Here is a 55,925-nt window from a genome sequence, read left to right on the forward strand (position 1 = left end):
CGGAGCTGCTCGGCAGCACGGACGAGTCCGCCGCCGGTGCCTTTGTGGCCGCCGAGGAGGTGGGTCAGGTAGTCCTTGACCGAGGCCCAACCGAGCCGTTCGACCGCACACGTCTCAGCCAACCGCTCGGTGGTGCGGAGCAGGGCGGCGTCGAGCAGGCTCTTCGCGGCCGCGATGGCCTCAGCCACCTCGACCGCGTCCTCGGCAGAGAGCTGGTCCCAGTCGGTCTGGGCGAGCTCGGCAGCGCTGTTGGCCAGGGTGGTGGCCGTGGTGAGCGCTGCGGGTGCTGTCATGTCCTGATTCTAGTCGAACACGTGTTCGACGGCAAGACCTGGCGTCGATGAATCCGCAGGTCAGAAGCACAATTGTGGCCGGCGGTCGGAGGTGGTCCGCTCCGGCCTCGGCCGCCTCTGTGCGCGGACCGCAGCCCGACCGCCGGACCCGACCATCCACCCAGCTCCCTCGTCGCTGCCCTTTCGGAACGCAACCACTCACCCACCGAAGCGTCCGGCGATCTCGGCCCACCGAGATCCTCCATCTCGCGAACGAGCCGCCCGCTCCGCCATGCCAACCGCAGCCGACTGACATCACCACCCGTCAAGGCACCATGTCCCACGTGGACGACCCCCTCGACCCCACCACCGCGGCCCGCCTGAGGGCAGCCCCACTGACCTACCCCCGCCCATCGAGCCCGACCGACCCACCCGCCGGCTTCACCCCGTTCACTCGCACGGTCACCCTGCGCCGTACCGACCTCGACGCTGCGGCCGACGACCTGCTCTCCTGGCGCGTCCACGAGGCGGTCGGCATCCGGGTGAGGGCGTCCGGCCCGGCCGAGGCGGGCGCGGTCGTCGACATGCGCCTCGGGTTCGGGCCGGCTGCGGTGCGGGCTACCTGCCGGGTGGTGGCGGTCATGGGGGAGGCGGACCGGAGGGGCTTCTCCTACGGCACGCTGCCCGACCCGGCTCGTGCAGCGGGTGATGACGGAGCGCTACCTGCGCGCGCCGGACCGGCTGGCACCGCGGACCTAGGCTGCTCCCGTGGACGACTCGACCGACGACCCCACCGACCAGTCAGTCCGGGCGATCGCCGCCGCGGAGGCGCTCGGCCTGACCTTCACCGTGGTCCGGCACGGTCCGGTGCGCTCGCTGGAGGAGGCAGCCGCCGTGCGCGGCGTCGAGCCGCGGCAGGTGGTGAAGACGATGGTGGTCCGGGTCAGCGACGGCGACCACCGGTTCGTCCTGGTGCCGGGTGACCGCGGGATCGCGTGGCCGAAGCTGCGGGCGTTGCTCGGCGTCAACCGGCTGTCGATGCCGTCGGCGGACGCGGCGCGGGAGGTCACCGGCTACGTCCGCGGCACGATCACGCCGCTGGGCTCGGCCACCGGGCTCCCGGTCGTCGCCGATGAGCGGGTCACCGGCACCATCTCCGTCGGCGGCGGCGCCCACGGAGTCGCGCTCACCCTCGACGCGGGCGAGCTCCTGTCGGCGCTCGGCGCGAGGGTCGCCGACGTGACCGACCCGGCCTAGGCCCTCGGGGACCGTCCGGTCCAGCGCCGGTAGGCGGCGCCGAAGCTGGTCGCCTCGGCGTACCCCAGCTGGTGCGCGACGTCGTCCACGCGCAGGCTCCGGTCGGCGAGCAGCTCCTCGGCGGCGCTGCGACGGACCTCGTCGAGCACCCCGCGGTAGGACGTGCCGGCGTCGGTCAGGTGGCGGCGCAGGGAGCGCTCGCTCAGGCCGAGGGCGGCGGCGACGGCCCCCATCGGCGCTCCGTCCGCGAGTCGCTGGGCAACGAGGATCCGCACGTCCTCGACGACACCGGAGCGGCTGCGCCGGTTGGCGACCAGGTCGCGGCACAGCGACTCCGCCATCGCGAACGCGTGCGGGTTGGCCTGGGGGAGCGGGTGGTCGAGCCAGGCGGCGTCCAGGCGCATCTCGGCCCGCCCGCTGCTCGTCCACGTCGGGCGCACCCCGAAGGCGGCGCGGTACGGCGCGACCTCGGTCGGCTCGTGGGGGAGCGCCACGGAGGTGAGCCGCGGGGCGCCGCCGGCGATCTCGCGCAGCACGGTCCAGATCGCCGTCAGGTCACGCTCGACGAGGAAGCGTCGTACGTCGGCCGGCAGGCCGCGGTCGTCGACCCCGATGACGACCTGGTCCCCGTCGAGGCTGGCCGACGGCACGCTGAAGGTGAAGCTGAGGTCGAGGAAGCGGAAGGTCAGGTTGGCGGCGTCCCCGAGCGTGGCGCTGCTGATCAGGGCGAAGCCGAGCGGGCCGAAGGTCGACGCGTGGTAGCGCACGCCGACGCTGACGCCCGTCGTCGACGGCGCGGCAGTGAGGAGGTTGCGGACCACCCGGAGCTCCTGCTGCGCGGTGACCTCGGTCTGGTGGTCCGCCAGGTCGCGCCCGGCCAGGCCGCTCCCACGGAGGAGCACGTCCTCGGCGACCCCGGCGTCCCGGCCGGCCGCCACGAGGAGGGCGACCCCGGCCACCTGGCGCGGGAACTCCCACGATCGGGTGGCCGGCGGATCGAACATGGCCGGAATTATGGACTCCGTGTCCGAAGTCCGCTCCACGCGGGTGCCTCCGGGAACCTACGCTCACGGCATGCAGCCCACGGTCATCATCATCGGCGCCGGTTTCGGAGGCCTCGCGGCGGCCCACCACCTCCGGGAGGCGGGCGTCACCGACATCACCATCCTCGAGCGCTCCGACGACGTGGGCGGCGTGTGGCGCGACAACACCTACCCGGGTGCCGCCTGCGACGTGCCGTCGGTGCTCTACTCCTGGTCGTTCGCGCCGAAGCACGACTGGAGCCACCGCTACGCGCGCCAGGACGAGATCCACCGCTACATCCGCGAGCACGCGGAGCAGAGCGGCCTGCTCGAGCTCGTCCGCACCGGTGCCGAGGTCACCACCGCGGACTGGGACGAGGAGTCCCGCCAGTGGACGGTCACCCTCGCCGACGGCGAGCAGCTGCGTGCCGATGTCGTCGTCTCGGCCGTCGGCCAGCTCTCGCGCCCCTCGATCCCGAACATCCCCGGCATCGACACCTTTGCCGGCCCGTCCTTCCACTCGGCCACGTGGGACCACGACGTCGACCTTGCCGGCAAGAAGGTCGGCGTCATCGGCACCGGCGCCTCCGCCATCCAGTTCGTACCGGAGATCGCCCCGCAGGTCGCCGAGCTGACGGTGTTCCAGCGCTCGGCGCCGTACGTCGTGCCGAAGCCCGACAGCACCTACTCGACGTGGGCGCTGCGCCGCTTCTCCCTGCTGCCCCAGCTGCACGGCCTCACCCGCACGGCCGTCTTCCACCTGACCGAGCAGCTGAACAAGACGCTCGACGACAACGGCCGGCTCGCGGACCTGCTCCACAAGGCGTGGCAGGTGCACCTGCGGCTGCAGGTCAAGGACCCCGCCCTGCGCGCCAAGCTCGTGCCCGACTACGACCTGGGCTGCAAGCGCCTGCTCTTCTCCAACAACTGGTACCCCGCGCTGTCCCGCGACAACGTCGACGTCGTGACCGACGCGATCACCGCCGTCGAGCCGACCGGCATCCGCACCGCCGACGGCGTGCTGCACGAGGTGGACGTGCTCATCCACGGCACCGGCTTCGCCGCCACCGAGTTCCTCGCCCCGATGCAGATCACCGGGGTCGGCGGGCGCCGCCTGCACGACTACTGGGCCGAGGCCGGCACGCAGGCGCACCTGGGCATCTCGGTGCCGAAGTTCCCCAACTTCTTCATCCTCTACGGCCCCAACACCAACCTCGGCGGCAGCTCGATCATCAACATGCTCGAGGCGCAGGCCGGGTTCATCACCAAGGCGGTCGCCCGGATCGCCGAGGCGGGCCCGATCGCGGTGCGCGAGGACACCGCCCGTGCGTACGACGAGGAGGTGCAGTCGCGCCTGGGCCACAGCGTGTGGACCTCCTGCCAGTCGTGGTACCGCGACGCGAGCGGCCGGATCAGCACCAACTGGCCCGGCACGGTCGCCGAGTACCAGAAGCGGACCGGGCGCTTCGACGCCGCCGACTTCGAGGTCGTGGCGGAGGTGGCAGCCCGATGACCCACTACGACGTCCTCGTCGTCGGCTCGGGCTTCGGGGGCAGCGTCACCGCGCTGCGGCTCTCCGAGAAGGGCTACCGCGTCGGCGTGCTCGAGGCCGGCCGCCGCTTCCGCGACGACGAGCTCCCCACGACCTCCTGGAAGGTCCGCGACTACGTCTTCAACCCCGCGGTCGGCTGCTACGGCCTGCTCCGGATGACCCTGCTCAAGGACGTCGTCGTGCTCTCCGGCGCCGGCGTGGGCGGCGGGTCGCTCGTCTACGCGAACACGCTCTACCAGCCGCCGCAGGCCTTCTTCGAGGACAAGCACTGGTCGGGCATCACCGACTGGGCCGACGAGCTCGCGCCCTACTACGACCAGGCGCGCCGGATGCTGGGCGTGGCGGCCTACCCGCACATGTCGCCGTCGGACCACGTGATGAAGTCCGTCGCCGAGAAGATGGGGGTCGGCGACACCTTCCACCCGACCGACGTGGGTGTGCTGTTCGGCGACCGCCCGGGGGAGAAGGTCCCCGACCCCTACTTCGGCGGAGCGGGGCCGGAGCGGACCACCTGCACAGACTGCGGTGCCTGCATGACCGGCTGCCGCGTGGGGGCGAAGAACACGACGGTCAAGAACTACCTCTACCTCGCCGAGCAGGCGGGCGCGCGCGTCCACGCGATGACCACGGTCACCGACGTGCAGCCGCGACCCGGCAGCGGCTACACGGTGACGACGCGTCGTACGCAGGGCAAGCTGCGGCGCGGCAAGCAGGTCTTCACCGCGGACCAGGTCGTCTTCTCGGCCGCGTCGCTGGGCACGCAGCGCCTCCTGCACCGACTGCGGGACGGCGGCAGCCTGCCGCAGATCTCTCCGCGGCTCGGTGAGCTCACCCGGACCAACTCCGAGGCGATCATCTCGGTCCGCGCGCGCGGCAACGACGTCGACTACTCCCGGGGCGTGGCGATCACCTCGTCGATCCACGTCGACGAGCACACCCACGTCGAGCCGGTCCGCTACGGCAAGGGCAGCAACCTGCTCAACCTGATGCAGGCGATCCTGACCGACAAGCCCGAGGGCCGCACCCCGCGCGCCGCCGCCGGGCTCCGCGAGATGTGGCGCCACCGCCGCGACCTGCCCAAGCTGCACGACCCGAGGCACTGGTCGGAGGAGAGCATCGTGCTGCTGGTGATGCAGAGCCTCGACAACTCGCTGACGACGTACCTCAAGCGGCGCCCGTGGGGGAAGGTGCTCACCACCCGCCAGGGCATCGGTGAGGCCAACCCGGTGTGGATCCCGCAGGCGCACGAGACCGCGCGCAACGTCGGCGAGGAGATGGACGGCATCCCCGGCGGCACCTGGGCGGACCTGGCCAACATCCCGATGACCGGCCACCTCGTCGGCGGCTGCCCCATCGGCGAGTCGCCGGACGACGGCGTGATCGACCCCTACCACCGCCTGCACGGGTACGACGGCCTGCACGTCATCGACGGCTCGGCGGTCGCGGCGAACCTCGGTGTGAACCCGTCGCTGACCATCACGGCGATGGCCGAGCGGGCGGTCTCGATGTGGCCGAACAAGGGTGAGGCGGACCCGCGGCCGGCCCTCGGCTCGCGCTACGCCCGCATCGCCCCGGTGGCACCGAAGAACCCGGCCGTGCCGGACCACGCCCCGGCGGCGTACCGGCTCCCCATTGTCGGCTTCGGCAGCTGAACCGGCCGCTGGACGGGCGGCCGGTCACCAGGTCGTGCGGCGCAGCTCCGTGCCGTCGAGGTCGTAGGTGATGTAGCCGCCCTGGCTGTACTCGTTGTTGGCGTAGGCCAGGATCCAGCCGTCCTGGCCGTCGTCGGGCTTCTCGATGATCAGGTAGCAGTCGCGCGGGTCCTCGACGAGCCCCTCCGCCGCCTCCAGCATCGCGTCGAAGGTCGCCGGGTCGACGTCGGCGAGGTCGAACGGCTCCTCGTCGCGCGCCGTGCCCTTGCTCCACTCGTCGAGGTCGCCGTCCCACCAGTAGGCGTCGTAGCGGTCGTCGCCCTCCGCGACCGGCACGTTGACGATGGCGTAGCCGGGGTAGACCACGGCGCGGAGGGCCTCCGTGCTGCCGGTCTCGTCCTCGAGGTCCTCGAGCAGCTCCCGGAAGCCCTCCACCGTCTGCGGGCGCTCGTCGGGCTCGGAACGCACGCCGTCCACCGTCGCCCACGTGCCGCCGACGATCGCCAGCACACCGAGTGGCACCGCGAAGCGCCGGACCGCCGCGCCGGGGCCGGTCCGCCGGATGGTGCGCTCCTCGAGCGAGCGCACCGGCCTCGGCTCCGGCGGGGGCTGGTACGCCGGGACGGCAGGGACCTCCGGCTCGTCCTTCGGGTCGTCGTCGGGCGAGTACGGCTGCCAGGTCGGGGGAGCCACGGCAGGAGACTAGGCGAGGCGACGGTCCGGTGTCTGCCCCTGCGGGGGCGTGCAACCATGGCCGCATGCCCGCACCCACCTCCGCCTCCACCGAGGTCGTCGACCTGTGCCGCGAGCTGATCCGGATCGACACGAGCAACTACGGCAGCGACGAGGGCCCCGGCGAGCGCAAGGCCGCCGAGTACGTCGCCGGCCTGCTCGACGAGGTCGGGATCGCCGCCGAGGTCGTGGAGACCGCTCCGGGACGGGCCAACGTGCTCGCCCGCTGGGGCGGCACCGGGGCCGGCGGGCGGCAGGACGCCCTGCTGATGCACGGCCACCTCGACGTCGTACCCGCGGCGGCGGAGGACTGGCAGGTCCACCCGTTCAGCGGCGAGGTGCACGACGGCTACGTCTGGGGCCGCGGGGCCGTCGACATGAAGGACTTCGACGCCATGCTGCTGGCCGTCGTCCGGGAGCGGCAGCGGACCGGCCGCGTGCCGGAGCGCCCCGTCGTGCTGTGCTTCACCGCGGACGAGGAGGCCGGCGGCCACCTCGGCGCGGAGCGGCTCGTCACCGACCACCGCGACTGGTTCGACGGCTGCACCGAGGCGGTCGGCGAGGTCGGCGGCTTCAGCACCACCGTGCGCGGGCGCCGGCTCTACCTGATCGAGGCGGCTGAGCGGGGCATGGCGTGGATGCGGCTCACCGCGCGCGGCCGCGCCGGCCACGGATCCATGATCAACCGCAACAACGCCGTCACCCGGCTCGCCGCCGCGGTGGCCAGGATCGGCGCGCACGAGTGGCCGGTCCGGCTCACGCCGACCATGCAGACCCTGCTCGCCTCGGTCGCCGAGCTCGCCGGGACCGAAGCCACCCCGGAGAACGCGCCGGCGCTGATGGAGGAGTTCGGCGAGGCCGCCCGCATGCTCGGCGCCGTGCTGCGCCACTCGACGAACCCGACGATGCTCGACGCCGGCTACAAGGTGAACGTCATCCCGACCGAGGCGACCGCCCACGTCGACGGCCGCTTCCTGCCCGGCTTCGAAGACGAGTTCTTCGCGACCCTGGCCGAGCTGGTCGGGGAGGGGATCGACATCGACTACGTCTCCAACCAGCCCCCCTGGGAGATGCCGTACGACGGAGCGCTGGTCGACGCGATGAGCCGCAGCCTGCTCGCCGAGGACCCCGACGCACTGGTCGCGCCCTACCTGATGAGCGCCGGCACCGACGCCAAGCACTTCACCAGGCTCGGCATGCGCACCTACGGCTTCGCGCCGCTGCGGCTCCCCGAGGACCTCGACTTCACCGCGCTCTTCCACGGCGTCGACGAGCGGGTCCCGGTGGACGCGCTGGAGTTCGGCACCCGCGTGATGGACCGCTTCCTCGACGAGGCCTGAGCGCCCTCCCCACGGACCCCGGTGGGGGGACCTTCGTCCCGCGCTGGGTCGGGGTCCTCACCTTCCGCGCCGCCCGGCCGATGGCAGCGGTGACCTCGTACCCGAGGAGCACCGAGAGGAGCGCGCGGATGGCGCGGCGGACAATCACCCCGACGGGCGTGGAGAAGACCTTCCACCCCGACCAGATCATCGTCTCCAAGACCGACCTTCAGGGCCGGCTCACCTACGTCAACGACCTGTTCGTCGAGATCAGCGGCTACGACGAGGCCGAGCTCGTCGGCCAGCCCCACAACGTGATCCGCCACCCCTCCATGCCGCGCGGCGTCTTCCGCCTGCTGTGGGAGCGGATCTCGTCGGGCGAGGAGATCTTCGCCTACGTGGTGAACCTCAGCGCCGACGGCAGCCACTACTGGGTGCTGGCGCACGTGACGCCGACCTTCGACACCGCCGGCGCGGTCGTCGGCTACCACTCCAACCGCCGCACCGCCTCGCCCGAGGCGATCACCCAGGTCACGGCGCTCTACCGCCGACTCCTCGACGAGGAGGCCCGCCACGCCTCGGCCCGCGAGGCGGTCGAGGCCGGCAAGCAGGCGCTCGAGCGGGAGCTCGAGGCCGCCGGTGCGTCGTACGACGAGTGGGTCTGGGCGCTGACCAACGACACCGACGCCGGGAGGGCCGCCGCATGACCGCCGTGCTGGGCAACGAGACCACCGACGTCACCACCGTCGACGCTGTCGACACCGACGCTGTCGACACCGAGGCCGCGCTGCGTGCCGAGCTCGACCGGTACCGGCAGGCACTGCGCGCCGTGACCGAGGTGTGCCGATCGGCCGCCGAGGGAGACCTCGAGCCGCGCGTCGCGCGGATGGGCGACGAGCCCGAGCTGCTCGCGGCCCGGTCCGCGGTCAACGCGCTGCTGGACCGCACCGACGCCTACGTCCGCGAGTCGTCGGCGTCGCTGCAGTACGCCGCCGACGGCAAGTTCTACCGCCGCTTCCTGGTCCGCGGCATGCTGGGCTCGTTCAAGGCCGGCGCCGTGACCATCAACGCCGCCATCGCGGCGATGGCCGACGCCAACACGCAGCTCGCCGAGCAGGAGCGCCTGCGCCTCGAGCTCGCCGACGGCTTCGAGGAGGCCGTGCTCGGCCTCTCCGACCAGGTCGCCGCCGCGGCCGCGGAGATGGAGGCGTCCTCGCGCACCCTCGCCGCGAACGCGGAGGGCACCGCGACCCGTGCGGTCCAGGTGTCGGAGAACTCCCACACCGCGGCGGACGCCGTCACCGTCGCCGCTGCGGCCGTCGAGCAGCTGGTCAGCACGGTCCGCGCGATCGAGGAGCAGGCCGGCCAGTCCGACGAGGCCGGCAAGCGCGCGGTCGCCGAGGCCGACCAGGTCCGCGGCACCGTGCAGAGCCTGGCGACCGCCTCGCAGGAGATCGGCGAGGTGGTCAACCTGATCAGCCAGGTCGCCAGCCAGACCCGCCTGCTCGCGCTCAACGCGACCATCGAGGCGGCCCGCGCGGGGGAGTCCGGCAAGGGCTTCGCCGTCGTGGCGTCCGAGGTCAAGACGCTCGCGTCGGAGACCGCCGACGCGACCAGCCGGATCGAGCAGCAGGTGCACGCCATCCAGGCGGCCACCGGCGCCGCGGTCGGCGCGATCGAGACCATCGGCTCCGCGGTGCGCGGCATGGGTGACAACGTCTCGGCCATCGCCACGGCGGTCGGCGAGCAGCGGCACGCCGCCGCCGAGCTCAGCCGGACCACGACCGAGGCCGCGGGTGCGGTGTCGGGCGTCAACGAGGACGTGACCGCCATCGGCGAGGCGACCGTCGCCACGAGCACCGGCGCCAGCGAGATGACCGGCGCGTCGCTGGAGCTCTCGCGACTCTCCGCGGACCTGCGTACGCACGTCGCGGCGTTCCTGGAGCAGATCCGCTGAGCCAGGGCCTGCCGGGCGGCTGACGCCATTCGGCCGGGTCCGCGCGCGAGCCCGCCTTCCCACCGGGAGGCGGGCTCGTCGGCTTCGTCAGGCGGTGCGGACCGCGCGGATGATCTTGCGGCGCAGCACGACGCGGCGCTTGCCGTCCGGGCCGATCTGGACCCGGTCGAGCTCCCAGCCGCCGTGCTCGGCACGCTCGACGAGCAGCTTGGCGACCATGTTGCGGGACCACCCGCGGTCGAAGGTGACCCGGTCGAACTCCCACTCGACCCCTCGGCCCAGGCCGCGCATCACGCCCGGCCGCAGCATCGACACGCTCACGCCGCACCTCCTGACACGTCGTCCAGCGCACTGCGGATCTCCGCCGGCAGCACCTTCTCCTCGCTCCCGAGCGCGACCTTGAGCTGGGCGGCCGTCCGGGCGCCCACGACCGGCGCGGTGACGCCGGGGGCGTCGCGCACCCACACCAGGGCCACCTCGAGCGGGGTCCAGCCGAGGCCGTCGGCCGCGCGGGCCACCGCCTCGACGATGCCGCGGCTGCGGTCGTCGAGGTAGGTCTCCACGAAGGCGCCGTAGGTGCTCGACGCGGCACGCGAGTCCGAGGGGGTGCCGGTGCGGTACTTGCCGGTCAGCACGCCGCGGCCCAGCGGTGACCAGGGCAGCACGCCCAGCCCGAGGGCCTCGGCCGCCGGGAGCAGGTCGCGCTCGATGCGCCGGTTGACCAGGGAGTACTCCACCTGGGTGGACACCAGCCGGGTCCGCCCCGGCACCGCCTCCTGCAGCGTCGCCGCGCGGGCGGTCTGCCAGGCGTTGTAGTTCGAGATGCCCGCGTACGCCGCCCGCCCGCTGCTCACCGCGACGTCGAGCGCGCTCAGCGTCTCCTCCAGCGGCACCTGGTCGGACCACACGTGGACCTGCCACAGGTCGACGTGGTCGGTCCCGAGCCGCCGCAGCGACGCGTCCAGCGTCCTCAGCAGGCCGCCGCGGGAGGTGTCGGTCACCCGCTCGCCGCCCCGGCGCGACACGCCGGCCTTGGTGGCGAGGACCACGTCGTCGCGGGCCACGACGTCGCCCAGGAGCGAGCCGATCAGCTCCTCCGAGCGCCCACCGGTGTACCCGGCAGCGGTGTCGATCGTCGTACCGCCGGCCTCGACGAACGCGGCCAGCTGGTCGCGGGCCTCGTGCTCGTCGGTCTCCGTGCCCCAGGACATGGTGCCGAGGGCCAGGCGAGACACCCTCAGGCCGCTCGCGCCGACGTACCGCTGCTGCATGGGGGACAAGGTATCCGGCCACCGGCACGCTCGTGGCCCGGGCACGCCGGTGGGCGGCGCGCGGACCGTCACCGGGAGGTCCCTAGGATGCTCTCCCGTGGCGGACTACCTGCAGGCAGTGTTCCTCGGCGTGCTCCAGGGCCTGACGGAGTTCCTGCCGATCTCCAGCAGCGCGCACCTGCGGATCTTCCCCGAGCTCTTCGGCTGGGGCGACGTCGGTGCCGCCTTCACCGCGGTCGTGCAGATCGGCACCGAGCTCGCGGTGCTGATCTACTTCCGCAAGGACATCTGGCGCATCGCCCGGGCGTGGGTGCTGTCGCTGTTCAAGCCGGAGTACCGCGGCGCCCTCGACGCGCGGATGGGCTGGTTCATCATCGTCGGCTCCCTGCCGATCGTGATCCTCGGCATCCTGCTCAAGGACGTCATCGAGGAGCACTTCCGCAACCTGTGGCTCATCGGCTGCACCCTGATCATCCTCGGCATCGTGCTCGGCATCGCCGACCGCATCGGCAGCACCCAGAAGGTCATCAAGCAGATGAGCCTCCGCGACGCCCTCCTGATGGGCAGCGCGCAGGCGATGGCGCTGATCCCCGGGGTCTCCCGCTCCGGCGCCACCCTGTCGATGGGCCGCTTCCTCGGGTACGAGCGCGAGGCCGCCACCCGCTTCGCCTTCCTGCTCGCCATCCCGGCCGTCGTCGGCGCCGGGCTCTTCGAGCTCAAGGAGATCGGCCACGTCGGCGAGGCCGTCCCCGGGCAGGCCGACTACGGCTGGGGCCCGACCATCACCGCGACCGTCGTGTCCTTCGTCGTCGGCTACGCCGCCATCGCCTGGCTGCTGCGCTGGGTCACCACGAAGTCCTACACCCCGTTCGTCATCTACCGCGTCCTGCTCGGCGCCGGTGTCCTGGCCCTGCTCGCCGCCGGGGTGCTGACCGCCTGATGCGGCCCGCGACCGGAGAGGTCGAGCAGGCGCCGATTGGGCAGGAACTGCAGCTCCAGGGGCCGAAATGTTGCGGTTTGGGACCAAACCGCAATGGCTCCGGCCCCCTCAGAACCACCCCGACCGCTTGAACAGCACCCACAGCCCCGCCGCCGCCACCACCATCAGCAGCAGCGCGAAGGGGTAGCCGAAGGTCCAGTCCAGCTCCGGCATGTGCGTGAAGTTCATGCCGTAGACCCCCGCGATCAGCGTGGGTACGACGACCAGGGCTGCCCCGGCGGAGATCTTGCGCATGTCGTCGTTCTGCTGGACCGCGATCTGGGCGACGTGGGCGTCGAAGGCGGTGGACAGCAGGCTGTCGAGGGTGTCGACCTCGTCGGCCGCCTGGGCGAGGTGGTCGCTGACGTCCCGGAAGAAGGGGGCGGCCTCGGCCTCGATGAGGTCGACCGACCCCGTGGCGAACCGGCGCATCGGCTCGCGGAGGGGGAGGACCGCGCGGCGGACCTCGGAGATCTCGCGCTTGAGCACGTAGATCCGGTTGCCGTCGTTGGTGCGCTCCTCGGAGAACACCGACTCCTCGACCTCGTCGACGTCGACCTGGAGCTCGGCGACCACGGCGGCGTAGCCGTCGACGACGGCGTCACACACGGCGTAGACCACCGCGGACGGCCCGTGGTCGAGGACGGTCTGCTTCTGCTCGAGGTCGTGGCGGGCGTTGCTGAGCGCCGACCCCCGGCCGTGGCGGACGGTGATGACGAAGTCGCGGCCGATGAAGACGTTGATCTCGCCGGTCTCGACGGCGTCGTCCTCGTCGACGTACCAGAGCGTCTTGAGCACGAGGAAGAGGCTGTCGTCGTACCTCTCGAGCTTGGGGCGCTGGTGGGCGACCACCGCGTCCTCGACCGCCAGCGGATGGAGGTCGAAGGCGTCGGCGATCTCGGAGAGCTCGTCGTGGGAGGGCTCGAAGAGGCCGACCCAGACGAAGTCGTGCTCGGCGCTGGCGGCCTCGCGCAGCGCGCGGTAGTCCTGCCGGTGGCAGTCCACCGGCAGCCGGACGCCGTGGCGGTAGACGGCGCTGTCGACGATCACGTCGCCCACGCTAGTCCCGCTCGACCGGGGCTGCTCTAGGCTCGCCGCCATGGCCACGCTCCTGCTGGTGCGCCACGGGCGCACCACCGCCAACGCCTCCGGCGTGCTCGCCGGACGCACGCCCGGGGTCGTGCTCGACGACACCGGCGTCGAGCAGGCAGCGCGGGCGGGGGCAAGGATCGCCGCCGTGCCGATCGCGCGCCTGGTCACCAGCCCCCAGGAGCGCTGCAAGCAGACCGCGAAGGCGGTCGCCGACGCGCAGCGCGGCGCGGGCCACCCCGCGGTGCGGGCCCGCTCCGAGAAGGCGCTCGCCGAGTGCGACTACGGCGACTGGCAGGGCCAGCCCATCAAGGAGCTGCTCAACGACCCGCTGTGGCGCACGGTGCAGCAGCAGCCGTCCGCCGTCACCTTCCCCGGCGGGGAGTCGATGGTCGTGATGCAGCACCGTGCGGTGTCGGCGGTACGACGCATCGACGCCGCTGTCACCGCCGAGCACGGTGCCGAGGCCGTGTGGGTCGCGGTGAGCCACGGCGACATCATCAAGGCGCTGCTGGCCGACGCCCTGGGCCTGCACCTCGACCTCTTCCAGCGCATCCACGTCGACCCCGCGTCGGTGTCGGTGATCCGCTTCGCGCCGGACCGGCCGTACGTCCTGGCGACCAACACCCACGACGGTGACCTGTCGTGGCTGCGGGCGAAGCCAGCCGAGGGCGGGGCGGTCGTCGGCGGCGGCGCCGGACCTCGCTGACGACGGTTGCGACGACGCCCTAGGGTGGCGGCATGCCGATCGTCCACGGATTCGACCCGCCGGAGCGCTTCGTCGCCGGCACCGTCGGCGAGCCCGGGAGCCGGACCTTCTTCCTGCAGGCCACCGAGGGCAACCGCGTCGTGTCGGTCGCGCTCGAGAAGCAGCAGGTCGCGGCGCTCTCGGAGCGGGTGGACGAGCTCCTCGACGAGGTGATCGCGGACGGTACGGCGCAGGGCGTGATCCCCGCCGTCGCCCCCTTCGCGCTCACGGACGACGCGCCGCTGGCACAGCCCATCGAGGAGGAGTTCCGGGCCGGGACGATGACCCTGTCGTGGGACCCGGCCGACGAGCGCGTCGTGATCGAGGTGTTCCCCGTGGGGGAGGAGCCCGCCGAGCTCACCGACGGCGACGAGCCGTCGGAGATGCTCCTGGTCCGGCTCGAGCCCGGCCAGGCGCGGGCGTTCGTGAAGCGCGCCGAGGCCGTTGTCGGCGCCGGTCGACCGTCCTGCCCGTTCTGCGGCCAGCCGATCGACCCGGACGGGCACCTCTGCGTCCGCGCCAACGGGTTCAAGCGCCGCCAGCCCTGAGATGCCGTTCCTGTCATGCCCGGTCCTGAGATGCCCGGGCTGAGCCTGCGGGGCCGGATCATGCCGGCCTCCAACGCGACCTTCCTCGCCGAGCTCGACGGCCGCGAGGTCGTCTACAAGCCGGTCGCGGGGGAGCGGCCTCTGTGGGACTTCCCCGGCGGCACGCTGGCCGACCGCGAGGTGGCGGCGTACCTCGTCTCCGAGGCGACCGGCTGGGACATCGTGCCGCGCACCTGGTGGGGCGAGGGCCCGCACGGGCCCGGCATGCTCCAGGAGTGGTGCGAGGTCGACCCCGACGGCGACGCCGTCGACCTGGTCCGGGCCGGTACGACGCCCGACGGGTGGCTCGAGGTCTTCGAGGGCCTCGACGACCGCGACCAGCCGGTGACCCTCGTCCACGAGGACACCGTCGCGCTGCGCCGGATCGCGGTGTTCGACGTCGTCGTGAACAACGCCGACCGCAAGGGCGGCCACGTCCTGGCCATGCCCGACGGGCACCGCCACGGCGTGGACCACGGCATCGCCTTCCACCACGAGCCGAAGCTCCGCACCGTGCTGTGGGGCTGGGCCGGCACCCCGCTCACCGACGAGGAGGTCTCCACCGTGCGCTCCGTCCTCGCCGCGGTGCGCGGCGAGCTGGGGGAGCAGCTCGGCTTCCACCTGGCCGAGCACGAGATCACCGCGCTCGAGCGCCGGGCCGAGAGGCTGCTCGCCGCCGGCGTCCTGCCCGGTCCGCACGGCGGGTGGCCCGCGATCCCGTGGCCACCCTTTTGACCGAGGGCTTCTGCTGAACAACTAGCATCAGCCGCATGCGCGCATGGAACGCCCCGGGCCTCCCGGCACTGCCGGTCGCCGGCCCTCCCGTCGTCCTCCACGACACCGCGACGGGCGGGACCGTCGAGACGACCCCGGACGACGGCGTCGCGCGCCTGTACGTCTGCGGCATCACGCCGTACGACGCCACCCACATCGGCCACGCGAACACCTACATCGCCTTCGACCTGCTCAACCGCGCCTGGCGCGCGGCCGGCCACGACGTCCGCTTCGTGCAGAACGTGACCGACGTCGACGACCCGCTGCTCGAGCGCGCGACCAAGGTCGGCGTCGACTGGGTCGAGCTCGCCGAGCGGGAGACCGAGCTCTTCCGCAAGGACATGGAGGCCCTGCGGGTGCTCCCGCCGGCGGCGTACGTCGGCGCGGTCGAGTCGATCCCGCTGGTGATCGAGCTGGTGCAGCGCCTCGAGGCCGCGGGCGCGATCTACCGCGTCGAGGACGACCTCTACTTCTCGGTCAGCGCCGACCCCGCCTTCGGCGAGGAGTCCGGCTACGACCGCGACACCATGCTGCGGTTCTTCGGCGAGCGCGGCGGCGACCCGGACCGGGCCGGCAAGAAGGACCCCCTCGACTGCGTCGTCTGGCGCGGCGAGCGCGAGGGCGAGCCGTCGTGGGACAGCCCGTGGGGCCCCGGCCGCCCCGGCTGGCACATCGAGTGCGCCGCGATCGCGCTGAAGGAGCTCGGCGGCCGCTTCGACGTCCAGGGCGGCGGCAGCGACCTCGTCTTCCCGCACCACGAGATGTGCGCCGGCCACGTGCAGGTCGCCACCGGTGAGCCGTTCGCCAAGGTCTACTCGCACGCCGGGATGGTGGCCTACGACGGCGAGAAGATGTCGAAGTCGCTCGGCAACCTCGTCTTCGTATCCGCCCTGCGCAACAGCGACATCGACCCGATGGCGATCCGCCTCACCCTGCTGCGCCACCACTACCGCGCCGACTGGGAGTGGACCGACGACCAGCTCTGGACCGCGGTCGACGACCTCGCCGACTGGCGCCGCGCCCTCGCCCTCGGCGCCGGCGCCCCCGCCGGCCCGGTGGTCGAGGAGATCCTCGCCGCCCTGGCCGACGACCTCGACGCCCCCCGCGCCACCGCCGCGGTCGACGCCTGGGTCCGCGCCACCCTCGGCACCGACGGCCTCGCCGACACCAGCGACCCGGACGCCGCCATCACCCTGCTGCCCGTCCTCGACGCCGCGCTCGGTCTCAGCCTCTGACGCGGACTGGCAGCCCGGGGCGCTGCCGTTTGGTCCCAAACCGCAGCAATTCAGGCCCCGGAGCTGCAGTTTCTGACCAATCGATCGATCCAGGTCCGGCGTACTCCGCGCCCGGCCTCGACCGCCGCTCCGGCGGGTCAGGGCATTGCGGTTTGGTCCCAAACCACAGCAATACGAGCCCTGGAGCTGCAGTTCCTGCCCATTCGACCGATCCAAGCCAGCGCCAGCCAACGACCGGCCAGCCCACCCACACCCACCGGCCAGCTGAGCCCTACCGCTCCTCGCCCCGCCGCTTGAGGTACCGCTCGAACTCCCGGGCGATGGCCTCCCCGGACGCCTCGGGGAGGTCGGCGGTGTCCCGCGACTCCTCCAGCGACCGGACGTAGTCGGCGATGTCCTCGTCCTCCTCGGCCAGCTCGTCGACGCCGCGCTCCCAGGCCCTGGCCTCCTCGGGCAGGTCGCCGAGGGGGAGCGGGATGTCGAAGAGGTCGTCGAGGCGGGTGAGCAGGGCCAGGGTGGCCTTCGGGCAGGGCGGCTGGGCGACGTAGTGCGGGACGGCGGCCCAGTACGACACGGCGGGCAGGTCGACCTTGGTGCAGGCGTCCTGCAGGACGCCGACGATGCCGGTCGGTCCCTCGTAGGTCGACTGCTCGAGGTCGAGCTTGTCGAGCAGGTCCGGCTCGGTCGAGGCGCCGGACACCGGGATCGGGCGGGTGTGCGGGCTGTCGGAGAGCAGGGCCCCGAGGGTGACCAGCAGCTCGCCGCCGAGGTCGTCGATCGTCGCGAGCAGCTCGGCGGTGAACTGCCGCCAGCGCATGTTGGGCTCGATGCCGCGGATCAGGATGACGTCGCGGTCGAGGTTCGGGGGAGAGGCGACGGCGACGTGGGTGCTGGGCCAGGTGAGCTTGCGGAAGCCGTTCTCGTCGATGCCGACCGTGGGCCGGTTGACCTGGAAGTCGTAGTAGTCCTCGGGGTCGATCGCGGCGACGACCCGCGCGTTCCACGCCTTCATCAGGTGGTCGACCACGGCGGTGGCCGACTCGGCGGCGTCGTTCCAACCCTCGAACGCTGCGATGACCACAGGCCGGACCAGACCGGTGACCGTCTCGATCTCCATCACTCCTCGAGCCTAGTCGGCGATCCCGAGTAGCATGGGCACCAGCCGAGAGGCGTTGCAACGGGAGCCCGATCAGGTGGCGCCCGCCACGCTCGGCCGGATCACCAAGGGCGCCTTCCACTCACTGGAAGGATGGGGCATGGCTCAGGACAGGTCACAGGACGCTCAGTGGCAGCCGGACGCCACCGACGAGCTCACGACCCTGCTGCGCGAGCGGATCGTGATCCTCGACGGCGCGATGGGCACCGCCATCCAGCGCGACCGTCCCGACGAGGCCGGCTACCGCGGTGAGCGCTTCGCGAGCCGCGAGGAGTGGCCCTCCGACCTGGTCGGCAACAACGACCTGCTCTCGCTGACCCAGCCGCAGATCATCGGCAGCATCCACCGCGAGTACCTCGACGCCGGTGCCGACATCATCGAGACCAACACGTTCAACTCCAACGCCGTCTCGCTCGCCGACTACGGCATGCAGGCGCTCGCCTACGAGTTCAACCTCGAGTCCGCCCGCCTGGCCCGCCGGATCGCCGACGAGGTCGCCGAGGAGACCGGGCGCACGCGGTACGTCGCCGGCGCGCTCGGCCCCACCACCCGCACCGCCTCCATCAGCCCCGACGTCAACGACCCGGGCGCCCGGAACGTGTCCTACGAGCAGCTCGTCGACGCCTACCTCGAGGCCGCGCGCGGCCTGGTCGACGGCGGCTCCGACCTGCTGTTCATCGAGACCATCTTCGACACGCTCAACGCCAAGGCGGCGATCTTCGCGGTCGAGACCCTGTTCGAGGAGACCGGCCGCCGCTGGCCCGTGGTCATCTCCGGCACCATCACCGACGCCTCCGGCCGCACCCTGTCCGGCCAGGTCACCGAGGCGTTCTGGGACTCGGTCCGCCACGCGCGGCCGCTCGCCGTCGGCCTCAACTGCGCGCTCGGCGCGAAGGAGATGCGGCCCTACGTCGCCGAGCTCTCCCGCCTGGCCGACTCCTTCGTGTCGGCGTACCCGAACGCCGGCCTCCCCAACGCCTTCGGTGAGTACGACGAGGCGCCGTCCGACACCGCGGCCGTGCTCGAGGAGTTCGCCGAGGCCGGCTTCCTCAACATCGTCGGCGGCTGCTGCGGCACGACGCCGGACCACATCGCCGAGATCGCCAAGCGGATGGAGGGCCGCTCGGTCCGCCGCCCCGTCACCCTCGAGCCGGCCATGCGGCTCTCCGGCCTCGAGCCGTTCACGATCACCGAGGACAGCCTCTTCGTCAACGTCGGCGAGCGGACCAACATCACCGGCTCGGCCCGCTTCCGCAACCTGATCAAGGACGGCGACTACGACACCGCACTCTCCGTCGCCGCGCAGCAGGTCGAGGCCGGCGCGCAGGTCATCGACGTCAACATGGACGAGGGCATGATCGACGGCGTCGCCGCGATGGACCGCTTCCTCAAGCTGGTCGCCAGCGAGCCCGACATCAGCCGCGTCCCGGTGATGATCGACTCCTCCAAGTGGGAGGTCATCGAGGCCGGCCTGCGCTGCGTCCAGGGCAAGCCGATCGTCAACTCGATCTCCATGAAGGAGGGCGAGGACACGTTCCGCGAGCAGGCTCGCCTGTGCAGGAAGTACGGCGCCGCCGCGGTCGTCATGGCCTTCGACGAGGACGGCCAGGCCGACAACCTCGAGCGCCGCAAGCAGATCTGCGAGCGCGCCTACCGGATCCTCGTCGACGAGGTCGACTTCCCGCCCGAGGACATCATCTTCGACCCGAACGTGTTCGCGGTCGCGACCGGCATCGAGGAGCACGCCAGCTACGGCGTCGACTTCATCGAGGCGACCCGCTGGATCAAGCAGAACCTGCCCGGGGCCAAGGTGTCCGGCGGCATCTCGAACGTCTCGTTCAGCTTCCGCGGCAACAACCCGGTCCGCGAGGCGATCCACGCGGTGTTCCTGTTCCACGCCATCGAGGCGGGCCTCGACATGGGCATCGTCAACGCGGGCGCGCTGGTGCCGTACGACACCATCGACCCTGAACTGCGTGACGCGATCGAGGACGTCGTCCTCAACCGCACCGACGACTCGCTCGCCGCGACCGAGCGGCTGCTCGAGCTCGCCGAGGCCCACCGCGGCAACGGCGAGAAGGTCGAGGCCGCCGAGGAAGAGTGGCGCTCGCTGCCGGTCGGGGAGCGGATCACCCACGCCCTGGTGAAGGGCATCGACGGCTTCGTCGAGGGCGACACCGAGGAGCTGCGCCAGGAGATCGCCGCCCGCGGCGGGCGTCCCATCGAGGTCATCGAGGGTCCGCTGATGGACGGCATGAACGTCGTCGGCGACCTGTTCGGCGCCGGCAAGATGTTCCTTCCCCAGGTCGTGAAGTCGGCCCGGGTGATGAAGAAGGCCGTCGCCTACCTCATCCCGTTCATCGAGCAGGAGAAGGCAGCCAACCCCGAGCTGGCCAACGCCAAGGACACCAACGGCACCATCGTCCTCGCCACGGTGAAGGGCGACGTCCACGACATCGGCAAGAACATCGTCGGCGTCGTGCTGTCGTGCAACAACTACGAGGTCGTCGACCTCGGCGTGATGGTCCCGGCGCAGAAGATCCTCGACACCGCCCGCGAGGTCGGCGCCGACATCATCGGCCTCTCCGGCCTGATCACGCCCAGCCTCGACGAGATGGTCGGCTTCGCCACCGAGATGGAGCGCCTCGGCCTCGACATCCCGCTGCTCATCGGCGGCGCGACGACCTCGCGCGCCCACACGGCGGTCAAGGTCGACCCGAAGTACTCCGGCCCCGTGGTGTGGGTCAAGGACGCCTCCCGCTCGGTCCCGACCGCGGCCGCGCTGCTCGACGACCGCCAGCGCCCGGCTCTGCTGGAGACCACGAAGGCCGACTACGACTCGCTGCGCGCCCGTCACTCCCAGAAGTCCGAGCGGCCGCAGCTGTCCTTCCAGGACGCGAAGGCCAACGCCACCCCGATCGACTGGACCGGCTACGCCCCGCCGCAGCCGCGCACGCCGGGCGTCCACGTCCTCGCCGACTACGACCTCACCGAGCTGCGCGACTTCATCGACTGGCAGCCGTTCTTCAACGCGTGGGAGATGAAGGGCAAGTTCCCCGACATCCTCAACAGCCCCACGCTCGGCGAGGCCGCCCGCAAGCTGTACGAGGACGCGCAGGCCATGCTCGACCGGCTGGTCGAGGAGAAGTGGCTGACCGCCAACGGCGTCTACGGCCTCTTTCCCGCCGCGAGCACGGGCGAGGACGTGCTGGTCTACGAGGACGACACCCGCACCACCGTCCGCAGCACGCTGCACCAGCTCCGCCAGCAGGGCCAGCACCGCGCCGGCATCCCGAACCGCTCGCTCGCCGACTTCGTCGCTCCGGTCGGCGCCGACCTCGCCGGCGGTGGGGACTGGGTCGGGGCGTTCGCGGTGACCGCTGGCCTGGGCACGACCGAGCGGATCATGGCGTTCAAGGAGGACCTCGACGACTACTCGGCGATCCTCCTCGAGGCGCTCGCCGACCGGCTCGCGGAGGCGTTCGCGGAGCGGCTCCACCAGCGGGTGCGCACCGAGTTCTGGGCGCACGTGCCGGAGGAGCAGCTGACCAACGAGGACCTGATCGCCGAGAAGTACACCGGCATCCGGCCCGCCCCGGGTTACCCCGCGTGCCCGGACCACACGGAGAAGCGCACCATCTGGGAGCTCCTCGACGTCCAGGCCAGCACCGGCATCGAGCTCACCGAGTCGATGGCGATGTGGCCCGGCGCCTCCGTGTCCGGCATCTACTACAGCCACCCGGAGGCGCAGTACTTCGTCGTCGGTCGGCTCGGTCGCGACCAGGTCGAGGACTACGCCGCCCGCAAGGGCTGGAGCGTCACCGAGGCCGAGAAGTGGCTCTCGCCGAACCTCGGCTACGACCCGGACGACTGAGCCGACTGAGCCGACCGGGCCGACCGAGCACCCGTCACGCCGTGGACCCTGTGCTGACGGCGGCCGCCGCGATCGCCAGGTAGACCCCGGCGACCGGCAGCCGCCGCAGCCGCGGGTGCCGCGGCGTGCTCCCGCCACCCCGCGCAGCGCGTCGGGTGCGCAGCCGCCTGCCCAGCGCACCGGCCCCGACGGCGTACCCGAGGTCGATCGCGAGTGCCACCAGGACGGTCACCAGCCCGAGCACCAGCACCTCGGCCTGCGCTCGCGCACCGGTCGCGCCGGGGGAGAGGAACTGCGGGAGGAAGGCCAGGAAGAACAGCGCGACCTTCGGGTTGAGCAGGTTCATCAGCAGCCCGTCGGCGTACACCCGGCGCAGTGACGCCGGGGGTTGGTCCAGCCGTCCCGGGGCGCCGTCCTGGCGGCGGCGCAGCTCGCGGACGGCGAGGTGGACCAGGTAGGCCGCGCCGAGGTAGCGCAGCACGGCGAACGTCACCGGGCTGGCGGCGATGAGCGCCGAGAGCCCGAGCGCGGTGGCGAAGGCCCACACCGCCGTGCCGCTCTCGACGCCGAGCACCGACACCACCCCGGCCCGCGTGCCGTGCGCCAGGCTGAGGGTGGTGATGTAGACGATGTTCGGGCCCGGCATGCCGACCAGGACCACCGACGCAGCAGCGAAGGCGACCAGCTGGGTGGGTTCGAGGACCATGCTCATCGGGGTGCTCCGTCCGTGTGTCCGGCGTTTCCCCTAGCGTTGGTGACGAGCGCCCGGCGCGCCCGGGCCAATGGAGGCGCAAGTGGACCGTTTTCGGGACCCCGACCAGCTCGCCCGCCTGCTCGGCGACTGGATGACGACGCCCGGTGCGCTCTACCGCCAGCTCGCCACGGCGCTGGCAGCAGCCGTCGAGGCGGGGGACCTGGTTGCCGGAGACCGGCTGCCGTCCGAGCGCGACCTCGCCCGCTCCCTGCACGTCAGCCGCGCCACGGTGGTCGCGGCGTACGACGAGTTGCGGGGTCGTGGTGTGGTCGAGAGCCGGCAGGGGAGCGGCACCCGGGTCGCCCCGCCCACCGAACGCACACCGGCCGCCGTCACCCGACGGCTGCGGCGGGGCCTGGCGACCGGCACCGTCCGCCGCTTCGACGCCCCGGAGGGCGACGTCATCTCGATGCGGCACGCGCTCGAGGCGGGTGACCCGCGGATCGCGACTGCGCTGTCCGCGGTGCTCGACGAGGACCTGCCGGTGCTGCTCGACCAGCCCGGCTACGCGCCCCGCGGGCTCCCTGCGCTCCGGCGCGCGGTCGCCGACCACCACACCCGCCACGAACTGCCGACGTCCCCCGACCAGGTGCTGATCACCACCGGCACCCAGCAGGCGATCTCCCTCGCCGCCCAGCTGCTGCTCGACCGCGGCGCCACCGTCGCGGTCGAGTCACCGAGCTGGCCGGGCTGCTTCGACACCTTCAGCGCAGTCGGGGCCCGCATGGTCGGCGTACCCCTCGACGACGACGGCCTGCGCACCGACCGGCTGCGCGAGGTCCTCGACGCGGAGCAGGTCTCCGCGCTCTTCGTCATGCCGACCTTCCACAACCCGACCGGCACGCTCATGTCGGCGACCCGGCGGCGTGAGGTCGCCGAGCTGGCCGCACAGCGCGGCGTCCCGGTCGTCGAGGACCTCGCCTACTCGACCGCGCTCACCGCCCCGTCCTCCCGCCCGCCGCCGCTGGCGGCGTTCACGCCCGACGCCGGCCGCGTCCTCACCGTGGGCTCGCTGTCGAAGGCGCTCTGGGCCGGCCTGCGGGTCGGCTGGGTCCGGGCCAGCGCCGCGGACGTCGAACGCCTCGGCCTGCTCAAGGCCAACGCCGACATGGGCACCCCGCTCCTCGAGCAGGCGGTCGCCGCCCGCCTGCTGCCCGACCTGCCCGCGTTCGCGGCCGACCGCACCGCCGACGCCCGCGGGCGCCTCGCCCATGCCGCCGCCCTGATGGCCGAGCACCTGCCCGACTGGCAGTGGCGCGAGCCCGCGGGCGGCACGGCCCTGTGGGTCCGGCTGCCCGAGTACGACGCCTCCGTGCTCGCCCGGGTCGCGCTCCGCCACGGGGTCGAGGTCACCCCGGGCCGCGAGACCGACCCGACCGGCGCGTGGGACGACCACCTGCGGCTGCCGTTCACCTTCCCCCCGGACGTCATGGCCGAGGCGGTCCGCCGCCTCGCCGCGGCCGACGCCGAGGTCCGCGGCTGAAGCCCGGTCGGGGCACCCTCACCAGGCGACCGGGAAATTGAAGGACCCCGCAGGCGTCTCGGGTCACCTGCGGGGTCGGGTCCCATGATGGCGCAGCGCAGGCCGCTTGTCCCGGGAACGAACGAAATCCGGCAGAAATCCTGTCCGACTGCGAGCACGGCAGCTCCGTCGGACCCTGCTGGAATGATCGGTCCATGTCAGGAGCGCCGTTCACGACGAACTTCCCCCGCCCCGAGGACCTGCTGGCGGGCATGGACCTCGACGACGTCGACGACCTGGAGACACTCCTGATGATGGCGATCGACCGTCCCCTCACGCTCGTGCCCGAGGAGGTCGACGGCGGCCCCGGGATCGAGGTCGTGGTCCACAGCGACGACTGCTCGATCGGGACCGTCGTGCCGTTCCCGGTGAGCGTCGCCGAGCTCGTCCGCACGGCCGCCGAGACCGCGGTCGACGTGGGCACGTGGACCGGCGCAGGCGTCACGCGGGGCGACCCGCCGGACTTCCGGGCGCTGCCTGACGGCGACCTGGTGGCCGTGCTGCAGGACGCGCTGGGCAGGACCCGCCTGCTCAACCTCCTCGACGGCGGTGACGAGGACCTCGGGTGAGCCGCGCGAGGTGACCGTCGGGGGAGGTGCCGCTGCTGCCAGCGCCTAGGGTGGGAGGCCGGACGTACCGACCGCATCGAGCCCGGAGGACACCCTGAGCACGCCACCCCCTCGTGGATCCGCTGACCCGACCGACACCGGTGGCCGGCGACTGCCGGCCGCCGTGCTGTGGGACATGGACGGCACGCTGGTCGACACCGAGCCGTACTGGATGGCGACGGAGACCGCGATCGCCGAGGAGCACGGCGGGACGTGGACGCACGAGGACGCGATGAGCCTGGTCGGCAACGACCTGCTCACGTCGGGGCGCTACATCAAGGACCGGCTCGGGCTCGACCAGTCGCCCGAGGAGGTCGTCGAGCTGCTGCTCGACGGCGTGGTGGCGAAGGTGCGCCACGCGGTGCCGTGGTGCGCGGGGTCGCGGGAGCTGCTGCTCGCGCTCCGGAAGGCCGGCGTGCCGTGCGGCTTGGTCACGATGTCGTACGAACGCTTCGTGGCGCCGATCCTCGAGCACCTGCCGCCGGAGACGTTCCGGGTGATCGTGACCGGTGACATGGTCAGCCAGGGCAAGCCGCACCCCGAGGCCTACCTCACCGCGGCGGCCGCCCTCGGCGTCGACGCGGCGGACTGCGTCGCGATCGAGGACTCGCCGACCGGAGCCCGCTCGGCCGAGTCGGCCGGGTGCCGCGTCCTGGTGGTGCCGAACCACGTGCCCGTGCCCGAGGGGCCGCAGCGGGTCTTCCGCGACACCCTCGAGGGCCTCACCCCCGAGGACCTGGCTGCCCTGTGACGTCGACCGGCTCCCCGGCCGCGTCGGGCTCGGGCTCGGTCTCTGGCCACGGCGGGGGAGTGCCGCCGTACGCCGGGCAGCGGACCTGGTGGGAGCACCAGGTGCAGCCGGCTCCCTTGCGCGGCTGGAACTCCCGGAGCTCGGTGGCGGCGCGGATCGCGTCCCAGACCGCGAGCACCTTGCGCTCGGTGGCGAGCAGGTCCTGCTCGTCGGGCTCGTAGGTCAGCACCTCGCTGTTGCCGAGGTAGACCAGCTGGAGCACCTTGGGCACGACGCCGCGCATCCGCCACAGCACCAGGGCGTAGAAGCGGAGCTGGAAGAGGGCCTTGGCCTCGAACATCACGTGCGGCGAGGCGCCGGACTTGTAGTCGACGACCCGGATGGCGCCGTCGGGGGCGACGTCGACCCGGTCGATGACGCCGCGGAGGAGCAGCTTGCTGTCGGTCAGCGTCTCGACGTACAGCTCACGCTCGGCCGGCTCGAGCCGGCGCGGGTCCTCGAGCGAGAAGTAGCGGGCGAGCACCTCGCGGCACGACGCCAGCCAGCCGACGATCTCGGGGCCGTCCTCGGGGAACATCGACGCCACCGCGGGCTCGACCTCCTGCAGCTCCGCCCACGCCGGCTCCAGCATCGTCTCGGCGCGCTCGGGCGTGCGCTCGGCGGCGGGCAGGTCGAAGAGCTGCTCCAGCACCCGGTGCACCACCGTGCCGCGCACGGCCGCCGGGGAGGGTGGCTCCGGGAGCCGGTCGATGCTGCGGAAGCGGTACTGCAGCGGGCAGTTGAGGAAGTCGGCCACCCGCGACGGCGAGAGCGCGCCCAGCACGTCGACGCCGTCGACGCGCGTGCCCCGCCGCTCCGCCGGGTCGGCCGGCTCGACACCGGTCGGCGCTGGTGTGGTCGTCATGGCTCGACCCTAGGCGAGCCCTCCGACACTGCCTCGACCCTGCCTCGACACTGCCTCGGCGCAACCGGTGGCGGCGGCCCGGATAGCCTCGCAGTGTGTCGACCTCCCGCCCCGCCCCGCCGCGCCCTCCCGTCCCGCGCGGCATGTTCCGGATCGGCCGGATCGCGGGCAGCGACGTGCTCGTCTCGACGTCGTGGTTCCTCGTCGCCGCCCTGATCGCCTGGATCATGGGCCCGCGAGTGGACCAGGTACAGCCCGGTCTGGGCGGCTGGAAGTACGTCGTCGGGCTGGCGTTCGCGATGGCCCTCTACCTGGCGATCCTGCTGCACGAGGCGTCGCACGCGCTGATGGCGCGGCGGTTCGGGTTCCGCGTCGAGTCGATCACCCTGCACTTCCTCGGCGGCGCCACCGCGATCGACGGCGAGGCCCGCCGCCCGGGCCAGGAGTTCTGGATCGCGGTGGTCGGCCCGATCACGTCGCTCGCGGTCGGCGCCGCCGCCCTGGGCCTGTGGTACCTCACCCCCGAGGGCCTGCTGCTCCTCGTCATCGAGGGCCTCGCCGGCGCGAACATCATCATCGGCGTCCTCAACCTCGTCCCCGGACTGCCGCTCGACGGCGGGCGGGTGCTCAAGGCCGGCATCTGGGCCGTCACCGGCAAGGTGCACACCGGCACTGTCGTGGCCGCCTGGGGTGGCCGGGTCGTCGCGCTCGCGGTGGCGGCGTGGGCGGTGCTCAGCGCCGGGCAGGGGTACGTCGTCAACCCGATCGTGCTCGCGATCGTCGCGGTCTTCCTGTGGACGGGCGCGAGCCAGTCGATCGCTGCAGCGAAGGTCGTGCGCCAGCTCTCGACCGTGGCCGCCCGGGACCTCGCCCGGGCCGCCCTGACGGTCCCCGAGGACCTGCCGCTGGCCGAGGCGCTGCGCCGGGCCGAGGAGGCCGGCGTGCGCGGCATCGTCACCACGACCTCCGCCGGCCGTCCCGTCGGCGTGGTCTCCGAGGAGGCCGTTCGCGCCGTCCCGGTCGAGCGGACGCCGTGGGTCGCCGTGTCCACCGTCGCCCGCACCGTCACCGACGGTCGCGCCCTGCCCCTGGGCATCGCCGGCGACGACCTGCTGGCCGCGCTGCGCCGGACCCCGTCCTCGGAGTACGTCCTCGTCGGCGAGGACGGCCGCGTCGCCGGCGTGCTCGCGACGGCCGACATCATCCGGGCGATGCGGAACCGATAGATTGCGCCGGTGAGCGACGCAACCCCCGACGTACCCCAGGACGCCTGGTCCGGCGTGCACCGCGGCCCCCTGCGCGCAGGGGAGTGGGTCCGCCTCGTGGACGCCAAGGGCCGCAAGCACAACTTCGCGCTCGAGCCAGGCAAGCGGTTCTTCTCCAACAAGGGCCACATCGAGCACGACGAGCTGATCGGCCGCGAGGAGGGCTTCACCGTCACCTCCTCGATCGGCGGTGAGTACCTCGTCTTCCGGCCGCTGCTGTCGGAGTACGTCGTGTCCATGCCGCGCGGCGCGGCCGTGGTCTACCCCAAGGACTCGGCGCAGATCATCGCGATGGCCGACATCTTCCCGGGCGCCCACGTCGTCGAAGCCGGCGTCGGCTCCGGCGCGCTGACCTGCTCGCTGCTGCGCGCCGTGGGCCCGCACGGCCGCGTGTCGTCGTACGAGCGCCGCGAGGAGTTCGCCGACGTCGCGCGCCGCAACGTCACCCAGTTCTTCGGCGGCGACCACCCCGCCTGGCAGCTCACCCTCGGCGACCTCGCCGAGGCGCTGCCGGCGTCGGGGGAGCGCTGCGACCGGATCATCCTCGACATGCTCGCGCCGTGGGACTGCCTCGACGCCGCCGCCGACGCCCTGCTGCCCGGCGGCATCGTCTGCGCGTACGTCGCCACCACGACCCAGCTGTCGAAGTTCGTCGAGGCCGTCCGGGTCCACGGCGGCTTCACCGAGCCCAGCCCGTGGGAGTCGCTGGTCCGCGACTGGCACGTCGAGGGCCTCGCCGTGCGCCCCGGCCACAAGATGATCGGCCACACCGCCTTCCTCGTCACCGCCCGCCGCATGGCCCCGGGCCAGCGGGCCCCGCTGAAGAAGCGCCGTCCTGCCCCGGGCGCGTACGGGCCGGACTACACCGGCCCCCGCCCGCCGGGCGTGCCCGGCGGGCCGGCCGAGGAGGAGTGAGGCCGGGCTGGCCGGAGGGTTGCGGTTTGGTCCCAAACCGCAACAAATCCGGGCCTGGAGCTGCAGTTTCTGCCCAATCGTGGACCTCCCGGGCCGACCAGGCAGCCAACTGGAGGCTCCGGCCAGACCACGCCGTGTCGACCGGGCACGGACATTGCGGTTTGGTCCCAAACGGCAGGAATCAGGCCTGAGAACCTGCAGTTCCTGCCCAATCGGCACTCCACAACCCCCACGCGCCCCGCAACCGAATCGTTGCCGTCCAGGCGTGGCGAACCACTTCCCTCCACCACCCTCGCGAGTAGGGTCGGGACAGGAGGTGTGCCACATGACGAGCACGGGAGAAGGCACGGGTAGCCACCGCTCTCCGAGCCGCGAGGAGCTGGAGGAGCAGGTCCGGTACCTCGAGGGCGAGGTTCACGACCTGCGCCGCCGGATGACCGAGGCGCCGGGCGGCGGCAGCCGCTCGCTCGAGATGAGGCTCGCCGACGCCCAGCGCTCGCTGGCCGCGGTGACCGCCCAGAACGAGCGCCTGGCCAGCACGCTGCGCGACGCGCGCGACCAGATCATGAAGCTGAAGGAGGAGGTCGACCGGCTCGCGCAGCCGCCGGCCGGCTTCGGCACCTTCCTGCAGCGCAACGAGGACGACTCGGTCGACGTGTTCACCGGCGGGCGCAAGCTCCGGGTGAGCGTGAGCCCGGCGGTCGACCTCGACACCCTGCGGCGCGGCCAGGAGGTCATGCTCAACGAGGCCCTCAACGTCGTCGCCGCCTTCGACTACGAGACGGTCGGCGAGGTCGTCATGCTCAAAGAGGTGCTCGCCGACGGCGAGCGCGTCCTGGTCATCGCCAACGCCGACGAGGAGCGGGTGGTCCGGCTGGCGGAGCCGCTGCTCGACGAGACGCTGCGCGCCGGCGACTCGCTGCTGCTGGACTCCCGCGCCGGCTACGTCTACGAGAAGGTCCCCAAGTCGGAGGTCGAGGAGCTGGTCCTCGAGGAGGTTCCCGACATCACCTACGAGACCATCGGCGGCCTGGGCAACCAGATCGAGATGATCCAGGACGCGGTCGAGCTGCCGTACCTCCACCCCGAGCTGTTCGCCGAGCACGAGCTCAAGCCGCCGAAGGGCATCCTGCTCTACGGCCCGCCGGGCTGCGGCAAGACGCTGATCGCCAAGGCGGTCGCCAACTCGCTGGCGAAGAAGGTCGCGGCGAAGACGGGCGCGGAGGGGAAGTCGTACTTCCTCAACATCAAGGGCCCCGAGCTGCTCAACAAGTACGTCGGCGAGACGGAGCGCCACATCCGGCTGGTGTTCCAGCGGGCCCGTGAGAAGGCCAGCTCGGGCACGCCGGTCATCGTGTTCTTCGACGAGATGGACTCCCTGTTCCGCACCCGCGGCTCGGGCGTCTCCTCCGACGTCGAGAACACGATCGTCCCGCAGCTGCTCAGCGAGATCGACGGTGTCGAGCTGCTGGAGAACGTCCTGGTCATCGGCGCCTCGAACCGCGAGGACATGATCGACCCGGCGATCCTGCGCCCGGGCCGGCTCGACGTGAAGATCAAGATCGAGCGCCCCGACGCGGAGTCGGCGCGCGACATCTTCAGCAAGTACCTCACGCCGAGCCTGCCGGTCCACCCCGACGACATCGCCGAGTTCGGCGGCAACAAGGACAGCGCCGTCGCCGGCATGATCCGTGCGACCGTGGAGCGGATGTACGCCGAGACCGAGGAGAACCGCTTCCTCGAGGTGACCTACGCCAACGGCGACAAGGAGGTCCTCTACTTCAAGGACTTCAACTCCGGCGCCATGATCCAGAACATCGTCGACCGGGCGAAGAAGATGGCCATCAAGGACTTCCTCGACCACGACCAGAAGGGCCTGCGGGTCTCGCACCTGCTCCAGGCCTGCGTCGACGAGTTCAAGGAGAACGAGGACCTGCCCAACACGACCAACCCCGACGACTGGGCGCGGATCTCGGGCAAGAAGGGCGAGCGGATCGTGTTCATCCGCACGCTCATCACCGGCAAGCAGGGCACCGAGCCCGGCCGGTCGATCGACACGGTCAGCAACACGGGTCAATATCTCTGACATCTGTTGGTGGGACCTGAGAAGGTGGTCCCGCACGCAACCGACTACTCCTGAAGGAGCCACCTGTGGTCAAGAAGCTCGCCATCGTCGTCCTCGTCGCGCTCGGCGTCACCGCTGCGGTGAAGGTCGCCAAGTCCCGCTGACCAGGACCTGACGTCACGCCCCGGCACGCTCGCGTGCCGGGGCGTCGTCGTACCCTGCCGCCCATGCGTGTTCTCGGACGCTCCCGCCCGCGCGCCCTCGCCCTCCGGCCGGTCGTTGCCGGCGCCCTCGCCGTCGTTCTCGCGGCCGGGCTGGCGGGCTGCAGCTCCGGCGACGCCGACCCGGACCGCCCCGGCGACGCCGCCCCGGCGGGGGAGGCGACCGAGTCGGCGGAGCCGACCCTCGCGGACCGCTTCTACCCGGACGTCACCCCGGACCGGGTGAGGGTCGGGCCTGCCGACTACGCCGACCCGTGCCAGCTGCTGCCGCCGCGCGACGTGATCCGGCTGTTCGGGATCGTGCCGACCAGCGGCGTGTGGCAGACGACCACCGTGCGCTCGCGGCCCGTCGGGGACGCCCCGGACGCGGAGTGCTGGTACCTCCAGAACGGGTTCAAGGTGAAGGCCGAGCCGTCCACCACCCGGCAGGGTGCGCTCTCGAGCGCGCGCTGGCGGGCCCGGCGGATCGGGGACGGCACGTGGTTCACCGTCTACCAGCCCGGCGCCGAGTTCGGGAAGCTCATCGAGGAGCTGCGCGGCTCGTCGCCTGTCGAGGCGATCTACCGGTTCGTCGACGGTACGACGACCTACTCGCTCGAGGTCGAGCTGCCCGCGACCGCGCCGGAGGAGCACTTCCACGGCCCGGCGCGCCGCGCGATCCGCCTGGTCCGCACGCGGCTCGCGCAGCGCGACACGTTGCCCCAGGACCTGCTGGGACCGGTGCTGCGCGGCGAGCCGTACGCCCGGGGCACGCGCATCCTCGACGCCTGTGACCTGCTCTCCGAGCCGGTGCTGGAGGGGCTCACCGGCGCAGCGAACCCGAAGCCGACGCTGACCAACACCACCGTCGGCTGGCGCCACGAGCGCGGCACCCACCCGGACCCGAAGAAGTGGGCGTCGCCGTACACGACCTGCGCGTGGGGGACCGGCGAGCGCGACGCGCCGGACGAGTACGACGTCGAGCTGTCCGTGCGATCGCACCCGGACCTCCGGGAGGCCAACCGGTCGTTCGCTGCCTGGCTGTCCCGGGGCGGGCGCGAGGAGTCGTCCCTCGACCCGCCGAGCGTCGCCGACGTGGACCGTGGCGGGTGCTACTCCTCGACCCAGGTCGGCCAGCGGGTCCGGTGCCTGCTCATGGCCCGCAAGCACGTCATCGAGCTGACCGTCCGCACCGGCGACAGGGCACCGATCCGCACCGAGCCGGACATGGCCGAGACCCTCGCCGCGGTCGTCGAGCGGGTCCGGGAGCAGGCCGGCTGACCGGGCTACCGGGCGTGGCACGCGGGTCAGCGGCGGTCAGTGGCGGGCCAGGGCCTGTCAGCGGCTGCGCAGGTACCAGGCCCGGAACAGGTGATAGGCACCGAAGCACGCCAGGCCCACGGCGACCACGGCGATCAGCCACGGCCCGAGCGGCTCGTCGCGGAACTTGACGATGGCCTGGTCCAGCCCTCCGGACTCGTCCGGGTCGTGCTCGACGGCGGCGCGGGCCAGCAGGAAGGCGATCACGCCGAACGCGACACCGCGGCTGACGTAGCCCGCCCGGGCCAGGATCGTCACCACCCGGCCCACGTCACCGGTGCGCCCCTCCACCTCCACGTCCTTCTCCCACCGGTCGCTGAGTCCGCGGTACGCGCTGGCTGCCGCCACGCCGAGCACGACCGCCGCGGCGAGCAGGACGATCGCAGGACCGAACGGGAGGTCGAGGACCTTCGCGGTGACCCCCTGGCCGCCCCCGCCACCGGACCCGCCGGACGAGCCGCCGTCGCCGAGCGCGGTGCGCACGGCCAGCACGGCGAGGCTGGCGAACACGACCGTGCGACCGGCGGAGCCGGCGCGACCGGCCCAGCGCCGCAGGCCGTCCTCGTCGCCGTGCCCGCCGACCGCCTCACAGGCCTGCCAGACCGCGAGCGCCGACATGCCCAGGGCCACCAGCCACAGGGCGAGCGAGCCGAGCGGCTTCTCCGCGATCTCCTGCAGCGCGCCCGCGCCGGAGGCGGACCCGGACGGGTCGCCGAGCGCGAGCTGGGCGGCGAGCCAGCCGACGAGGAGGTACACGACGCCGTACGTGACCATCCCGACGCGTGCCAGGCGGTCGAGGACCGGGTGGTCCTGCGCCTGCTGCGCCTTGCGCTGGGCTGCTTCCCCCGGAGCAGTCATGGTGCCCTCCTGCCGACGTCGTGACGACGTCCCTCAACGGGAGAACTACCCGTCAGTCGCCCCTGCATCCTGTCCTCGTGTGCGTAGGCTGGACGCATGAGCGTGCGCCGAGTGATGGGCACCGAGGTCGAGTACGGCATCTCGGTCCAGGGGCAGCCGACCGCGAACCCGATGGTCGCCTCGTCCCAGGTGGTGAACGCGTACGCCACGGCGACGGTGCGGGCCCGGCGGGCCCGGTGGGACTTCGAGGAGGAGTCGCCGCTGCGCGACGCCCGGGGCTTCGACATGTCGCGGCAGGTCGCCGACCCGACCCAGCTCACCGACGAGGACCTCGGCCTCGCCAACGTGATCCTGACCAACGGAGCGCGGCTGTACGTCGACCACGCCCACCCGGAGTACTCCACGCCCGAGGTGGTCACACCGCTCGACGTCGTGCGCTGGGACAAGGCGGGGGAGCAGGTCATGCTCGACGCCGCGCGGCTGGCGCAGAACCTGCCCGGCAACCCGGCGATCGTGCTCTACAAGAACAACACCGACAACAAGGGTGCGTCGTACGGCGCGCACGAGAACTACCTGATGCGGCGCTCCACCCCGTTCGCCGACATCGTCAAGCACCTGACGCCGTTCTTCATCAGCCGGCAGGTGTTCTGCGGCGCCGGCCGCGTCGGCAAGGGCCAGGACGGGCGCGGCGAGGGCTTCCAGGTCAGCCAGCGCGCCGACTTCTTCGAGGTCGAGGTCGGGCTCGAGACCACCCTCAAGCGCCCGATCATCAACACCCGCGACGAGCCGCACGCCGACCCGGAGAAGTACCGCCGACTGCATGTCATCATCGGCGACGCGAACCTGTCCGAGATCGCGTCTTACCTCAAGGTCGGCACGACCGCGCTCGTGCTGGCGATGATCGAGGACCGGTTCATCAGCCGTGACCTGACCGTCGACCTGCCGGTCGCGTCCCTGCGGGCGGTCTCCCACGACCCGACCCTGCGCCACGAGGTCACCCTCGCGGACGGGCGCCGGCTGACCGGCGTCCAGCTGCAGCTGGAGTACCTCGACCTGGCGAAGAAGTTCGTCGAGGACCGCTACGGCGCCGACGCCGACCCGCAGACCGTCGACGTCCTGGCCCGCTGGGAGGACGTGCTGAACCGGCTCGAGTCCGACCCGATGTCCCTGGCCGACCAGCTCGACTGGGTCGCCAAGCTCAAGCTGCTCGAGCAGTACCGCTCCCGCGACGGGCTGGCCTGGGACGACGCCAAGCTGCAGCTCATCGACTACCAGTACTCCGACATCCGCCCGGAGAAGGGGCTCTACCACCGACTGGTGAAGGCGGGACGGATCCAGCGGCTGCTGACCGACGACGAGGTCGACGCGGCGATGACCAACCCGCCCGCGGAGACCCGCGCGTACTTCCGCGGCCGCTGCCTGGAGAAGTACGCCAGCGACATCGCCGCCGCGTCGTGGGACTCGGTCATCTTCGACCTCCCCGGCCGCGAGTCGCTGCAGCGTGTGCCGACCATCGACCCCATGCGCGGGACCCGGGCTCACGTGGGCGAGCTGATCGACTCGTGCGAGACGGCTGAGCAACTCGTCCGCGCACTCAGCCGGTGAGTGGATAGGGTTGAGCCATGGCCCAGGAGCAGAAGCAGCCCCGCAAGGCGGAGGAGACCGAGGAGGCGACCGAGACGGTCGCCGAGTCCGACGTCGCTGAGCGCAAGGAGGCACTCGACGAGGACGTGGACGCGATCCTCGACGAGATCGACGACGTGCTCGAGTCGAACGCCGAGGACTTCGTGAAGTCGTTCATCCAGAAGGGCGGGGAGTAGGCCCGGATGAGCGACGCGCGCATCCCGGGCGCCTTCCTGCGCCCGGGCACCTCCTCCTTCAGCGACTTCCTCGCCGAGAACGCCCCCGACCTGCTGCCCGCGCGGCGCTCGCTGCCCGCCGGCAGTGCCGCCGAGCTCGCCCCGCACGGCACCACGATCGTCGCCGCGACCTTCCCCGGCGGCCTGGTCATGGCCGGTGACCGCCGCGCCACAATGGGCAACGTCATCGCCCAGCGCGACATCGAGAAGGTCTTCCCGGCCGACGAGTACTCCCTCGTCGGGATCGCCGGCACGGCCGGCCTCGCGGTCGAGATGGTCCGCCTCTTCCAGGTCGAGCTCGAGCACTACGAGAAGATCGAGGGCACGATCCTGTCGCTGGACGGCAAGGCGAACCGGCTCTCGGCACTGATCCGCGCGAACCTGGGGATGGCGATGCAGGGCCTCGCCGTCGTACCCATGTTCGCCGGCTACGACCTCGACCGGGGCATCGGCCGGATCTTCGGCTACGACGTCACCGGCGGCCGCCACGAGGAGCTGTCGTTCTTCTCCGTCGGCTCCGGCTCGCTGTTCGCCCGCGGCGCGATGAAGAAGCTCTACCGCCCCGACCTCAGCCAGGACGACGCTGTCCGCGTCTGCCTGCAGGCGCTGTACGACGCCGCGGACGACGACTCCGCGACCGGCGGCCCCGACCTGACCCGCCGGATCTTCCCGGTCGTGTGGGTCGTCACCGCCGACGGCGTCCAGCGGCTGCCCGACGAGACCCTGTCCACGCTGGCCGACCAGATGGTCGACGCCCGGATGGCGCGGCCCGACGGCCCCGTCGCCCCGCTGCCCGGCAGTGGAGAGGAGCCCCAGGCATGAGCACCCCGTTCTACGTCTCGCCCGAGCAGCTGATGAAGGACCGGGCGGACTTCGCCCGCAAGGGCATCGCCCGTGGCCGGTCCCTCGCCGCCGTGCAGTACGCCGACGGCGTTCTCCTCGTGACCGAGAACCCCTCGCAGGCCCTGCACAAGGTCTCCGAGCTCTACGACCGCCTCGCGTTCGCCGCGGTCGGTCGCTACAACGAGTTCGAGAACCTCCGCATCGCCGGCGTGCGGCTCGCCGACATGCGCGGCTACGCCTACGACCGTCGCGACGTCACCGGCCGCGGCCTGGCCAACGCCTACGCCCAGACCCTCGGCACGATCTTCTCCTCCGGCGGCGAGAAGCCCTACGAGGTCGAGATCTTCGTCGCCGAGGTCGGTGAGACCGCCGCCGACGACCAGATCTACCGCCTCACCTACGAGGGCCGCGTCGCCGACGAGCACGGCTTCGCGGTCATGGGCGGGGACGCGGACACCGTGGCGTCGTACCTCAAGGAGCACTACACCGAGGGCGCCGACCTCGCGAGCGCGCTGCGCGTGGCCGTCGCCGCGCTCGGCCACAGCGCCGACGGCGGCCAGGTGCAGGACCGGGTCATCCCGGTCGAGGACCTCGAGGTCGCCGTGCTCGACCGGACCCGGGTGCAGCCGCGCAAGTTCCGCCGCATCCTCCCGGCCCGGCTCGACGAGCTGCTGGGCGAGCGGGGTCCGGCCCAGACCGCCCCCGCTGGCCACACCTCGGAGACGCCCACGGACCTCCCGCCCACCCCTGGTGCGGGAGACGGGGAACCGCCGGTCGCGCCGCCGGTGTAGGGCTGGGGCTGCGGGCTGGTCCGGGCATTGCGGTTTGGTCCCAAACCGCAACAAATTGGGGGCTGGAGCTGCAGTTCCTGCCCAATCGGTGCCTCACGGGGCGCGAGTCAGCGACGTCGTACGGCGGCCATCCACAGCCCGGGGGCCGGCGGGTTGAAACCGGATGCGCGTCCGTCGACAGTTCGTCCATGGAAGTCGGGCCCGACGGGGCGATTCGCGGGCAGGTGCGCCAGACGGGGCACTGGCGGGTGCTGCACGGGCTCTACCGCGTCGAGACCCGCCACCTGTCGCCGTGGGAGAACTTCCTGCTCGACCTGAGCGCGCTGCGGATGGTGCTGCCTGAGGACGCGGTCTTCACCCACGTGACCGCGGCGAGGTTGCTCGGGTGGCAGCTGCCGGCACTGCCGCAGCAGGTGCCGTTCTTCGTGGCCGTCCGCAGCGAGAACCGCCCGCGACGCCCCGGCCTGGTCTGCTCGCGGCTGACGCACGAGGCACGCACCGGCGTCGTGCACGGGCTGCCGGTCGACGCGCCTGCCGAGATCCTCCTCCGGGCCGCGCGCGACCTCGGCGAGCTCGACCTCGCCATCATGGTCGACTCCGCCGCCCGTCTCGGCCACCTCGACGAGGAGGCCATCGACGAGGTACTGGCGTCGCGGCGGCCGGGCACTCGTCTCCTCCGCAAGGTGTGGCTCAGCCGCGACGCACGCTCCGAGTCGGCGGGCGAGACATTGCTGCGTCGGTTCCACGAGTCCATGGAGGTGGCCACCGAGTCGCAGGTCGACCTCCACGACGACGCCGGCCGCTTCATCGCCCGAGCCGACCTGATCGTGTCCGGGACGAAGCAGGTCCACGAGTACGACGGTGCCGGGCACCGGACGCCGAAGGTGCACCGTCACGATCTGCGTCGGGAACGGGCGCTGGTGAACCACGGGTACGCCCGTCGCGGCTACACCCTCGACGACCTGCTCAACCATGCGGGCGTCCGTGATGAACGAGCTGGACCGGCTGCTCGGGCGCTCGCAGCAGGCCCGCCGACTCCTGGCGTGGCGCAACCTCGTGCGCGACTCCCTCTACGGACCAGACGGCCGCGAGCGGGTGATGAACCGGTGGTACCGGTCCACCACCCCCGTCGTTTGGTCACGAACTGCATGATCCGGAGCCGGTTTCCTGCGGTTTGGGACCAAACCGCAGCACCCTAGGCCTACCCCAACGGCTTCGTCGCCGGCCCCTCCAGAACCTCCCCGTCAGCCCGGAAGCGCGAGCCGTGCAGGGGGCAGTCCCAGGACCGGTCGGCGTCGTTCCACTGCAGGACACCGCCGAGGTGGGTGCACAGGGGCGGCTGGTCCTTGCGGAAGGGGCGGGAGGCGAGGCCGCAGGCCATGTGCCAGCCGACCTCGGCGTTGTACATCGCGGCTCGGCCGGCGCCGAGGACCTCGCGCGGGGCCCAGGTGCGCAGCGCCGAGCCCCAGTGCGGGACGTTGCCGCCGAGGATGTCGGCAGCGAGGAGCAGCGCTGCGGCGGGGGATGTGCTCATGCCCCACTTGTCGAAGCCGGTGACGACGTGGATGTGGTGGTCGCGGGGGAGCAGCGGGCCGACGTACGGCAGGCCTGCAGCCGGCGACTGGTCCTGCGCGGACCAGACGTGGCGCAGCTCGGAGCCGGAGAAGGTCTCCCGCGCCCAGTCGAGAAGCTCGTCGACGCGGTCGGCCGGCGTGCTGCGGCCGGTCACGTGGCCGCCGCCGCCGACCATGAGCAGCTCCTTGCCGTCGACCGGGTCGATGACGGAGCGCAGCGACCGGGTCTGGCGGTCCGACGAGAGGTGGAGGCCCTCGGGCGTCCACGGCGAGACCAGGGTGGCGGCGTAGGACCGCGACGGCTGGAGGCGGGCGAAGAAGGCACCACGGTCGAGGATCGGCTGGTTGGTGGCGAGCACGACGGTTCCGGCGTCGACCACGGCGCCGGACTCGACCTCCAGCCTGACCCGCTCGCCGTCGCGGCGTACCGAGCGCACCCGGGCGCCCTCGTGCACCCCGCCGCCGGCGGCCACGACGTCGGCAGCAAGCGCAGCGAGGACCTCCATCGCGTCGATGCTGATCTGGTCCTCGAGCCGCACGGCGCCGCGCACCTCGAACGGCAGCTCGGTCTCCTCGGTCCAGGTCACGTCGAGGCCGGCCAGCCGGGCGGCGGCGAGCTCGGCCTTGGCCTTGGCCTCGCCCACCTTCGTCGTCGCGTACGTCGTCGCGTGGCCCTCGTGCACGAGCAGGCCGCGCTCCTCGCAGTACCGGCGCAGCCAGGCCTGGCCCTCACGGCCCGCCTCGACGTAGTTCCTCGCCGCCGACGGCGGGTTCGAGCGCAGCACCCGGCTCAGCTTCGTGCCCTGAAGCAAGCTCACCTTCCCGGTGGTGTGCCCCGAGGTGCCGACGCCGATCTGTCGGGCCTCCAGCAGGCTGACCGACTTCCCGGCACGGGCGAGCAGGAGGGCGGTGACGAGGCCGGCCAGGCCGCCGCCGACGACCGCGACGTCGCAGGTGGTGCGCTCCGGGGGTGCGGGGAAGGGGCCAGGCCGGGGGTGGCCGAACCACACGGACCGGCTGTCCGCGGGCCGAGCGGCGGCACCGTCAGCAGTGCCGTCGGCGGTGCGGGCGTCGAAGTTCTCGGGACTGTTCATGCGCGTCCGGTACCCGATACCGCCCCGGCCAGTAATGTGCCTACATGGACCGCCGAATCTTCGGGATCGAGAACGAGTACGGCGTCACGTGCACGTTCCGGGGCCAGCGCCGGCTCAGCCCGGACGAGGTCGCCCGCTACCTGTTCCGCAAGGTCGTCAGCTGGGGGCGGTCGAGCAACGTCTTCCTCCGCAACGGCGCCCGGCTCTACCTCGACGTGGGCAGCCACCCGGAGTACGCCACGCCCGAGTGCGACGACATCGTCGACCTCGTCACCCACGACAAGGCGGGGGAGCGGGTCCTCGAGGGCCTGCTGCTCGACGCCGAGCAGCGGCTGCACGACGAGGGCATCGCCGGCGAGATCTACCTGTTCAAGAACAACACCGACTCCGCCGGCAACTCCTACGGCTGCCACGAGAACTACCTCGTCAGTCGGGCGGGGGAGTTCAGCCGGCTGGCCGACGTGCTCATCCCCTTCCTGGTGACCCGGCAGATCATCGTCGGTGCCGGGAAGGTCACCCAGACCCCGCGCGGCACCAGCTACGCCGTCAGCCAGCGCGCCGAGCACATCTGGGAAGGCGTCTCCAGCGCCACCACCCGCAGCCGCCCGATCATCAACACCCGCGACGAGCCGCACGCCGACGCGGAGAAGTACCGCCGCCTCCACGTCATCGTCGGCGACTCGAACATGAGCGAGACGACGACGCTGCTCAAGGTCGCCTCCTGCGACCTGGTGCTGCGGATGATCGAGGAGGGCGTGGTGATGCGCGACCTCACCATGGAGAACCCCATCCGCGCGATCCGCGAGATCTCCCACGACGTCACCGGCCGTCGCAAGGTGCGCCTGGCCAACGGCCGCGAGGCCAGCGCCCTGGAGATCCAGGCGGAGTACCTCACCAAGGCCCGCGACTTCGTCGACCGCCGCGGCATCGCCACGCCGGTCATCGAGCGGGCCCTCGACCTGTGGGAGCGCACCCTCAAGGCCGTCGAGTCCGACGACCTCGGACTGGTCGACCGCGAGATCGACTGGGTGATCAAGTGGAAGCTGATCGACCGGTACCGCGCCAAGCACGGCCTGCCGATGAGCCACCCGCGCATCGCGCAGCTCGACCTCGCCTACCACGACATCCACCGCGGCCGGGGCCTCTACTACCTGCTGGAGAAGCGCGGTGCCGTCACCCGGGCCACCACCGACCTGCGGATCTTCCAGGCCAAGTCGGTCCCGCCGCAGAACACCCGCGCCCGCCTGCGTGGCGAGTTCATCCGCCGGGCCCAGGAGCGGCGCCGCGACTTCACCGTCGACTGGGTGCACCTCAAGCTCAACGACCAGGCGCAACGCACCGTGCTGTGCAAGGACCCCTTCCGGGCGTACGACGAGCGCGTGCAGCGCCTGATCGACGGCATGTAGCCCACCCGGGCCCCACCGTCAGGGCGAGTCGGTAAGGTTTGCGCGTGCTGAAGCGCCTGCCCCGACCCGCAACCCTGCTCGTCACCTCCCTGCTGCCCGCCTCGCTGGCGCTGGCTGCGTGCGGGAGCGACGACTCGACCCTCGAGGGCTTCGACGCCGTCACCGTGAGCGGGCAGTCCGGCTCCGCCCCGGAGATCGACTGGAAGGGCACGCTCGAGGCCGGCAAGGCGCAGACCAGGGTCATCGCCGAGGGCGACGGCGTGGAGCTCGAGAAGGGCGACGTCGCGCAGATCAACTTCACCGTCGCGAACGGCTTCACGCACAAGGTCAACTACACGACGTACCCCGACGACGAGGGCAACGACTACAACGTCGGCTCCCTGGTCAAGGTCGGCGCGGACGCCGAGCCGCAGAGCGTCGCCGACATCCTGACCCAGGCCGTCGAGATCGAGCCCGGCACGAAGGTGGGCGCCCGGGTCGCGGTGACCGTGGGCAGCGACACCCTGCTCGAGGACTACCTCGGCAACGGCACCGTGCAGCAGGCGATGGCCTCGATGGACATCGGCAACGAGGACGGCCTGCTCATCGTCGTCGACGTCACCGGCGTCGCCGAGCCCGCCGGCGCCCCCGGCAAGGCCCCGGCGTGGGCGCCGAAGATCGTGGAGAAGGACGGCGTCCCGGCCAGCCTCGACTTCAAGGGTGCCCCGGCGCCGAGCGGCAAGCTCCAGGTCGCGACCCTGGTCAAGGGCACCGGCCCGGTGGTGAAGAAGGGCCAGAAGATCCTCGCCAGCTACCTCGGCCAGATCCCGAAGGGCAAGAAGCCGTTCGACGAGAGCTTCAGCGAGGGTCGCGCCCTCGAGGCCGTCGTCGGCGGCCCGAACGCCTCGGTCGTCAAGGGCTGGTCGCAGGGCCTGGTCGGCCTCCCGGTCGGCAGCCGCGTGCTGCTGCAGATCCCGCCGAAGCTGGGTTACGGCAACAAGGCGCAGGGCGAGGACATCCCCGCCAACTCCACGCTGTACTTCGTCGTCGACATCCTCGACGTCGCCGACGTGGAGCCCGCCCCGGAGCCCGAGCCCGAGCCGACCGGTTCCGCGGACCCGGGCGACGGCGCGTCGCCGTCCGGCACTCCCGCGGAGTAAAGCGCAAGGGGCAGAATCGGGACATGCCCGCACCCAAGAGCGAGCGGCTGCTGAATCTCCTCATCATGCTGCTCGTGCAGCGCCGCCCCATCGCCAAGGAGCGGATCCGGGAGCTGCTCTACCCGGACTCGCGCCCGGACGCCTTCGAGAAGATGTTCGAGCGCGACAAGGACGAGCTGCGCAGCCTGGGCGTCCCGATCGACATCGCCCCGATCGACCCCCTCTTCGACGACGAGGTCGGCTACCGGATCCCGCCCGAGGCGTTCGCGCTGCCCGACGTGGAGCTGACCAACGAGGAGGCTGCGGTCGTCGGCCTCGCCTCCCGGGTCTGGCAGCACGCCACGATGGCACAGGCGACCTCGGACGCCGTACGCAAGCTCTCCGCCGCCGGCATCGACGTCGACCTCGACGCCCTCGACATCGCGCAGCCGCTGCTGACCGCCGAGGAGCCCGGCTTCGACCGCTGCTGGCTGGCGGTGTGCGAGCGCAACGAGATCGAGTTCGAGTACCGCCGCCCTGGTGACGACGCGCCGCGCACCCGGCACGTCCAGCCGTGGGGCGTCGTGCGCTACTCGGGCCGCTGGTACCTCGTCGGCTACGACCTCGACCGCGCCGACGAGCGCGTGTTCCGGCTCTCCCGGGTCCAGGGGGAGGTCCGCCTCGTCGGTCCGCCCGGTGCGTACGACGTGCCGACCGACACCGACGTCCGCGACATCGCCCGCCGCCTCGCCCCGCCGTCGGCCACCGAGCACGCCGTGCTGCTGGTCCGCGAGGGCACCGGCCACACCTTCCGCCGCGCCGCCACCCGGGTCGACGTCGGCGTCGACGGCCCCGACGACCGCACCCGCTGGGACCGGGTGGAGCTGGTCCGCTCCACCATGGGCCTGGCCGACGACGTGCTCGCCCACGGCGCCGACGTCGTGCTGCTCGAGCCGGTGGCGGTGCGGGAGCGGGTCGTCCAGCGGCTGGAGAGGGTGGCCGGATGAGGGGGTCGGGGGCTGCGGTTTGGTCCCAAACCGCAACGACACGCCGTACGGAACTGCCGTTCCTGCCCAATCGACGCATTGCCGGCCGTGGCGCGGTGGCTCCCACGCCGTCCAGCTCGCCGAGGGGCTGGATCGGCCCACCTCCGCCCCGAACCCCTCACGATTGGTCACAAACTGCAGCGACACGCCGTGGAGACCTGCGGTTTGGGACCAAACCGCAACCCCCCGGAGCCCCCCGATGAGCCGCGCCACCCCCGCCCCGTCCGGAGCCCGCGACCAGGTCGCGCGGCTGCTGACGCTGGTGCCGTTCCTCCACCACCGCGACGGGGTGCGGCTCGACGAGGCGGCGCGGTTGCTGGGGACGACGTCGGACCAGGTGCTGCGGGACCTGAAGGTGCTGTTCATGTGCGGGCTGCCGGGCGGGTTGCCGGGTGACCTGATCGACGTGGACCTCGACGCCATCCAGTCCGAGGGGGGCGGGGTGATCTCCGAGGGCGTGATCCGGGTGGAGAACGCCGACTACCTCGCGAAGCCGCTCAAGCTCACCGCCGTCGAGGCGTCGGCGATCATCGTGGCGCTGCGGATGCTGCGCGACACCTCGCAGGGGGAGACCCGGACGCTGGTGGCGCGGGTGCTGGAGAAGCTGGAGGGTGCCGCGGCGACCGCGCCGGCGGCGCACGTGGACGTGACACCCTCGCCGCGCGACGTGCAGCAGGTGGTGGTGGCCGACCGCAAGCGGGTGCTCGACGAGGCGGTGGCGGCGGGACGGCAGGTGCGGCTGACCTACTACGTGCCCTCCCGCGACGAGGAGTCCGAGCGGGTGGTCGACCCGCGCGGCGTGGTCAACCACGGCGTGTTCAGCTACCTCGACGCCTGGTGCCACCGCGCGGAGGGGGAGCGGCTGTTCCGGCTGGACCGGATCACCAAGCTCGACGTGCTCGACACCCCGACGGCCACCGACCCGCGCCCGCCGCGAGACCTGAGCGGCGGGCTGTTCGCCGACGTCGACGGGCCTGACCACGTGGTCGCGACCCTGCGGCTGGGCCCGGAGGCGCTGTGGGCCACGGAGTACTACCCGGTGCGCGACGTGCGGGTCGCCGACGACGGCAGCGCGGAGGTCGACCTGGTGGTGGTCGACCGGCGGTGGGTGACCCGGTTGCTGCTCCGCCTCGCGCCGTACGCCGAGGTGGTGGCTCCCGAGGACCTGGCAGGTTCCTTCAGGGACAGTGCCCGGGAAACGCTGCAGCTGTACCGCTGAGCCGAGACGGGCAGTGCCGGCGCGCTAGCATGGTGAGGTCCGCCGTACCTGAGAAGTGAGAGTTGGTCTCCCGATGTCTGCCCTGATCGGAATGCCCCAGGGAGCCGAGTGGCTCATCATCCTGGCCATCGTGATCCTCGTCTTCGGTGCGGCCAAGCTCCCCGACCTCGCGCGCGGCACCGGCCAGGCGCTGCGGATCTTCAAGGCCGAGACCAAGGGCCTGCGCGACGACGAGAAGAAGCCCGCCACGCCGCCGGCCACTGGTGAGCTCACCCCGGCCGACGAGGACGTCGCCGAGGGCGAGATCGTCGACGAGCACCGCGAGAAGAACGCCTGACCCTCGACGCGACCCTGCCCACCCGTGTGTCGACCTGATTGTCCACCTGAATGAGCATTGCCGGAGTCGCGCGACTCCTCGTCGGGAAGCCGGTCCACCCGATCGGCGAGGACGGGCGGATGGCCCTGTCGGACCACCTGCGGGAGCTGCGTGCACGCATCCTGAAGTCCGGCCTGGCCATCCTGCTGGCCTTCGGCATCGCGCTGTTCTTCTTCGACCCGCTGTTCCAGCTGGTCCTCGACCCCTACCTCGCCGCGCAAGAGCAGCTGGAGGCCGGCTCCACCGAGGCGACCACCTCGGGCGCCGCCGGCGGCTTCCTGCTCTACCTGAAGCTGTGCGGCCTCGCCGCGGTCATCGGGTCCAGTCCGGTCTGGCTCTACCAGATCTGGGCGTTCGTGCTGCCCGGGCTGCACCGGCACGAGAAGAAGTGGACCGGCATCTTCGCCGCCGTCGCGGGGCCGCTGTTCGTCGCCGGCATCCTGCTCGGCTACGTGACCCTGCCCAAGGGCCTCGAGATCCTGATCGGGCTCAACCCCGACGAGCTCACCAACCTCGTCGAGTTCAACGACTACCTGACCTTCTTCAGCCGCACCCTGCTCGGCTTCGGGATCGCGTTCGAGATCCCGGTGTTCGTGGTGCTGCTCAACATGGCGGGCGTGCTCAGGGGCAAGACCCTCGGTGCGCACCGGCCGTGGATGATCATCGGCTGCTTCATCTTCGCCGCCGTGATGACCCCGTCCGGCGACCCGTTCACCATGACCTTCATGGCAGTGCCGATGGTGGTGCTCTTCCTCATCTCCGAGGTCATCGCCCGGCTCAACGACCGCCGCCGTGCGGGCCGCTCGCCCAACGCCGGCCTGTCGCCCGACGAGGCGAGCCAGCTGGACCTGTGAGGCCCTGACTAGGCTGGCCCCGTGCCGCGTGTCGTCGTCCTGACCAACCCGACCTCGGGCAAGGGTCGCGCCGCCCGGATGCGTGACGAGGCGCTGCCGCGCTTCCACGGCGCGGGCTGGCACACGACCTCGCTGACCAGCCGCAACGCCGAGGACGCCGTCGACCTGGCGCGCGTCGCGGCGGCCGAGCGCCCGGACGTGCTCGTCGTGTGCGGCGGGGACGGGATGGTCAACGCCGCGATCCAGGCCCTGGCCGGGACGGACGTCCCGCTCGGCATCCTGCCCGCCGGCACCGGCAACGACTTCGCGCGCTACTTCGACCTGCCGCTGCGCGACGGTGCGGCCGCGGCGTCGCGGATCATCAACGGGTCGGTCCGCACCGTCGACGTCGCCCGGGTCGGCGAGCGCTACTTCGGCGGCGTGCTCGCGGCCGGATTCGACGCCGTCGTCAACGAGCGTGCCAACCGGATGCGCTGGCCACGCGGCCAGATGCGCTACAACCTCGCCACGCTCGCCGAGCTGCGCGTCTTCCAGCCGCTGAGGTACGTCCTCGAGCTGGACGGGCAGGAGCGCACCCTCGACGCCATGCTGGTCGCGATCGGCAACGGTCCGTCCTTCGGCGGCGGCCTGCGCATCACCCACGGTGCCGAGCTCGACGACGGCCTGCTCGACGTCGTGCTGATCAAGCCGGTCAGCCGGCTGGAGCTGGTCCGCACCTTCCCCAAGCTCTACGACGGGAGCCACGTGACCCATCCGCAGTACGAGCACCACCGCGTCAAGCGGGTGACGGTGGCCTGCTCCGGCATCGTCGGGTACGCCGACGGCGAGCGCTTCGGCGCGCTCCCGCTCAGCGTCGAGGCGGTCCCCGGCGCCCTGGCGGTGCGCGCATGACCACCCCGGAGCACGACGGGCCCACCGCCGCGGAGCGCTACGCGTCGTACCAGCGGGACAAGGCGCACCCGGTCTTCCGCGACTTCCGGGCCGGCTACCCCTTCCCGCTCGACGACTTCCAGGTCGAGGGCTGCAAGGCGGTCGAGGACGGCGACGGCGTGCTCGTCGCGGCCCCGACCGGCGCCGGCAAGACGGTGGTCGGGGAGTTCGCGGTGCACCTGGCCCTCGAGACCGGCCGCAAGTGCTTCTACACCACGCCGATCAAGGCGCTGTCGAACCAGAAGTACAGCGACCTGGTCGACCGTTACGGCGCCGACCGGGTCGGCCTGCTCACCGGCGACACCAGCGTCAACGGCGAGGCGCCCGTGGTCGTGATGACGACCGAGGTGCTGCGCAACATGCTCTACGCCCGCTCGCAGACCCTCACCGGCCTCGGGTTCGTGGTGATGGACGAGGTGCACTACCTCGCCGACCGTGCCCGCGGCGCGGTGTGGGAGGAGGTCATCATCCACCTCCCCGAGTCGGTCTCGGTGGTCTCGTTGTCCGCGACCGTCTCCAACGCCGAGGAGTTCGGCGAGTGGCTCGAGACCGTGCGCGGCACGACCCGGACCATCGTCGCCGAGCGTCGCCCGGTGCCGCTGTTCCAGCACGTCATGGTCGGTCGTCGCCTGCTCGACCTGTTCGCCTCCTCCGACGTCGACGCCGCCGCAGGGTTCGTGCGCGAGGGCGCGCCGGTCAACGACGAGCTGATGAAGCTAGCCCGCGACGACTGGGCGAGCAGCCGGCTGATGCGTGATCGCCGCTCCCCGCGCAAGGGCAAGCCCGGGTCGTCGAAGAACCCCCGCGCCGTCGGCAACGGCCGCCGGATCTGGATCCCGTCGCGCATCGACGTCATCGACCAGCTGCAGCGCAAGAACCTGCTGCCGGCCATCGACTTCATCTTCAGCCGGGCCGGCTGCGACGCGGCGGTGCAGCAGTGCCTCGACGCCAACCTGCGGCTCACCGACGCCGACGAGCGCGACGAGGTGATCGACTACGTCGAGCGCACCCTCGGCGGCCTGCCCTCCGACGACCTCCACGTGCTGGGCTACCACGACTTCCTCGACGCCGCCTCGCGCGGCATCGCCGCCCACCACGCCGGGATGCTGCCCGCGTTCAAGGAGTGCGTCGAGGAGCTCTACCTGCGCGGGCTGATCAAGATCGTCTTCGCGACCGAGACCCTGGCGCTGGGCATCAACATGCCGGCCCGCACGGTGGTGCTGGAGAAGCTGAGCAAGTGGAACGGCGAGACCCACGCCGACATCACGCCAGGGGAGTACACCCAGCTCACCGGCCGGGCCGGTCGCCGCGGCCTCGACGTCGAGGGCCACGCCGTCGTGCTGTGGCAGCCGGGGATGAACCCGCGCGAGCTCGCCGGACTGGCCTCGACCCGCACCTACCCGCTGCGCTCGAGCTTCCGGCCGTCCTACAACATGGCCGTCAACCTCGTGCACTCCTACGGCCGGCACCGCTCGCGCGAGCTGCTGGAGCAGTCGTTCGCGCAGTTCCAGGCCGACCGCGCCGTCGTCGGACTGGCCCGGCAGCTGCGCAAGGCGGAGGACGCGCTCGCCGGCTACGCCGAGGCGGCCCAGTGCCACCTCGGTGACTTCATGGAGTACGCCGGGCTGCGGCGCCGGATCTCCGAGCTGGAGAAGGAGGCGAGCAAGGTCCGCCGCCAGGACCGGCGCAGCGAGGCGGAGGCCTCGCTGGAGCGGCTGCGCCCCGGCGACGTCATCGTCGTACCGGTCGGCAAGTTCGCCGGCCCGGCCGTCATCGTCGATCCCGGCCTGTCCGAGGGCGGGCACCGGCCGCTGGTCATCACCGCGGAGCGCCAGGGCCGCCGGCTGGCGATGATGGACTTCCCGACCCCGGTCGAGCCGGTCGCCCGGATCCGGTTGCCGCGCAAGATCGATGCCCGCAACCCGCACCAGCGCAAGGACATCGCGCAGGCGGTCCGCGAGGCTGTGCGCGCACTTCCGCCGTCGGTGACCCGGCCCCGTGCCGAGCGTGGCCCCGTGGACGCCGAGACCGCCCGCGAGATCTCCTCCCTCCGGGCCCAGGTGCGTGAGCACCCCTGCCACGGCTGCGCCGAGCGCGAGGACCACGCGCGGTGGGCGGAGCGGCACGCGAAGCTCGAGAAGGACACGCAGACGCTCGCCCAGCGCATCGAGCGGCGGACCAACACCGTCGCCCGCACCTTCGACCGGGTGTGCGAGGTGCTCGAGGCGCTGGAGTACCTCCACGAGGACGAGGTGAGCGACCGCGGTCGCGGCCTGATGCGGATCTACTCGGACCTCGACCTCGTCGCGGCCGAGTCGCTGCGCCGCGGGCTGTGGGACGACCTGTCGCCGTCCCAGCTCGGTGCGGTGCTCTCCGCGCTGGTCTACGAGGCCCGGCGTCCCGAGGACGCACCGCCGGCCGTGCCGGGTGGCGCGATCTCGCTGACCATCGACGAGATGATCCGGGTCTGGGCCGACCTCGAGCGGCTGGAGCGCGAGCACCGGCTCGACTTCCTGCGTCGCCCGGACCCCGGGTTCGCGTGGACGGCGTACCGGTGGGCGGAGGGCCATGACCTCGACGAGGTGATCACCCGCAACGACCAGACGGCCGGCGACTTCGTCCGCCAGATGAAGCAGCTGATCGACTTCGCCGGCCAGATCGCCGACGCCGCGGCCGGCACACCGGTGCGTGACAACGCCCGGGCGCTGGTGAAGCTGCTGCGCCGCGGGATCGTCGCCTCGGACTAGGGCCGGGCCAGCACCTCGGTGAGCCGGGCGACCGGGCTGGACAGGCCCCACTCCTCGACGAGGGCGTCGAGGCGCTCCGGGTCGCGAGGGCTGCGGGGGAGGTCGAAGCCGTCGCGCGGCAGGTCGATGTCGCGAGCCACCGCGACCACGGTCGGCGCCACCTCCAGGTACGCCGCGGCGTCGCGGATCCTGGTGCGCGGGCCGGGGCCGAGGTCGCTGGCGGGGTCCTCGACCGCGGCGAGGATGCCGGGGATGTCGTCGTACTTCTGCAAGAGGCTGGCGGCGGTCTTCTCGCCGACCCCCTTCACGCCCGGCAGGCCGTCGGAGGCGTCGCCGCGCAGGGTCGCGAAGTCGGCGTACTGGTCGGCGCGCACGCCGTACTTGCCGAGCACCCACTCCTCGTCGACCCGCTCGTGGCGGCCCACCCCACGTCCGACGTAGAGGACCCGCACCCCGGCCGCGTCGTCGACGAGCTGGAAGAGGTCACGGTCGCCGGTGACGATGTCGACCGGCATGCCGGCGCCGGTGGCCAGGGTGCCGATGACGTCGTCGGCCTCGTAGCCGGGGGCGCCCACCACGGCGATGCCGAACGCACCGAGCACGTCGCGGATGACCGGCACCTGGAGCTCGAGCGGGTCGGGCACCTCCTCGACGTCCGGGGCGCCGGCGACCTCCTCGACCACGCGGTGCGCCTTGTAGGTCGGGATCAGGTCGACGCGCCACTGCGGGCGCCAGTCGTCGTCCCAGCAGCAGACCAGGTGGCTGGGCTCGTACTGCTCCACGAGCTGGGCGATGTAGCCCAGCAGCCCGCGCACCGCGTTCACGTTCGTCCCACCGGGGGACAGGATCTCCGGCGAGCCGAAGAAGGCACGGAAGTAGAGGCTGGCGGTGTCGAGGAGCAGCAGGCGGTCCGTCACCCGGCCAGACTAGGGCGTGGCGCCGCGGCGAGACATCACGGCACGAGCGGCTCCGGCCCACTAGGGTGGCCGTGTGAGTCAGAGCAGCAATCCAGCGGTCGAGGCGACCGACCGGCAGATCCTGGAGCTCCTGGCCAAGGACGGGCGGATGTCCTACACCGATCTCGGGCGGGCGACGGGGCTCTCCACCTCGGCCGTGCACCAGCGGGTCAAGCGACTCGAGCAGCGCGGCCTGATCCTCGGTTACGGCGCCACCGTGAACTACGCCGAGATCGGGCTCCCGCTGACGGCCTTCATCGCGATCCGTCCGATCGACCCCTCCCAGCCCGACGACTGCCCCGACCGCCTGGTCGACATGCCCGAGATCGAGTCGTGCTGGTCGGTGGCCGGCGAGGAGTCCTACGTCCTCAAGGTGCGCACCGCATCGCCGGCGGACATGGAGGGCCTGCTCGGCCGCATCCGCACGGCCGCGAACGTCTCGACGCGGACCACGATCGTGCTCTCCACCTACTACGAGAACCGCCCGGTCAGCTGACCGCGCGGCACAGCACCGCTCCGACGCAAGCCGACACGCCGGACAAGGTCCCGGATTCTGCAGTTTTTTCCGTTTCGGCGAGGTGTTCCTGACCTGCGAAGACGCGCGTTTGTGCAGGTCAGGAGCCGGTTGACAGCGCGGGTCAGGCTGACCAAAGTACGGAGGCGTTCGCCCGTGCAGGTCGTGGCAGGCGGACCGACGTCCGAGTGGCCGTTACGTCGGGGGAGTAGCACCAGCTCCGCCTGGACACGGTTCGCGGAGGTCGGTTCGCTCCTCGAGGGCGGACCGGAAGGGTTCGGGTCTCCCTAGACAACGTCCGGGCGTCGGCAGCCGGTCGGATGTCGGGACGGTCCGAAGGCGGCTCGAACCCTTTCGTGCCTGCAAGGACCGACCCTCTAGGCTCGGCGCGTGCTGAAGCGCTCGGTCCTCGCGGTCGTCGGGGGTGTCCTCCTCACCGCGGCCTTCGAGCCGATCGCGTGGGCCTGGCTGCTGCCGATCGGCGTCGCGACCTTCGCGCTGGCCACCTCCGGCCTGTCGGTACGACGCTCCGGCCTGGTCGGGCTGTTCTTCGGCATCGCCTTCTACTTCACCCACATCGAGTGGATGCGCGGCTCCATCGGGCCCGACGCCTGGCTGGCCCTGTCCAGCGTCGAGGCAGCGTTCTACGGGCTGCTCGGCCTCGCCGTCCCGGTCCTGCGCCGGCTGCCGGCGTGGCCGGTGTGGCTCGCCGCGGCCTGGGCCACCATGGAGACCGCGCGCAGCGGCTGGCCGTTCAGCGGCATGCCGTGGGGCCGGCTCTCCTTCGCCGCCATCGACACGCCCGTCGCGCCCGCCGTGGCGTACGTCGGGATGACCGGGCTGTCCTTCCTGCTGGCCCTGCTGGGGTTCCTGCTCGCCCGCGCGGTGGAGGAACGCACCCTGCCGGCCTCGGCGGCGCTGGTCGGCGTGGGCGCAGCGCTGGTGGTGCCCGCCGTCGTGCCGTTCACCGTCGAGGAGACCGGGACCACCACGGTGGCCGTCGTGCAGGGCAACGTGCCCGGGCCGGGCAACGACATCCTGTGGGACCCGCGCGGGGTGACCGAGAACCACGTGGACGCGACCGTGCAGCTCGCCGACGACGTCGCCGCGGGCCGGGCGCCCGCGCCCGACTTCGTGCTGTGGCCGGAGAACTCCACCGCTGTGGACCCGTTCGACGACGCGCCCGTCAACAGCGGGATCCGCCAGGCCGTCTCCGCGATCGACGTGCCGGTCGTGGTCGGCGGCATCGTCTCCGACGGCCCCGACCACGTGCTCAACCAGGGCATCGTGTGGAGCCCCGGGTCCGGACCGGGGGACCGGTACACCAAGCACCACCCGGTGCCCTACGGCGAGTACATCCCCTACCGCGACATCTGGAACCCCGAGTTCGGCCAGCTCGCGCTGATCTCGCGCGACATGAGGAGCGGGACCCGCACCGAGCCGTTGCGCGTGGCCGGGGTCCGCCTCGCCGACGCCATCTGCTTCGACGTCGCCTACGACGACGTGATGCCCCCGCAGGTGCGCGCGGGCGCCGAGCTGCTCGCGGTGCAGACGAGCAACGCCAGCTTCATCTTCACCCACCAGATCGAGCAGCAGTTCGCGATCACCCGGTTGCGGGCGATAGAGACCGGCCGGTGGCTGACCGTCGCCTCGACCAACGGCCGCAGCGGGGTGATCCGTCCCGACGGATCGGTCGTCGACACCGCACCGGTCCGCGAGCCGGCCGTGCTGGTCGAGGAGGTCGGCCTCGCCACCGGCCTGACCCCGGCGATGTGGCTCGGACCGTGGCCGACCCGCCTGCTGGCGCTGGTCGCCCTGGCTGCCATCGCCACTGGCGTGGTCGCGTACCGTCGAGGGGAGAAGGAGCCCGCCGGGCCCGTGCCGGCCCCGGTGAAGGAGACCAGCGATGCCAGTTGACCACACGCCCGACCTCGGACGTGTCGTGATGGTCGTCCCCACCTACAACGAGGCGGACAACATCGCCTGGATCGTGGGTCGCCTCCGTGCGTCCCAGCCGGCCGTCGACGTGCTCGTCGTCGACGACGGCTCCCCGGACGGCACCGGCGCCATCGCCGACGGCCTCGCCGCCGCGGACCCGGCCGTGCACGTCCTGCACCGGACCGCCAAGGGCGGCCTGGGTGCGGCGTACCTCGCCGGCTTCGCGTGGGCGCTCGACCACGGGTACGACGTGGTGGGGGAGATGGACGCCGACGGCTCCCACCAGCCCGAGCAGCTGCAGCGGCTGCTGGGGGCCCTGCTGGACGCCGACCTGGTCATCGGCTCGCGCTGGGTGCCGGGCGGCTCCGTGGTCAACTGGCCGTGGCGACGCGAGCTGCTCTCGCGCGGCGGCAACCTCTACGTCCGGCTGCTGCTCGGCATCGACGTCCGGGACGCGACCGCCGGCTACCGCCTGTTCCGCCGCACCACGCTGGAGAAGCTGCACCTCGAGAGCGTGCGCTCGACCGGCTACGTCTTCCAGACCGACCTGGTCACCCGCACCCTGCGGGCGGGCCTGACGGTTCGCGAGGTGCCGATCGAGTTCGTCGAGCGGGTGCGCGGCGAGTCGAAGATGAGCGGCCAGGTCGCGCTGGAGTCGCTGCAGCGCATCACCGCCTGGGGGCTGCGCGAGCGCTGGGCGCAGGCGGTGCGGCGATGAACGGAGCCACGGACGCCGACCTCGCCCGGGCACGCCGGCGCAGCCGCCGCCCGGCGGTGCTGCTCTTCCTGGTCTTCGTGGTCCTCCCGGTCCTCGAGATCGTCGTCCTGATCCAGGTCGGCCAGGTGATCGGTCCGTGGTGGACGATCCTGCTGCTGGTGCTCGACAGCATCATCGGGGCGTGGCTGATCAAGCGCGAGGGACGCCGCGCGTGGCGCCTGCTGCGCGAGCGCGTCGAGGCCGGCCGGTTGCCGCACCGGGAGCTCGCCGACGGCGCCCTGGTCGTGCTGGGGGGCGCGCTGATGCTCAGCCCGGGCTTCGTCACCGATGCCCTCGGCGTGCTGCTGATCTTCCCCCTGACCCGCCCGCTGTTCCGCGGGTTGCTGGTCGCGTACGCCGGCCAGCGGGTCGCGCGGCACGCGGGCTTCCCGACGACCGCGGGTCCCGGTGGGCCCGGAAATGCATCTCGCCCCGGACCGACGGTGGTCCAGGGCGAGGTGGTCGATCAGCACGTCGACGGGGTCGACGAGGGCGACGCCTGAGGGTCAGGCCTTCGCCGGCTTCTTCTTGCGCGCGTTGGCGCGGTGCAGGTGCGCGGGGCCGATCTCGCCGCCGCGGAGCAGCTCGAGACGCTCGGTGAGGATCTCCTCGAGCTCCTTCTCGGAGCGCCGCTCCAGCAGCATGTCCCAGTGGGTGCGCTGAGGCTTCTCGACCTTGACCTCGCGCTCGATGCCGGCCGTGCTCTCGGCCTCGAGACCGCACCGCGGGCACTCCCAGATCGCCGGGACCTCGGCCTCGACCGACATGGTGATCTCGAAGTCGTGGCCCTGGGGGCAGCGGTAGCCCACCTGCTGCCGGGCCGCGAACTCGATGCCGCGCTCGTCCTCGAACGACTGGCCCCCCAGTCGGGCGCCGCGCAGTGTCCGCTCAGCCATGAGAACTCCACCTCCCGTGTCTCGTCTCTACCTGTCAACGCTACCCGCGGGTAAAAAGTTCCAACCGCGAACGAATTCCCGGATCAGGTCACAGTGGCAGATCGGCCCGTCGGGCACCAGTCCGGGCGGTACCCGGCGCACTCCGAACCGAGACGGGTGCAGGACGGTCAGATGACGGCAGGCCGCTCGTTGCCGGCCTCCCGGATGCCCCGCTCGGTGTCGACCCGCAGCAGGATCAGCCCGCCGACGAGGAAGAAGACGACGAGCGCGAAGATCGCCGGCCGGTAGGAGTCGGTGAACTGGTAGACGAGGCCGAAGGTGAGCGTGCCGAACCAGGACGTGCCCCGGTCCATCGCGTGGTAGAGGCTGAAGTAGGCCGCCTCCTTGCCGCGCGGGATGAACAGCGAGAAGTAGGACCGCGCCAGCGCCTGGGTGCCACCGAGCACGACGCCGATGGCCACCCCGAGCAGGAGGAAGGGGACCAGCTGCTCGTCGGGCACGACGAGCGCGACGGTCACGATGCCCATCCAGCCCACGAGACCAGCGAGGATCACCTTCTTGGCACCGAAGCGACCCGCGGCGCGGCCGAAGGCGATCGCCCCGCCCATCGCGACCGCCTGGACCAGCAGGTAGGTGCCCAGGACGAGGCCCTCGTCGAAGCCGAGCTCCTCGATGCCGTAGATCGACGCCGACCCGATCACGGTCTGGATGCCGTCGTTGAAGAAGAGGTAGGCGACGAGGAAGGTCAGCGCGACGGGGTAGTTGCGCAGGTCCTTGAGGGTCGCCCAGAGCTGGCCGAAGGACCGGGCCAGGATCCCGCCCTCGACGTCCTCGACGGCGACCGGCTCGTGCCGGCGAATGCCGCGCCACGGGATGATGATGAAGGCTGCCCACCACACGGCCGCGGAGAGCATGCTGATCCGGACCGCCATCTCCTGGCCCATGCCGAGCGCGTCGTGGAAGGTCACGACGGCGAAGTTCACGGCGAGCAGGAGCCCGCCGCCGGCATACCCCCGCGCCCAGCCGATGGAGGAGACCCGGTCGCGCTCGGCCTCGGTGGAGATGAGCGGGAGGATCGAGTCGCTGACCACCACGGCACAGCCCGCGCAGAGGTTGGCGACCATGAACATGATGCTGCCGAAGGCCCAGTTCTCGCCGGACATGAAGAACAGCAGCCCGGCAGCCACCGCTCCCGCCCACGCGAACGCGACCATGAGGTCGGGCTTGCGGGACGTGCGGTCGGCGAGGGCCCCGATGATCGGGTAGAGCAGCGCGCTCACGATCGTCGACAGCGTGATGACGTACGACGGCAGGGATCCCGGCGCGATGGAGAGCCCGAGGACGTCGAGCCGGCCGTGCTCGCCGACGTCGTTCTCGGCGATCGCGATGAGGTAGGGCGCGAACAGGACCCCGGCGATGGTCGTCTGGAAGGCCGAGGTGGCCCAGTCGGTGAAGTACCACGCGCGCTGCTCGCGGGCCCGGTTGAGCGGACCCAGGTCCGCGATGCTGGTCGTCACGTCGTCCCTCCCCGCGCGGACCACCACTGGCCGCGTCCCTGGAGCACATCCTTGAGCAGGTCGGTGCGATCCGTGAAGAGGCCGTCGACGCCGTGGTCGAGGAGCTCGGCCATCTCGGCGGGGTCGTCGACGGTCCACACGTGCACCTGGAGGCCGGCCGCGTGCGCCCGGCGGACCAGGCCCGGGGTGGTCACCCGCAACCCGCGGTGCCGGTGCGGCACCTGGAGGGCGGCGAACCCGGTCCCGCCGAGCAGGCGGGCCACCCGGGCGCTGGGGGAGAACCGCCACACGACCACCTGCCACGGGTCCGCGGCCGTCGGCACGCGTCCCTCGGTGAGCTCGCGGAACCGGCGGATGCGGCGCCGGGAGAAGGAGCCGATGAGCACCCGGTCCCACAGCTCCCGCTCACGCACCAGCGCGGCGAGCGGGTCGACGGCGTCGTCGGACTTGATGTCGATGTTGAAGCGGCACTCCGGGAAGGCGTCGAGCAGGTCGACCAGCGTCGGGACCTCCTCGCGCCCGCCGATCCGCGCCCGTCGTACCTCCGCGAGGGTCAGGTCGCACACGCGCCCCTGCAGGTCGGTGACCCGGTCCAGGGCGGCGTCGTGGAAGGCCAGCAGCACCCCGTCGGCGGTCAGGTGCACGTCGGTCTCGAGGTAGTCGTAGCCCAGCGACGCCGCGTGGCGGAACGCAGCCATCGTGTTCTCCAGGCCCTCGACCTCCGGGTGGTAGGCGCCACCGCGGTGCGCGAACGCGAGGACCTTGCCGGGCGGGAGGTAGCTCATGACGCTCCGATCGGCAGCAGGACGCTCAGATGTCGCGGAAGGTCTCGATCTCCGCTCCGAGCGAGCT

Annotated in this window: 52 protein-coding genes and 1 pseudogene (1 of these 53 running past the window's edge); 37 read left to right on the forward strand and 16 right to left on the reverse strand. The window is 72.0% G+C overall.

What is annotated here, in order from left to right:
* Positions 1 to 293 (reverse strand): hypothetical protein (locus NOCJ54_RS24290; protein WP_036517150.1); only part of this gene is annotated, 293 nt, incomplete at its 3' end.
* Between the two features lie 314 nt (positions 294 to 607).
* Here NOCJ54_RS24290 and NOCJ54_RS29365 point away from each other — a divergent pair.
* Positions 608 to 949: pseudogene (locus NOCJ54_RS29365) on the forward strand (DUF1990 family protein); the annotation flags it as partial.
* Between the two features lie 91 nt (positions 950 to 1,040).
* Positions 1,041 to 1,529, forward strand: a complete 489-nt coding sequence (locus NOCJ54_RS0106760) for an aminoacyl-tRNA deacylase (protein WP_028654889.1) — start codon at positions 1,041 to 1,043, stop codon at positions 1,527 to 1,529.
* On the opposite strand, the gene NOCJ54_RS0106765 is transcribed toward NOCJ54_RS0106760, so the two are convergent.
* Complete coding sequence (locus NOCJ54_RS0106765) at positions 1,526 to 2,533, reverse strand: AraC family transcriptional regulator (RefSeq protein WP_028654890.1); 1,008 nt, start codon at positions 2,531 to 2,533, stop codon at positions 1,526 to 1,528. The two genes, NOCJ54_RS0106760 and NOCJ54_RS0106765, sit on opposite strands and share 4 nt — an antisense overlap.
* 70 nt (positions 2,534 to 2,603) lie before the next feature.
* Between NOCJ54_RS0106765 and NOCJ54_RS0106770 the strand changes: the two genes are divergently transcribed.
* Both NOCJ54_RS0106770 and NOCJ54_RS0106775 read left to right on the forward strand, forming a co-directional pair.
* Positions 2,604 to 4,064, forward strand: a complete 1,461-nt coding sequence (locus tag NOCJ54_RS0106770; protein ID WP_028654891.1) for a flavin-containing monooxygenase — start codon at positions 2,604 to 2,606, stop codon at positions 4,062 to 4,064.
* The gene (locus NOCJ54_RS0106775) at positions 4,061 to 5,755 is read left to right on the forward strand and encodes a GMC oxidoreductase (RefSeq protein ID WP_028654892.1); all 1,695 of its coding nucleotides are present in this window, start codon (positions 4,061 to 4,063) and stop codon (positions 5,753 to 5,755) included. The genes NOCJ54_RS0106770 and NOCJ54_RS0106775 overlap by 4 nt, the downstream gene beginning before the upstream one ends.
* A 24-nt stretch (positions 5,756 to 5,779) precedes the next feature.
* Here the strand turns inward: NOCJ54_RS0106775 and NOCJ54_RS0106780 are convergent, their stop codons facing one another.
* Positions 5,780 to 6,448 carry a hypothetical protein gene (locus NOCJ54_RS0106780; protein WP_028654893.1) on the reverse strand — a complete coding sequence of 223 codons (669 nt, stop codon included), beginning with the start codon at positions 6,446 to 6,448 and terminating at the stop codon, positions 5,780 to 5,782.
* Between the two features lie 65 nt (positions 6,449 to 6,513).
* Here NOCJ54_RS0106780 and NOCJ54_RS0106785 point away from each other — a divergent pair, with 65 nt between their 5' ends.
* The 3 genes from NOCJ54_RS0106785 to NOCJ54_RS0106795 all read left to right on the forward strand — a co-directional run bounded on the left by NOCJ54_RS0106785 (position 6,514) and on the right by NOCJ54_RS0106795 (position 9,763).
* Positions 6,514 to 7,827 (forward strand): M20/M25/M40 family metallo-hydrolase, encoded by a 1,314-nt coding sequence (locus tag NOCJ54_RS0106785; protein WP_028654894.1) that lies wholly within the window; start codon positions 6,514 to 6,516, stop codon positions 7,825 to 7,827.
* 128 nt (positions 7,828 to 7,955) lie between these two features.
* On the forward strand, positions 7,956 to 8,513 hold the full coding sequence (locus tag NOCJ54_RS24295; RefSeq protein ID WP_036517153.1) for a PAS domain-containing protein: 558 nt from the start codon (positions 7,956 to 7,958) through the stop codon (positions 8,511 to 8,513).
* Entirely contained in the window at positions 8,510 to 9,763 is a 1,254-nt protein-coding gene (locus NOCJ54_RS0106795) for a methyl-accepting chemotaxis protein (protein WP_028654895.1), read from the forward strand. Before NOCJ54_RS24295 ends, NOCJ54_RS0106795 begins: the two co-directional genes overlap by 4 nt.
* 87 nt (positions 9,764 to 9,850) lie before the next feature.
* Here the strand turns inward: NOCJ54_RS0106795 and NOCJ54_RS0106800 are convergent, their stop codons facing one another.
* Together NOCJ54_RS0106800 and NOCJ54_RS0106805 are read right to left on the reverse strand one after the other, a co-directional pair.
* Positions 9,851 to 10,084, reverse strand: a complete 234-nt coding sequence (locus NOCJ54_RS0106800; protein ID WP_396954691.1) for a DUF5703 family protein — start codon at positions 10,082 to 10,084, stop codon at positions 9,851 to 9,853.
* Positions 10,081 to 11,034, reverse strand: a complete 954-nt coding sequence (locus NOCJ54_RS0106805; protein WP_028654897.1) for an aldo/keto reductase — start codon at positions 11,032 to 11,034, stop codon at positions 10,081 to 10,083. Before NOCJ54_RS0106805 ends, NOCJ54_RS0106800 begins: the two co-directional genes overlap by 4 nt.
* A gap of 97 nt (positions 11,035 to 11,131) precedes the next feature.
* Between NOCJ54_RS0106805 and NOCJ54_RS0106810 the strand changes: the two genes are divergently transcribed.
* Complete coding sequence (locus NOCJ54_RS0106810; RefSeq protein WP_028654898.1) at positions 11,132 to 11,974, forward strand: undecaprenyl-diphosphate phosphatase; 843 nt, start codon at positions 11,132 to 11,134, stop codon at positions 11,972 to 11,974.
* Between the two features lie 108 nt (positions 11,975 to 12,082).
* Here the strand turns inward: NOCJ54_RS0106810 and corA are convergent, their stop codons facing one another.
* Positions 12,083 to 13,063 (reverse strand): magnesium/cobalt transporter CorA, encoded by a 981-nt coding sequence (gene corA / locus NOCJ54_RS0106815; RefSeq protein WP_028654899.1) that lies wholly within the window; start codon positions 13,061 to 13,063, stop codon positions 12,083 to 12,085.
* A gap of 49 nt (positions 13,064 to 13,112) precedes the next feature.
* On the opposite strand from corA, the gene NOCJ54_RS0106820 reads away from it, so the two are divergent.
* From NOCJ54_RS0106820 to mshC, 4 genes are read left to right on the forward strand one after another with little or no spacing between them, the layout of a single operon-like run.
* The gene (locus tag NOCJ54_RS0106820) at positions 13,113 to 13,811 is read left to right on the forward strand and encodes an MSMEG_4193 family putative phosphomutase (protein ID WP_028654900.1); all 699 of its coding nucleotides are present in this window, start codon (positions 13,113 to 13,115) and stop codon (positions 13,809 to 13,811) included.
* A gap of 32 nt (positions 13,812 to 13,843) precedes the next feature.
* Positions 13,844 to 14,398, forward strand: a complete 555-nt coding sequence (locus tag NOCJ54_RS0106825) for a DUF3090 domain-containing protein (protein WP_028654901.1) — start codon at positions 13,844 to 13,846, stop codon at positions 14,396 to 14,398.
* Positions 14,399 to 14,413: 15 nt separating this feature from the next.
* On the forward strand, positions 14,414 to 15,172 hold the full coding sequence (locus NOCJ54_RS0106830; protein ID WP_028654902.1) for an SCO1664 family protein: 759 nt from the start codon (positions 14,414 to 14,416) through the stop codon (positions 15,170 to 15,172).
* Between the two features lie 35 nt (positions 15,173 to 15,207).
* A complete protein-coding gene (gene mshC, locus NOCJ54_RS0106835) occupies positions 15,208 to 16,446 on the forward strand; it encodes a cysteine--1-D-myo-inosityl 2-amino-2-deoxy-alpha-D-glucopyranoside ligase (RefSeq protein WP_028654903.1) in 1,239 nt (412 codons plus the stop codon).
* Between the two features lie 271 nt (positions 16,447 to 16,717).
* On the opposite strand, the gene NOCJ54_RS0106840 is transcribed toward mshC, so the two are convergent.
* Positions 16,718 to 17,563 carry a PAC2 family protein gene (locus tag NOCJ54_RS0106840; RefSeq protein ID WP_396954689.1) on the reverse strand — a complete coding sequence of 282 codons (846 nt, stop codon included), beginning with the start codon at positions 17,561 to 17,563 and terminating at the stop codon, positions 16,718 to 16,720.
* Positions 17,564 to 17,702: 139 nt separating this feature from the next.
* Here NOCJ54_RS0106840 and metH point away from each other — a divergent pair, with 139 nt between their 5' ends.
* The gene (gene metH, locus NOCJ54_RS0106845) at positions 17,703 to 21,476 is read left to right on the forward strand and encodes a methionine synthase (protein WP_028654905.1); all 3,774 of its coding nucleotides are present in this window, start codon (positions 17,703 to 17,705) and stop codon (positions 21,474 to 21,476) included.
* A gap of 34 nt (positions 21,477 to 21,510) precedes the next feature.
* On the opposite strand, the gene NOCJ54_RS0106850 is transcribed toward metH, so the two are convergent.
* Complete coding sequence (locus NOCJ54_RS0106850) at positions 21,511 to 22,188, reverse strand: LysE family translocator (RefSeq protein ID WP_028654906.1); 678 nt, start codon at positions 22,186 to 22,188, stop codon at positions 21,511 to 21,513.
* An 82-nt stretch (positions 22,189 to 22,270) separates the two neighbouring features.
* Between NOCJ54_RS0106850 and yczR the strand changes: the two genes are divergently transcribed.
* The 3 genes from yczR to NOCJ54_RS0106865 all read left to right on the forward strand — a co-directional run bounded on the left by yczR (position 22,271) and on the right by NOCJ54_RS0106865 (position 25,111).
* On the forward strand, positions 22,271 to 23,713 hold the full coding sequence (yczR, locus tag NOCJ54_RS24300) for an aminotransferase-like domain-containing protein (protein ID WP_198020136.1): 1,443 nt from the start codon (positions 22,271 to 22,273) through the stop codon (positions 23,711 to 23,713).
* Between the two features lie 194 nt (positions 23,714 to 23,907).
* The gene (locus NOCJ54_RS0106860) at positions 23,908 to 24,321 is read left to right on the forward strand and encodes a hypothetical protein (RefSeq protein ID WP_028654907.1); all 414 of its coding nucleotides are present in this window, start codon (positions 23,908 to 23,910) and stop codon (positions 24,319 to 24,321) included.
* Positions 24,322 to 24,484: 163 nt separating this feature from the next.
* The gene (locus tag NOCJ54_RS0106865) at positions 24,485 to 25,111 is read left to right on the forward strand and encodes an HAD family hydrolase (RefSeq protein WP_269634523.1); all 627 of its coding nucleotides are present in this window, start codon (positions 24,485 to 24,487) and stop codon (positions 25,109 to 25,111) included.
* On the opposite strand, the gene NOCJ54_RS24305 is transcribed toward NOCJ54_RS0106865, so the two are convergent.
* Positions 25,083 to 26,015 carry a RecB family exonuclease gene (locus NOCJ54_RS24305; protein WP_051485555.1) on the reverse strand — a complete coding sequence of 311 codons (933 nt, stop codon included), beginning with the start codon at positions 26,013 to 26,015 and terminating at the stop codon, positions 25,083 to 25,085. The genes NOCJ54_RS0106865 and NOCJ54_RS24305 overlap by 29 nt on opposite strands.
* A gap of 95 nt (positions 26,016 to 26,110) precedes the next feature.
* On the opposite strand from NOCJ54_RS24305, the gene NOCJ54_RS0106875 reads away from it, so the two are divergent.
* The 4 genes from NOCJ54_RS0106875 (at position 26,111) to NOCJ54_RS0106895 (ending at position 31,741) form a co-directional block, all read left to right on the forward strand.
* The gene (locus NOCJ54_RS0106875; RefSeq protein ID WP_028654909.1) at positions 26,111 to 27,241 is read left to right on the forward strand and encodes a site-2 protease family protein; all 1,131 of its coding nucleotides are present in this window, start codon (positions 26,111 to 26,113) and stop codon (positions 27,239 to 27,241) included.
* 9 nt (positions 27,242 to 27,250) lie between these two features.
* Positions 27,251 to 28,195, forward strand: coding sequence for a tRNA (adenine-N1)-methyltransferase (locus NOCJ54_RS24310; RefSeq protein WP_036517155.1), 945 nt, complete (start codon positions 27,251 to 27,253; stop codon positions 28,193 to 28,195).
* A gap of 325 nt (positions 28,196 to 28,520) precedes the next feature.
* Entirely contained in the window at positions 28,521 to 30,281 is a 1,761-nt protein-coding gene (gene arc, locus NOCJ54_RS0106885) for a proteasome ATPase (RefSeq protein WP_028654910.1), read from the forward strand.
* Between the two features lie 206 nt (positions 30,282 to 30,487).
* Positions 30,488 to 31,741: a hypothetical protein gene (locus NOCJ54_RS0106895; protein WP_028654911.1), complete on the forward strand. Its 1,254-nt coding sequence runs from the start codon at positions 30,488 to 30,490 to the stop codon at positions 31,739 to 31,741.
* 57 nt (positions 31,742 to 31,798) lie between these two features.
* Here the strand turns inward: NOCJ54_RS0106895 and NOCJ54_RS24315 are convergent, their stop codons facing one another.
* The gene (locus NOCJ54_RS24315) at positions 31,799 to 32,638 is read right to left on the reverse strand and encodes a DUF1206 domain-containing protein (RefSeq protein ID WP_036517157.1); all 840 of its coding nucleotides are present in this window, start codon (positions 32,636 to 32,638) and stop codon (positions 31,799 to 31,801) included.
* A gap of 96 nt (positions 32,639 to 32,734) precedes the next feature.
* On the opposite strand from NOCJ54_RS24315, the gene dop reads away from it, so the two are divergent.
* The 5 genes from dop (at position 32,735) to NOCJ54_RS0106925 (ending at position 37,330) form a co-directional block, all read left to right on the forward strand.
* Positions 32,735 to 34,243 (forward strand): depupylase/deamidase Dop, encoded by a 1,509-nt coding sequence (gene dop / locus NOCJ54_RS0106905; protein ID WP_028654912.1) that lies wholly within the window; start codon positions 32,735 to 32,737, stop codon positions 34,241 to 34,243.
* Positions 34,244 to 34,260: 17 nt separating this feature from the next.
* Positions 34,261 to 34,458 carry a ubiquitin-like protein Pup gene (locus NOCJ54_RS0106910; RefSeq protein ID WP_028654913.1) on the forward strand — a complete coding sequence of 66 codons (198 nt, stop codon included), beginning with the start codon at positions 34,261 to 34,263 and terminating at the stop codon, positions 34,456 to 34,458.
* Between the two features lie 6 nt (positions 34,459 to 34,464).
* On the forward strand, positions 34,465 to 35,319 hold the full coding sequence (gene prcB / locus NOCJ54_RS0106915) for a proteasome subunit beta (RefSeq protein ID WP_028654914.1): 855 nt from the start codon (positions 34,465 to 34,467) through the stop codon (positions 35,317 to 35,319).
* Positions 35,316 to 36,131, forward strand: coding sequence for a proteasome subunit alpha (gene prcA, locus NOCJ54_RS0106920; protein ID WP_028654915.1), 816 nt, complete (start codon positions 35,316 to 35,318; stop codon positions 36,129 to 36,131). Before prcB ends, prcA begins: the two co-directional genes overlap by 4 nt.
* 188 nt (positions 36,132 to 36,319) lie before the next feature.
* The gene (locus NOCJ54_RS0106925) at positions 36,320 to 37,330 is read left to right on the forward strand and encodes a hypothetical protein (RefSeq protein WP_028654916.1); all 1,011 of its coding nucleotides are present in this window, start codon (positions 36,320 to 36,322) and stop codon (positions 37,328 to 37,330) included.
* A gap of 2 nt (positions 37,331 to 37,332) precedes the next feature.
* Here the strand turns inward: NOCJ54_RS0106925 and NOCJ54_RS0106930 are convergent, their stop codons facing one another.
* Positions 37,333 to 38,799: an FAD-dependent oxidoreductase gene (locus NOCJ54_RS0106930; protein WP_084254970.1), complete on the reverse strand. Its 1,467-nt coding sequence runs from the start codon at positions 38,797 to 38,799 to the stop codon at positions 37,333 to 37,335.
* Positions 38,800 to 38,843: 44 nt separating this feature from the next.
* Between NOCJ54_RS0106930 and pafA the strand changes: the two genes are divergently transcribed.
* The 8 genes from pafA to NOCJ54_RS0106970 all read left to right on the forward strand — a co-directional run bounded on the left by pafA (position 38,844) and on the right by NOCJ54_RS0106970 (position 48,495).
* On the forward strand, positions 38,844 to 40,205 hold the full coding sequence (pafA, locus tag NOCJ54_RS0106935) for a Pup--protein ligase (protein ID WP_028654918.1): 1,362 nt from the start codon (positions 38,844 to 38,846) through the stop codon (positions 40,203 to 40,205).
* A 44-nt stretch (positions 40,206 to 40,249) separates the two neighbouring features.
* Positions 40,250 to 41,344, forward strand: a complete 1,095-nt coding sequence (locus NOCJ54_RS0106940) for an FKBP-type peptidyl-prolyl cis-trans isomerase (protein WP_028654919.1) — start codon at positions 40,250 to 40,252, stop codon at positions 41,342 to 41,344.
* 23 nt (positions 41,345 to 41,367) lie between these two features.
* On the forward strand, positions 41,368 to 42,330 hold the full coding sequence (locus NOCJ54_RS0106945; RefSeq protein WP_028654920.1) for a helix-turn-helix transcriptional regulator: 963 nt from the start codon (positions 41,368 to 41,370) through the stop codon (positions 42,328 to 42,330).
* A gap of 238 nt (positions 42,331 to 42,568) precedes the next feature.
* Positions 42,569 to 43,588 carry a helix-turn-helix transcriptional regulator gene (locus tag NOCJ54_RS0106950; protein WP_028654921.1) on the forward strand — a complete coding sequence of 340 codons (1,020 nt, stop codon included), beginning with the start codon at positions 42,569 to 42,571 and terminating at the stop codon, positions 43,586 to 43,588.
* Positions 43,589 to 43,661: 73 nt separating this feature from the next.
* Positions 43,662 to 43,925 (forward strand): twin-arginine translocase TatA/TatE family subunit, encoded by a 264-nt coding sequence (gene tatA, locus NOCJ54_RS30200; protein WP_051485556.1) that lies wholly within the window; start codon positions 43,662 to 43,664, stop codon positions 43,923 to 43,925.
* A 50-nt stretch (positions 43,926 to 43,975) separates the two neighbouring features.
* Entirely contained in the window at positions 43,976 to 44,818 is an 843-nt protein-coding gene (gene tatC, locus NOCJ54_RS0106960) for a twin-arginine translocase subunit TatC (RefSeq protein WP_028654923.1), read from the forward strand.
* Positions 44,819 to 44,839: 21 nt separating this feature from the next.
* Positions 44,840 to 45,709, forward strand: coding sequence for a diacylglycerol kinase (locus NOCJ54_RS0106965; protein WP_028654924.1), 870 nt, complete (start codon positions 44,840 to 44,842; stop codon positions 45,707 to 45,709).
* On the forward strand, positions 45,706 to 48,495 hold the full coding sequence (locus NOCJ54_RS0106970) for a DEAD/DEAH box helicase (protein WP_028654925.1): 2,790 nt from the start codon (positions 45,706 to 45,708) through the stop codon (positions 48,493 to 48,495). The genes NOCJ54_RS0106965 and NOCJ54_RS0106970 overlap by 4 nt, the downstream gene beginning before the upstream one ends.
* On the opposite strand, the gene NOCJ54_RS0106975 is transcribed toward NOCJ54_RS0106970, so the two are convergent.
* The gene (locus tag NOCJ54_RS0106975; RefSeq protein WP_232221699.1) at positions 48,492 to 49,412 is read right to left on the reverse strand and encodes a 5'-3' exonuclease; all 921 of its coding nucleotides are present in this window, start codon (positions 49,410 to 49,412) and stop codon (positions 48,492 to 48,494) included. The genes NOCJ54_RS0106970 and NOCJ54_RS0106975 overlap by 4 nt on opposite strands.
* A 73-nt stretch (positions 49,413 to 49,485) precedes the next feature.
* Here NOCJ54_RS0106975 and NOCJ54_RS0106980 point away from each other — a divergent pair, with 73 nt between their 5' ends.
* The 4 genes from NOCJ54_RS0106980 (at position 49,486) to NOCJ54_RS0106995 (ending at position 53,163) form a co-directional block, all read left to right on the forward strand.
* A complete protein-coding gene (locus NOCJ54_RS0106980; protein ID WP_028654927.1) occupies positions 49,486 to 49,947 on the forward strand; it encodes an Lrp/AsnC family transcriptional regulator in 462 nt (153 codons plus the stop codon).
* Positions 49,948 to 50,355: 408 nt separating this feature from the next.
* Positions 50,356 to 51,882: an apolipoprotein N-acyltransferase gene (lnt, locus tag NOCJ54_RS24320; protein WP_051485557.1), complete on the forward strand. Its 1,527-nt coding sequence runs from the start codon at positions 50,356 to 50,358 to the stop codon at positions 51,880 to 51,882.
* Positions 51,872 to 52,621: a polyprenol monophosphomannose synthase gene (locus NOCJ54_RS0106990; RefSeq protein ID WP_028654928.1), complete on the forward strand. Its 750-nt coding sequence runs from the start codon at positions 51,872 to 51,874 to the stop codon at positions 52,619 to 52,621. Before lnt ends, NOCJ54_RS0106990 begins: the two co-directional genes overlap by 11 nt.
* On the forward strand, positions 52,618 to 53,163 hold the full coding sequence (locus NOCJ54_RS0106995) for an FxsA family protein (protein WP_028654929.1): 546 nt from the start codon (positions 52,618 to 52,620) through the stop codon (positions 53,161 to 53,163). The genes NOCJ54_RS0106990 and NOCJ54_RS0106995 overlap by 4 nt, the downstream gene beginning before the upstream one ends.
* A 3-nt stretch (positions 53,164 to 53,166) precedes the next feature.
* Here NOCJ54_RS0106995 and NOCJ54_RS0107000 read toward each other — a convergent pair whose 3' ends face one another.
* The 4 genes from NOCJ54_RS0107000 to NOCJ54_RS0107015 all read right to left on the reverse strand — a co-directional run.
* Positions 53,167 to 53,556, reverse strand: a complete 390-nt coding sequence (locus tag NOCJ54_RS0107000; protein ID WP_028654930.1) for an RNA polymerase-binding protein RbpA — start codon at positions 53,554 to 53,556, stop codon at positions 53,167 to 53,169.
* A gap of 167 nt (positions 53,557 to 53,723) precedes the next feature.
* On the reverse strand, positions 53,724 to 55,073 hold the full coding sequence (locus tag NOCJ54_RS0107005) for an MFS transporter (RefSeq protein ID WP_028654931.1): 1,350 nt from the start codon (positions 55,071 to 55,073) through the stop codon (positions 53,724 to 53,726).
* Positions 55,070 to 55,858, reverse strand: coding sequence for a glycerophosphodiester phosphodiesterase (locus NOCJ54_RS0107010; RefSeq protein ID WP_028654932.1), 789 nt, complete (start codon positions 55,856 to 55,858; stop codon positions 55,070 to 55,072). The genes NOCJ54_RS0107005 and NOCJ54_RS0107010 overlap by 4 nt, the downstream gene beginning before the upstream one ends.
* Positions 55,859 to 55,883: 25 nt before the next feature.
* Positions 55,884 to 55,925, reverse strand: partial view of a helix-turn-helix domain-containing protein gene (locus NOCJ54_RS0107015; protein WP_028654933.1) — the end only. Its footprint extends 1,500 nt past the window's final position; 42 of the gene's 1,542 nt are visible here — the last part of the coding sequence; its start codon lies beyond the right edge, outside the window; it ends in the stop codon at positions 55,884 to 55,886.

The sequence above is a fragment of the Nocardioides sp. J54 genome (assembly GCF_000519005.1).
In the GTDB taxonomy this organism is placed as follows: domain Bacteria; phylum Actinomycetota; class Actinomycetes; order Propionibacteriales; family Nocardioidaceae; genus Nocardioides.

Bases quoted from the DNA above. Each gene is read 5' to 3' on its own strand.
- NOCJ54_RS0106765 (WP_028654890.1), bottom strand. From the start codon at position 2,533: ATGTTCGATCCGCCGGCCACCCGATCGTGGGAGTTCCCGCGCCAGGTG.
- NOCJ54_RS0106770 (WP_028654891.1), top strand. From the start codon at position 2,604: ATGCAGCCCACGGTCATCATCATCGGCGCCGGTTTCGGAGGCCTCGCG.
- NOCJ54_RS0106775 (WP_028654892.1), top strand. From the start codon at position 4,061: ATGACCCACTACGACGTCCTCGTCGTCGGCTCGGGCTTCGGGGGCAGC.
- NOCJ54_RS0106785 (WP_028654894.1), top strand. From the start codon at position 6,514: ATGCCCGCACCCACCTCCGCCTCCACCGAGGTCGTCGACCTGTGCCGC.
- NOCJ54_RS24295 (WP_036517153.1), top strand. From the start codon at position 7,956: ATGGCGCGGCGGACAATCACCCCGACGGGCGTGGAGAAGACCTTCCAC.
- NOCJ54_RS0106795 (WP_028654895.1), top strand. From the start codon at position 8,510: ATGACCGCCGTGCTGGGCAACGAGACCACCGACGTCACCACCGTCGAC.
- NOCJ54_RS0106805 (WP_028654897.1), bottom strand. From the start codon at position 11,034: ATGCAGCAGCGGTACGTCGGCGCGAGCGGCCTGAGGGTGTCTCGCCTG.
- NOCJ54_RS0106820 (WP_028654900.1), top strand. From the start codon at position 13,113: ATGGCCACGCTCCTGCTGGTGCGCCACGGGCGCACCACCGCCAACGCC.
- NOCJ54_RS0106825 (WP_028654901.1), top strand. From the start codon at position 13,844: ATGCCGATCGTCCACGGATTCGACCCGCCGGAGCGCTTCGTCGCCGGC.
- NOCJ54_RS0106830 (WP_028654902.1), top strand. From the start codon at position 14,414: ATGCCCGGTCCTGAGATGCCCGGGCTGAGCCTGCGGGGCCGGATCATG.
- mshC (WP_028654903.1), top strand. From the start codon at position 15,208: ATGCGCGCATGGAACGCCCCGGGCCTCCCGGCACTGCCGGTCGCCGGC.
- NOCJ54_RS0106840 (WP_396954689.1), bottom strand. From the start codon at position 17,563: ATGGAGATCGAGACGGTCACCGGTCTGGTCCGGCCTGTGGTCATCGCA.
- metH (WP_028654905.1), top strand. From the start codon at position 17,703: ATGGCTCAGGACAGGTCACAGGACGCTCAGTGGCAGCCGGACGCCACC.
- NOCJ54_RS0106850 (WP_028654906.1), bottom strand. From the start codon at position 22,188: ATGAGCATGGTCCTCGAACCCACCCAGCTGGTCGCCTTCGCTGCTGCG.
- NOCJ54_RS0106860 (WP_028654907.1), top strand. From the start codon at position 23,908: ATGTCAGGAGCGCCGTTCACGACGAACTTCCCCCGCCCCGAGGACCTG.
- NOCJ54_RS24305 (WP_051485555.1), bottom strand. From the start codon at position 26,015: ATGACGACCACACCAGCGCCGACCGGTGTCGAGCCGGCCGACCCGGCG.
- arc (WP_028654910.1), top strand. From the start codon at position 28,521: ATGACGAGCACGGGAGAAGGCACGGGTAGCCACCGCTCTCCGAGCCGC.
- NOCJ54_RS0106895 (WP_028654911.1), top strand. From the start codon at position 30,488: ATGCGTGTTCTCGGACGCTCCCGCCCGCGCGCCCTCGCCCTCCGGCCG.
- NOCJ54_RS24315 (WP_036517157.1), bottom strand. From the start codon at position 32,638: ATGACTGCTCCGGGGGAAGCAGCCCAGCGCAAGGCGCAGCAGGCGCAG.
- dop (WP_028654912.1), top strand. From the start codon at position 32,735: ATGAGCGTGCGCCGAGTGATGGGCACCGAGGTCGAGTACGGCATCTCG.
- NOCJ54_RS0106910 (WP_028654913.1), top strand. From the start codon at position 34,261: ATGGCCCAGGAGCAGAAGCAGCCCCGCAAGGCGGAGGAGACCGAGGAG.
- prcB (WP_028654914.1), top strand. From the start codon at position 34,465: ATGAGCGACGCGCGCATCCCGGGCGCCTTCCTGCGCCCGGGCACCTCC.
- prcA (WP_028654915.1), top strand. From the start codon at position 35,316: ATGAGCACCCCGTTCTACGTCTCGCCCGAGCAGCTGATGAAGGACCGG.
- NOCJ54_RS0106925 (WP_028654916.1), top strand. From the start codon at position 36,320: ATGGAAGTCGGGCCCGACGGGGCGATTCGCGGGCAGGTGCGCCAGACG.
- NOCJ54_RS0106930 (WP_084254970.1), bottom strand. From the start codon at position 38,799: ATGAACAGTCCCGAGAACTTCGACGCCCGCACCGCCGACGGCACTGCT.
- pafA (WP_028654918.1), top strand. From the start codon at position 38,844: ATGGACCGCCGAATCTTCGGGATCGAGAACGAGTACGGCGTCACGTGC.
- NOCJ54_RS0106945 (WP_028654920.1), top strand. From the start codon at position 41,368: ATGCCCGCACCCAAGAGCGAGCGGCTGCTGAATCTCCTCATCATGCTG.
- NOCJ54_RS0106950 (WP_028654921.1), top strand. From the start codon at position 42,569: ATGAGCCGCGCCACCCCCGCCCCGTCCGGAGCCCGCGACCAGGTCGCG.
- tatA (WP_051485556.1), top strand. From the start codon at position 43,662: ATGTCTGCCCTGATCGGAATGCCCCAGGGAGCCGAGTGGCTCATCATC.
- tatC (WP_028654923.1), top strand. From the start codon at position 43,976: ATGAGCATTGCCGGAGTCGCGCGACTCCTCGTCGGGAAGCCGGTCCAC.
- NOCJ54_RS0106970 (WP_028654925.1), top strand. From the start codon at position 45,706: ATGACCACCCCGGAGCACGACGGGCCCACCGCCGCGGAGCGCTACGCG.
- NOCJ54_RS0106990 (WP_028654928.1), top strand. From the start codon at position 51,872: ATGCCAGTTGACCACACGCCCGACCTCGGACGTGTCGTGATGGTCGTC.
- NOCJ54_RS0106995 (WP_028654929.1), top strand. From the start codon at position 52,618: ATGAACGGAGCCACGGACGCCGACCTCGCCCGGGCACGCCGGCGCAGC.
- NOCJ54_RS0107000 (WP_028654930.1), bottom strand. From the start codon at position 53,556: ATGGCTGAGCGGACACTGCGCGGCGCCCGACTGGGGGGCCAGTCGTTC.
- NOCJ54_RS0107010 (WP_028654932.1), bottom strand. From the start codon at position 55,858: ATGAGCTACCTCCCGCCCGGCAAGGTCCTCGCGTTCGCGCACCGCGGT.